At 58.1% G+C, this 56,293-nt stretch carries 55 protein-coding genes, 2 tRNA genes and 3 pseudogenes (1 of these 60 cut by a window edge); 25 read left to right on the top strand and 35 right to left on the bottom strand.

The features are described from left to right. Window positions 1-111: 111 nt before the first annotated feature. Complete coding sequence (locus D3M70_RS23645) at window positions 112-543, top strand: thioesterase family protein (protein WP_120128028.1); 432 nt, start codon at window positions 112-114, stop codon at window positions 541-543. A gap of 61 nt (window positions 544-604) precedes the next feature. Here the strand turns inward: D3M70_RS23645 and D3M70_RS23640 are convergent, their stop codons facing one another. The 4 genes from D3M70_RS23640 to D3M70_RS23625 all read right to left on the bottom strand — a co-directional run bounded on the left by D3M70_RS23640 (window position 605) and on the right by D3M70_RS23625 (window position 5,594). Further along, window positions 605-1,078, bottom strand: a complete 474-nt coding sequence (locus D3M70_RS23640; RefSeq protein ID WP_120128027.1) for a glycine zipper domain-containing protein — start codon at window positions 1,076-1,078, stop codon at window positions 605-607. 359 nt (window positions 1,079-1,437) lie between these two features. Beyond that, on the bottom strand, window positions 1,438-3,768 hold the full coding sequence (locus tag D3M70_RS23635) for an FdhF/YdeP family oxidoreductase (protein ID WP_165869884.1): 2,331 nt from the start codon (window positions 3,766-3,768) through the stop codon (window positions 1,438-1,440). A 2-nt stretch (window positions 3,769-3,770) separates the two neighbouring features. Continuing rightward, entirely contained in the window at window positions 3,771-4,610 is an 840-nt protein-coding gene (fdhD, locus tag D3M70_RS23630; protein WP_120128025.1) for a formate dehydrogenase accessory sulfurtransferase FdhD, read from the bottom strand. Window positions 4,611-4,706: 96 nt separating this feature from the next. Then, window positions 4,707-5,594, bottom strand: coding sequence for a LysR family transcriptional regulator (locus D3M70_RS23625; protein WP_120128024.1), 888 nt, complete (start codon window positions 5,592-5,594; stop codon window positions 4,707-4,709). Window positions 5,595-5,759: 165 nt separating this feature from the next. On the opposite strand from D3M70_RS23625, the gene lysM reads away from it, so the two are divergent. Further along, complete coding sequence (gene lysM, locus D3M70_RS23620) at window positions 5,760-6,200, top strand: peptidoglycan-binding protein LysM (protein ID WP_120128023.1); 441 nt, start codon at window positions 5,760-5,762, stop codon at window positions 6,198-6,200. A gap of 94 nt (window positions 6,201-6,294) precedes the next feature. Here the strand turns inward: lysM and yrfG are convergent, their stop codons facing one another. Then, window positions 6,295-6,957 (bottom strand): GMP/IMP nucleotidase, encoded by a 663-nt coding sequence (gene yrfG / locus D3M70_RS23615; protein ID WP_120128022.1) that lies wholly within the window; start codon window positions 6,955-6,957, stop codon window positions 6,295-6,297. Between the two features lie 98 nt (window positions 6,958-7,055). Here yrfG and nudE point away from each other — a divergent pair, with 98 nt between their 5' ends. Further along, window positions 7,056-7,622 (top strand): ADP compounds hydrolase NudE, encoded by a 567-nt coding sequence (gene nudE / locus D3M70_RS23610; RefSeq protein WP_120128021.1) that lies wholly within the window; start codon window positions 7,056-7,058, stop codon window positions 7,620-7,622. Further along, window positions 7,619-8,461: a 3'(2'),5'-bisphosphate nucleotidase CysQ gene (cysQ, locus tag D3M70_RS23605; protein ID WP_120128020.1), complete on the top strand. Its 843-nt coding sequence runs from the start codon at window positions 7,619-7,621 to the stop codon at window positions 8,459-8,461. Before nudE ends, cysQ begins: the two co-directional genes overlap by 4 nt. A 96-nt stretch (window positions 8,462-8,557) precedes the next feature. On the opposite strand, the gene D3M70_RS23600 is transcribed toward cysQ, so the two are convergent. The 7 genes from D3M70_RS23600 to rfbB are packed head-to-tail and all read right to left on the bottom strand — an operon-like array spanning window position 8,558 to window position 15,610. Further along, window positions 8,558-9,022, bottom strand: a complete 465-nt coding sequence (locus D3M70_RS23600) for a YiiD C-terminal domain-containing protein (protein WP_120128412.1) — start codon at window positions 9,020-9,022, stop codon at window positions 8,558-8,560. Continuing rightward, window positions 9,009-10,388, bottom strand: coding sequence for a sigma-54 dependent transcriptional regulator (locus D3M70_RS23595; protein ID WP_120128019.1), 1,380 nt, complete (start codon window positions 10,386-10,388; stop codon window positions 9,009-9,011). The genes D3M70_RS23600 and D3M70_RS23595 overlap by 14 nt, the downstream gene beginning before the upstream one ends. Then, window positions 10,385-12,193, bottom strand: coding sequence for an ATP-binding protein (locus D3M70_RS23590; RefSeq protein WP_120128018.1), 1,809 nt, complete (start codon window positions 12,191-12,193; stop codon window positions 10,385-10,387). Before D3M70_RS23590 ends, D3M70_RS23595 begins: the two co-directional genes overlap by 4 nt. Before the next feature lie 45 nt (window positions 12,194-12,238). Continuing rightward, window positions 12,239-13,120 carry a dTDP-4-dehydrorhamnose reductase gene (rfbD, locus tag D3M70_RS23585; RefSeq protein WP_120128017.1) on the bottom strand — a complete coding sequence of 294 codons (882 nt, stop codon included), beginning with the start codon at window positions 13,118-13,120 and terminating at the stop codon, window positions 12,239-12,241. Beyond that, window positions 13,117-13,662, bottom strand: a complete 546-nt coding sequence (rfbC, locus tag D3M70_RS23580; protein WP_120128016.1) for a dTDP-4-dehydrorhamnose 3,5-epimerase — start codon at window positions 13,660-13,662, stop codon at window positions 13,117-13,119. The genes rfbD and rfbC overlap by 4 nt, the downstream gene beginning before the upstream one ends. Next, window positions 13,659-14,534 (bottom strand): glucose-1-phosphate thymidylyltransferase RfbA, encoded by an 876-nt coding sequence (rfbA, locus tag D3M70_RS23575; RefSeq protein WP_120128015.1) that lies wholly within the window; start codon window positions 14,532-14,534, stop codon window positions 13,659-13,661. The genes rfbC and rfbA overlap by 4 nt, the downstream gene beginning before the upstream one ends. Then, window positions 14,531-15,610: a dTDP-glucose 4,6-dehydratase gene (gene rfbB, locus D3M70_RS23570; protein ID WP_120128014.1), complete on the bottom strand. Its 1,080-nt coding sequence runs from the start codon at window positions 15,608-15,610 to the stop codon at window positions 14,531-14,533. The genes rfbA and rfbB overlap by 4 nt, the downstream gene beginning before the upstream one ends. Before the next feature lie 278 nt (window positions 15,611-15,888). Here rfbB and D3M70_RS23565 point away from each other — a divergent pair, with 278 nt between their 5' ends. The 11 genes and pseudogenes from D3M70_RS23565 to D3M70_RS23520 all read left to right on the top strand — a co-directional run bounded on the left by D3M70_RS23565 (window position 15,889) and on the right by D3M70_RS23520 (window position 25,504). After that, complete coding sequence (locus tag D3M70_RS23565) at window positions 15,889-18,807, top strand: aminotransferase (protein WP_120128013.1); 2,919 nt, start codon at window positions 15,889-15,891, stop codon at window positions 18,805-18,807. 199 nt (window positions 18,808-19,006) lie between these two features. After that, window positions 19,007-19,090: pseudogene (locus tag D3M70_RS33625) on the top strand (hypothetical protein); the annotation flags it as partial. Window positions 19,091-19,095: 5 nt separating this feature from the next. Beyond that, a complete protein-coding gene (gene aguA, locus D3M70_RS23555; RefSeq protein ID WP_120128012.1) occupies window positions 19,096-20,202 on the top strand; it encodes an agmatine deiminase in 1,107 nt (368 codons plus the stop codon). A 199-nt stretch (window positions 20,203-20,401) separates the two neighbouring features. Continuing rightward, window positions 20,402-20,593, top strand: coding sequence for a hypothetical protein (locus D3M70_RS23550; protein ID WP_305955106.1), 192 nt, complete (start codon window positions 20,402-20,404; stop codon window positions 20,591-20,593). A gap of 252 nt (window positions 20,594-20,845) precedes the next feature. Beyond that, window positions 20,846-21,347: pseudogene (locus tag D3M70_RS33620) on the top strand (OprD family outer membrane porin); the annotation flags it as partial. A gap of 1 nt (window position 21,348) precedes the next feature. After that, on the top strand, window positions 21,349-22,003 hold a 655-nt coding region (locus tag D3M70_RS33615), incomplete at its 5' end, for an OprD family outer membrane porin (protein ID WP_256659959.1). Window positions 22,004-22,204: 201 nt separating this feature from the next. Continuing rightward, the gene (locus tag D3M70_RS23540) at window positions 22,205-22,792 is read left to right on the top strand and encodes a Panacea domain-containing protein (protein WP_120128009.1); all 588 of its coding nucleotides are present in this window, start codon (window positions 22,205-22,207) and stop codon (window positions 22,790-22,792) included. Next, window positions 22,789-23,241 carry a hypothetical protein gene (locus D3M70_RS23535; RefSeq protein WP_120128008.1) on the top strand — a complete coding sequence of 151 codons (453 nt, stop codon included), beginning with the start codon at window positions 22,789-22,791 and terminating at the stop codon, window positions 23,239-23,241. The genes D3M70_RS23540 and D3M70_RS23535 overlap by 4 nt, the downstream gene beginning before the upstream one ends. 69 nt (window positions 23,242-23,310) lie before the next feature. Continuing rightward, entirely contained in the window at window positions 23,311-24,087 is a 777-nt protein-coding gene (locus D3M70_RS23530) for a helix-turn-helix transcriptional regulator (protein ID WP_120128007.1), read from the top strand. A gap of 244 nt (window positions 24,088-24,331) precedes the next feature. Then, complete coding sequence (locus D3M70_RS23525; RefSeq protein ID WP_120128006.1) at window positions 24,332-24,505, top strand: DUF1427 family protein; 174 nt, start codon at window positions 24,332-24,334, stop codon at window positions 24,503-24,505. A gap of 39 nt (window positions 24,506-24,544) precedes the next feature. Further along, on the top strand, window positions 24,545-25,504 hold the full coding sequence (locus D3M70_RS23520; protein WP_120128005.1) for a zinc-binding alcohol dehydrogenase family protein: 960 nt from the start codon (window positions 24,545-24,547) through the stop codon (window positions 25,502-25,504). A gap of 505 nt (window positions 25,505-26,009) precedes the next feature. On the opposite strand, the gene D3M70_RS23515 is transcribed toward D3M70_RS23520, so the two are convergent. Next, on the bottom strand, window positions 26,010-26,759 hold the full coding sequence (locus tag D3M70_RS23515) for an ABC transporter substrate-binding protein (protein WP_120128004.1): 750 nt from the start codon (window positions 26,757-26,759) through the stop codon (window positions 26,010-26,012). 132 nt (window positions 26,760-26,891) lie between these two features. Continuing rightward, window positions 26,892-27,212: a hypothetical protein gene (locus tag D3M70_RS23510; RefSeq protein WP_074757986.1), complete on the bottom strand. Its 321-nt coding sequence runs from the start codon at window positions 27,210-27,212 to the stop codon at window positions 26,892-26,894. Between the two features lie 250 nt (window positions 27,213-27,462). On the opposite strand from D3M70_RS23510, the gene D3M70_RS23505 reads away from it, so the two are divergent. The 5 genes from D3M70_RS23505 (at window position 27,463) to D3M70_RS32070 (ending at window position 32,580) form a co-directional block, all read left to right on the top strand. After that, the gene (locus D3M70_RS23505; protein ID WP_120128003.1) at window positions 27,463-28,374 is read left to right on the top strand and encodes a LysR family transcriptional regulator; all 912 of its coding nucleotides are present in this window, start codon (window positions 27,463-27,465) and stop codon (window positions 28,372-28,374) included. Between the two features lie 105 nt (window positions 28,375-28,479). Next, window positions 28,480-29,673, top strand: coding sequence for a CaiB/BaiF CoA-transferase family protein (locus D3M70_RS23500; RefSeq protein WP_120128002.1), 1,194 nt, complete (start codon window positions 28,480-28,482; stop codon window positions 29,671-29,673). Then, a complete protein-coding gene (locus D3M70_RS23495) occupies window positions 29,670-30,608 on the top strand; it encodes a hydroxymethylglutaryl-CoA lyase (RefSeq protein WP_120128001.1) in 939 nt (312 codons plus the stop codon). Before D3M70_RS23500 ends, D3M70_RS23495 begins: the two co-directional genes overlap by 4 nt. 202 nt (window positions 30,609-30,810) lie before the next feature. Continuing rightward, entirely contained in the window at window positions 30,811-32,148 is a 1,338-nt protein-coding gene (locus D3M70_RS23490) for an MFS transporter (RefSeq protein ID WP_120128000.1), read from the top strand. A 264-nt stretch (window positions 32,149-32,412) separates the two neighbouring features. Then, window positions 32,413-32,580, top strand: coding sequence for a hypothetical protein (locus D3M70_RS32070; RefSeq protein ID WP_165869869.1), 168 nt, complete (start codon window positions 32,413-32,415; stop codon window positions 32,578-32,580). A gap of 142 nt (window positions 32,581-32,722) precedes the next feature. Here the strand turns inward: D3M70_RS32070 and D3M70_RS23485 are convergent, their stop codons facing one another. Beyond that, window positions 32,723-33,028 (bottom strand): DUF6124 family protein, encoded by a 306-nt coding sequence (locus D3M70_RS23485; protein ID WP_120127999.1) that lies wholly within the window; start codon window positions 33,026-33,028, stop codon window positions 32,723-32,725. A gap of 838 nt (window positions 33,029-33,866) precedes the next feature. Here D3M70_RS23485 and D3M70_RS23480 point away from each other — a divergent pair. Then, entirely contained in the window at window positions 33,867-34,274 is a 408-nt protein-coding gene (locus D3M70_RS23480) for a helix-turn-helix domain-containing protein (protein WP_120127998.1), read from the top strand. A gap of 447 nt (window positions 34,275-34,721) precedes the next feature. Here D3M70_RS23480 and D3M70_RS23475 read toward each other — a convergent pair whose 3' ends face one another. From D3M70_RS23475 to D3M70_RS23405, 14 genes and pseudogenes are all read right to left on the bottom strand, one after another. After that, window positions 34,722-36,392 carry a P-loop ATPase, Sll1717 family gene (locus D3M70_RS23475; RefSeq protein ID WP_133306511.1) on the bottom strand — a complete coding sequence of 557 codons (1,671 nt, stop codon included), beginning with the start codon at window positions 36,390-36,392 and terminating at the stop codon, window positions 34,722-34,724. 588 nt (window positions 36,393-36,980) lie between these two features. After that, entirely contained in the window at window positions 36,981-37,667 is a 687-nt protein-coding gene (locus D3M70_RS23470) for a hypothetical protein (RefSeq protein WP_133306510.1), read from the bottom strand. Then, window positions 37,649-38,044 (bottom strand): restriction endonuclease, encoded by a 396-nt coding sequence (locus tag D3M70_RS23465; RefSeq protein WP_120127995.1) that lies wholly within the window; start codon window positions 38,042-38,044, stop codon window positions 37,649-37,651. The genes D3M70_RS23470 and D3M70_RS23465 overlap by 19 nt, the downstream gene beginning before the upstream one ends. 75 nt (window positions 38,045-38,119) lie before the next feature. Beyond that, window positions 38,120-38,530, bottom strand: a complete 411-nt coding sequence (locus D3M70_RS23460) for a hypothetical protein (RefSeq protein WP_120127994.1) — start codon at window positions 38,528-38,530, stop codon at window positions 38,120-38,122. Between the two features lie 356 nt (window positions 38,531-38,886). Then, a pseudogene (locus D3M70_RS23450) lies at window positions 38,887-39,867 on the bottom strand (integrase domain-containing protein). 715 nt (window positions 39,868-40,582) lie between these two features. Beyond that, the gene (locus D3M70_RS23445) at window positions 40,583-41,512 is read right to left on the bottom strand and encodes an ImmA/IrrE family metallo-endopeptidase (RefSeq protein WP_256659958.1); all 930 of its coding nucleotides are present in this window, start codon (window positions 41,510-41,512) and stop codon (window positions 40,583-40,585) included. After that, window positions 41,512-41,823, bottom strand: coding sequence for a hypothetical protein (locus D3M70_RS23440; RefSeq protein WP_120127992.1), 312 nt, complete (start codon window positions 41,821-41,823; stop codon window positions 41,512-41,514). Before D3M70_RS23440 ends, D3M70_RS23445 begins: the two co-directional genes overlap by 1 nt. Window positions 41,824-41,830: 7 nt before the next feature. Then, a complete protein-coding gene (locus D3M70_RS33610) occupies window positions 41,831-41,977 on the bottom strand; it encodes a colicin E3/pyocin S6 family cytotoxin (protein ID WP_256659957.1) in 147 nt (48 codons plus the stop codon). Between the two features lie 268 nt (window positions 41,978-42,245). Next, window positions 42,246-42,321 (bottom strand) — tRNA-Thr (locus tag D3M70_RS23430). Window positions 42,322-42,616: 295 nt separating this feature from the next. Beyond that, window positions 42,617-43,822, bottom strand: a complete 1,206-nt coding sequence (locus D3M70_RS23425; RefSeq protein WP_120127991.1) for a methyltransferase — start codon at window positions 43,820-43,822, stop codon at window positions 42,617-42,619. Between the two features lie 161 nt (window positions 43,823-43,983). Next, the gene (locus tag D3M70_RS23420; protein WP_120127990.1) at window positions 43,984-44,673 is read right to left on the bottom strand and encodes an ABC transporter permease; all 690 of its coding nucleotides are present in this window, start codon (window positions 44,671-44,673) and stop codon (window positions 43,984-43,986) included. After that, window positions 44,670-45,365, bottom strand: coding sequence for an ABC transporter permease (locus D3M70_RS23415; protein ID WP_120127989.1), 696 nt, complete (start codon window positions 45,363-45,365; stop codon window positions 44,670-44,672). The genes D3M70_RS23420 and D3M70_RS23415 overlap by 4 nt, the downstream gene beginning before the upstream one ends. 67 nt (window positions 45,366-45,432) lie before the next feature. After that, a complete protein-coding gene (locus tag D3M70_RS23410; RefSeq protein WP_120127988.1) occupies window positions 45,433-46,197 on the bottom strand; it encodes an ABC transporter substrate-binding protein in 765 nt (254 codons plus the stop codon). A gap of 13 nt (window positions 46,198-46,210) precedes the next feature. Then, a complete protein-coding gene (locus tag D3M70_RS23405; RefSeq protein WP_120127987.1) occupies window positions 46,211-46,984 on the bottom strand; it encodes an ABC transporter ATP-binding protein in 774 nt (257 codons plus the stop codon). A gap of 418 nt (window positions 46,985-47,402) precedes the next feature. On the opposite strand from D3M70_RS23405, the gene gabP reads away from it, so the two are divergent. The 3 genes from gabP to D3M70_RS23390 all read left to right on the top strand — a co-directional run bounded on the left by gabP (window position 47,403) and on the right by D3M70_RS23390 (window position 49,585). Beyond that, window positions 47,403-48,794 (top strand): GABA permease, encoded by a 1,392-nt coding sequence (gabP, locus tag D3M70_RS23400; protein ID WP_120127986.1) that lies wholly within the window; start codon window positions 47,403-47,405, stop codon window positions 48,792-48,794. 208 nt (window positions 48,795-49,002) lie between these two features. Beyond that, window positions 49,003-49,272, top strand: coding sequence for a type II toxin-antitoxin system Phd/YefM family antitoxin (locus D3M70_RS23395; protein ID WP_120127985.1), 270 nt, complete (start codon window positions 49,003-49,005; stop codon window positions 49,270-49,272). Further along, window positions 49,241-49,585 (top strand): type II toxin-antitoxin system RelE/ParE family toxin, encoded by a 345-nt coding sequence (locus D3M70_RS23390; protein ID WP_120127984.1) that lies wholly within the window; start codon window positions 49,241-49,243, stop codon window positions 49,583-49,585. The genes D3M70_RS23395 and D3M70_RS23390 overlap by 32 nt, the downstream gene beginning before the upstream one ends. A 7-nt stretch (window positions 49,586-49,592) precedes the next feature. On the opposite strand, the gene D3M70_RS23385 is transcribed toward D3M70_RS23390, so the two are convergent. From D3M70_RS23385 to D3M70_RS23360, 6 genes are all read right to left on the bottom strand, one after another. Then, window positions 49,593-50,141 (bottom strand): cytochrome b, encoded by a 549-nt coding sequence (locus D3M70_RS23385; RefSeq protein WP_177418466.1) that lies wholly within the window; start codon window positions 50,139-50,141, stop codon window positions 49,593-49,595. An 87-nt stretch (window positions 50,142-50,228) separates the two neighbouring features. Then, window positions 50,229-50,720, bottom strand: coding sequence for a hypothetical protein (locus D3M70_RS23380; protein WP_081563985.1), 492 nt, complete (start codon window positions 50,718-50,720; stop codon window positions 50,229-50,231). A gap of 306 nt (window positions 50,721-51,026) precedes the next feature. Further along, a tRNA-Phe gene (locus D3M70_RS23375) sits at window positions 51,027-51,102 on the bottom strand. Window positions 51,103-51,204: 102 nt separating this feature from the next. Further along, window positions 51,205-51,477, bottom strand: coding sequence for an oxidative damage protection protein (locus D3M70_RS23370; RefSeq protein ID WP_120127983.1), 273 nt, complete (start codon window positions 51,475-51,477; stop codon window positions 51,205-51,207). Next, window positions 51,474-52,541 carry an A/G-specific adenine glycosylase gene (mutY, locus tag D3M70_RS23365; RefSeq protein ID WP_120128407.1) on the bottom strand — a complete coding sequence of 356 codons (1,068 nt, stop codon included), beginning with the start codon at window positions 52,539-52,541 and terminating at the stop codon, window positions 51,474-51,476. Before mutY ends, D3M70_RS23370 begins: the two co-directional genes overlap by 4 nt. 191 nt (window positions 52,542-52,732) lie before the next feature. Continuing rightward, window positions 52,733-54,961, bottom strand: a complete 2,229-nt coding sequence (locus tag D3M70_RS23360) for an AsmA family protein (protein ID WP_120127982.1) — start codon at window positions 54,959-54,961, stop codon at window positions 52,733-52,735. A gap of 389 nt (window positions 54,962-55,350) precedes the next feature. Between D3M70_RS23360 and D3M70_RS23355 the strand changes: the two genes are divergently transcribed. Further along, window positions 55,351-56,293, top strand: the 5' portion of a protein-coding gene (locus D3M70_RS23355; RefSeq protein ID WP_120128405.1) for an OFA family MFS transporter. 719 nt of this gene lie beyond the right edge of the window; only the first 943 of its 1,662 coding nucleotides appear in the window; its start codon is at window positions 55,351-55,353; its stop codon lies off the right edge, out of view.

The raw sequence follows: 56,293 nt of genomic DNA, 5'->3' as shown, positions 1-56,293 counted from the left end.
ACGCCGCTACCGCCGGCCAAGCGTGCAGCAGGGTTCAAGGTGCGACAGGAGATCGCTGTCGGTTGCAGTGGTCCGCGCCCACAAGTCTCATTGATAGCAGAGGAACAGTGAATGCCCCCACCGACTCCACAACGCGCCGACTACCGCCATTTCCAGCCCATCACCACGCGCTGGCATGACAACGACATCTATGGCCATGTGAATAACGTCACCTATTACAGCTTCTTCGACAGCGCCGTGAACAGCTATCTGATCGAACAGGGTGGGCTGGATATTCACGATGGGGAGGTGGTGGGCTTCGTGGTCAGCTCATCCTGTGACTATTTCGCGTCGATTGCCTACCCGGATCTGATCGAGATCGGGCTGCGTGTGGGCAAGCTTGGCAACAGCTCTGTGCAATACGAATTGGCAGTGTTCAAGGCTGGCGAGCAGGAGGCCCGTGCGGCGGGGCGTTTCGTGCATGTGTTTGTTGATCGGGCGTCGAACCAGCCAGTGCCGATTCCCGCGTCGCTTCGTCAGGCCATGGAGCGTCTGTCGGCCTGAAATGACAACCGGCCGCTCGAGGGCGGCCGGATGCTAAGCGGTAATTGCACTGCGCCAGGTCTCAGCGATGGCGCCAGCCGCGATGACGGCCATTGTCATGATGACGGTAGCCATGACCGTGACGATAGTCGCGGCGGTCACCACGATAACCGCGACGGTTGTCGTCGTCGTGACGGCTCTGATCGCCCATGTAGTTGCCCAGCGCGCCGCCAGCGCCACCGCCAGCTGCTGCGCCGATCAGGCTGCCGGTGCTGCCGCCGACACTGCGGCCGATGACGTTACCGCCCGCTGCGCCAAGACCGCCGCCGATGGCGGCTTCAGTGCGGTTGTGGCGATTTGCGCCAACAGCGCCACCTGCGGCGCCGCCCAGACCTGCGCCAATCGCGGATCCGGTGCTGCCGCCAAGTTGCTGGCCAACAGCCGAACCCAGTACCCCACCCAATGCGCCGCCCACACCGGCCGTCACGTTGTCGCCAGCAGAGGCGAAACCGGTGGCCAGGGTGAGGGACAACAACAGAATCGAGGAATACTTCATGTATGGATGCTCGTAGGGATGACGACGCGATCCTGCAATCATGAAGAAAATGTCACAATCGAAATCCGACGAATAACACGACTTGTATACAAATCGATAAGCTATTGTTTTTAGTCGGGAACTTAAGTGCTTTTGGTCAGTCCTAGATTACTTCACACAGGCCCGAATCATGCGATTCGGGCCTTTTTTGTGGGCAAACGGATGGTCAAGTTGTAGGGGGGCGCGCAACTGAGCGTGAATTTGTTCGCCCAAATGCAGGAGTGAGCTTGCTCGCGATCAGGCGTGTCAGTTGTAGTGCTCATCACTGTCCCACCGAAATCGCGAGCAAGCTCACTCCTACAGGGTTGGGTGGCAACGAATCAAATAATCCGCGCCACTTCGCTGTGCCGCTCCAGTTTGATCGCCACGAACTTGGACGTCGGTGTGTGGCTGCCGTCGCCAACGCTTTCCAGTGGCACCAGAGGGTTGACCTCTGGATAGTAAGCCGCCGCCTGACCGGCCGGGATGTCGAACGGCAACAGGGTAAACCCTTTGACCCGACGCACGATGTCATCGCCCCAGATCGACACGATATCGGCCTTCTGACCCGGTACGAAACCCAGGCGAACGATGTCGGCCTCGTTGAGGAAAATCACGTCGCGTTGCCCCTTCACACCGCGATAACGGTCGTCCAGGCCATAAATGGTGGTGTTGTACTGATCGTGGGAGCGCATCGATTGCATGATCAGGTCCGGCACGATACCGGTTCCGCGGATGCTCTCATGCACCAGGTCCTGCGGCAGCTGGTTCGACTTGAAGTTGGCGCGCGCACTCGGCGTGTTCCACTTGCGCGAACCGGCCGTGCTTCCCAGGTAAAAACCGCCCGGATGTTTGATCTTCTCGTTGAAATCCTTGAACGCCGGAATGGTGTCAGCGATCAGGTCGCGGATACGGCTGTAGTCTTCGACCAGCCACAACCAGTCTACCGGCTGCTTGCCCAGCGTTGCGTTGGCGATGCCGGCCAGGATCGCAGGCTCCGAACGCATGTGGCGCGATAGAGGCTTGAGCTGACCGTTGGATGCGTGAACCATGCTGAACGAGTCTTCCACGGTTACTGCTTGCGGACCTTCGGCCTGGATGTCGATGTCGGTACGGCCAAAGCACGGCAGGATCAGCGCTTCCTTGCCGTGGGTCAGATGGCTTCGGTTGAGCTTGGTGCTGATCTGTACGGTCAGGTCGCAGTTGCGCAGTGCTTCGAAGGTGCGCGGGCTGTCGGGTGTCGCCTGGGCGAAATTGCCGCCCAGACCGATGAAGACTTTGGAGCGACCTTCGAGCATCGCGTGAATCGCTTCGACCACGTTGTGGCCGTTGTCGCGCGGCACTTTGAACTGGAAGCGTTTTTCCAGCGCATCGAGGAAAAACGCAGGGGGGCGCTCGTTGATCCCCATCGTGCGGTCACCCTGCACGTTACTGTGGCCACGCACCGGGCACAGGCCTGCGCCTGGCCTTCCGATGTTCCCGCGCAGCAGCATCAGGTTGGCGACTTCCTGAATGGTCGGGACCGAATGACGATGCTGAGTGATGCCCATCGCCCAGCACATGATGACGTTCTTGCCTTTGACGTACATGCGCGCGGCACGCTCGATGTCGCTCAGTGGCAGGCCGGATTGCTCGACGATGAATTCCCAGGAGGTTTCATCGACCACGGCCAGGTAGTCGAGCACGCCATGAGTGTGTTCGTTCAGGAATGCGTGATCGAATACCGAAGGTTCGTTGTTGGCCTGAGCCTCACGCTCCCATTGCAGTAGGAACTTGGCCATGCCGCGCAGCAGCGCCATGTCGCCGCCCAGCGCCGGACGGAAGTACGCGGTGTTGGTCGGCTCAGAGCCGTTGCTGAGCATTTCCAGCGGATGTTGAGGGTGTTGGAAACGCTCCAGGCCACGCTCTTTGAGCGGGTTGACGCAGACCACCTGAGCACCGCGCTGCACTGCTTCACGCAGCGGTTCGAGCATGCGCGGGTGGTTGGTTCCAGGGTTCTGGCCCAGCACGAAAATCGCGTCGGCGTGTTCGAAATCATCAAAGGTCACGGTGCCTTTACCGACGCCAACGCTTTGCGACAGCGCGACACCACTGGCTTCGTGGCACATGTTCGAACAGTCAGGAAAGTTGTTGGTGCCGAAGGCGCGCACGAACAGCTGATACAGATAGGCGGCTTCGTTGCTGGCCCGACCCGAGGTATAGAACTCGGCCATGTTCGGGCTTGGCAAGTTGTTCAGGTGCCTGGCGATCAGGGCGAAAGCATCATCCCAGGCAATCGGCTTGTAGCGGTCGGATTCGGCGTCGTAGACCATCGGCTCGGTCAGGCGGCCCTGATATTCGAGCCAGTAGTCACTTTGCTCCAGCAGCGAGGTGACGCTGTAGCGAGCGAAGAAGGACGGATCGACGCGGCGTTTGGTGGCTTCCCAGTTGACCGCCTTGGCGCCGTTCTCGCAGAACTTGACCATGCCGCTTTCCGGCGAGTCTCCCCATGCGCAGCCAGGGCAGTCGAAGCCGCCGTTCTGGTTGGTCTTGAGCATCATGCGCAGGTTTTTCAGCGCGTTGTCACTGGTCAGCCAGGCTTGTGTCACGCTGATCAGGGCGCCCCATCCACCGGCCGGCCCTTTGTAGGGCTTGTAGCGCGGAACTGGGGTCTTGTCGGCTTGTTTGTGCATGCTCACGCTTTGTTCTCCAAGGCAGGGCTATAAACCCTCGGCGCACTGTGTTTAGGCAGATGAATGAGATTGAGGTTGTGACGGCGGGCCCATTGCAGCGCCAGGCCCGTGGGCGAGGACAGGCTGACAAGGGTTTGAATGCCGGCACGTAACACTTTTTGGATCAGTTCCAGGCTGCAGCGACTGGTGACCACCGCAAGACCGCCTGTGGTCGGAATGTTCTGGCGAATCAGAGCCCCGATCAGCTTGTCGAGCGCGTTGTGACGACCGATGTCTTCCCGGCCCATCAGCAGCTCGCCCTTGTCGTTCATGAACATCGCCGCGTGGACCGCGCCGCAGTGCTGGCCCAGTGGCTGAAAATCGTCCAGACGTTCGCGCAGCCCTTCGAGCCATTCGGCAGGCGGCAACGGCGCGCCGGGCAACACGTTCAGTTCCGGCAGCGCCTGTTCCACCGCCTCCACGCCACACAGCCCACAGCCGCTGGTGCCAGCGAGTTGTCGGCGTTGGGTCTTGAGGTTCCAGAATGCACGACTGGCAATCTCCACTTCAGCCGTCTGCGCAGAGCCGCAACCGCCAAGCTTGATATCGTAGATTTCGTCAGGGGACTCGATGATGCCGCTGCCGATGCTGAAACCAACGATGAAGTCTTCGAGGTCGGTGGGGGTAACCAGCATCACGGCCTGACTGATGCCGTTGTAGGCAATGGCCAACGCCACCTCTTCGGCGAGCACGTTAGGTTCGCAGGTGTCGTGCGCGAGGTTCGAGTAGCTGTAGGACTGGCTTGCGGCAGGCGCGGGCAGTTGTTTCGCGGGCGCCGTGCTTTCCGTGTGCTTGGAATGCATCGGGAATTACCGGCAGATTATTCAGGCTTGTTAGCCTAGGCCTCCGGTGGAGTAACGTCTAATCGCTAGTACTGATGTCTTGATAGATGACGTCGATCAAGACGGTTCGATCATTTTCTGATACAGCCCGAAACAGGCCTCTGCCAACGCCGAGCGCGGGGCGGAGCGGCGCATGATCAAGCCCAGCCGGGCGAGGGTCTGGGCATGTTCGATGGGTTGCAGTTGCAGGTGTTCGGTGAGGGTTTCCAGGCCGCCGTCGAGGGGCATGATCGCGCAGCAGAAACCACCGTGCACTGCCTGGAGTAACTGATGCACTGCATCGGTCTGGAGAATGGGCTGGGGCTGCAAGCCACGACTGTGAAAGTTGTGGTCGATGGACTGACGAAAATGCATACCGCTGGTGAGCATGCCCAGCGGCAACTCGATCAGGCTCTCCCAGCTCAGCGGCTCTTCACCAAAACTGAAATGACGCTGGTCGTACATCAGTCCCATGCGGGTTTCAGCGAGCTCCAGCGAGTCGAAACGGTCAGTGTCCAGCCGTTCCAGATACGACACACCCAGGTCGAGACGATTGCTCGCCAGTTGATCCAGGATTTGCTCGGAGCTGAGCGAGGACAATTCGAAGCGCATGTTCGGGTGAACGCTGTGCAGGCGTTGCAACAGGGAAAGCGGGTCGAAGTTCGACAGCGGCACTACACCCAGTCGCAGAGTACCGACCAGGTGCCCGCGACAGGCAGCGGCTTCGGCCTGCAAGCCGTCATAGGCGGCCAACACCGTGCGCGCCCATGCCAGCACCCGCTCGCCGGGGGCGGTGAAACCCTCGAAGCGCTGACCGCGGTTGACCAGCGGCAAATCCAGTTCTTCTTCCAGATTGCGCAGGCGCATGGACAGCGTTGGCTGAGTGATATGGCAGCGCGCAGCCGCCTGCCCGAAGTGACGGGTTTCGTCGAGGGCGATCAGGAATTTCAGCTGCTTGATATCCATTGTCACTCCGCAAGGCACAGGGCTGGCTGGCCGATTCTAACGCGGCAGGATGTCGCATGGGGTGTTGATTGCCGATGGGGTCATTGGTCGGATCGCACAGACTCGCAACGGCGAGCGGCTATGGTTTGAATTCGGACATCACAAAAAACGCAGGGAGAACGAGTTATGAGCATTTTCAGTTTTCTGAAGGACGCCGGAGAAAAGATCCTCGATGCGCTGACCCCAGGGAACGCCAATGCTGACGAGGTCCTGAAAAAACATATTTCAGAGGTTGGTCTGGGTAACCCGAACATCACCGCGACGGTGGAAGGGGATAAAGTCACGCTGACGGGTGAGGTTGCCAGTCAGGAAGAAAAGGAAAAGATCATTCTGGCTGCAGGGAATATTGCAGGTGTAGGCAGCGTCGATGATCAAATTACTGTCAGCGGGCCGCCCGTTGCTGCGGCGAAATTCGTCACGGTCGAGAAGGGCGATACCCTGAGCGCCATTTCGAAGCGTGTGTATGGCGACCCGAACAAGTATCAGAAGATCTTTGAAGCGAACAAACCGATGCTCAAGGATGTGAACAAGATCTACCCAGGGCAGGTTTTGCGCATTCCCGAATAAACCCATTCCCTGTAGCAGTCCGGCTTGCCGGCGGTGGCGCTTTTGAGATCGCCACCGCCGACAAGCCGAACGGCTACACGTGTTGCACCGCCGTCTACAACCCCTCGATCAGCAGCCGATAATCCTCGAGCGCCGCAAATTCTTCCGTGTCCTTCGGCCCCTTTTTGCTGTCCGGCTCCCGCACCGCGAGCAGATGCTTGACGCCATACCGTCCGGCGCTGCGCAGGATCGGCAGGGTGTCGTCGATGAACAGGCTGCGCGCCGGGTCGAAATCTATGTCGGCGTGGAGTGCGTCCCAGAATTGCGGGTTTTCCTTGGGGAAACCATAATCGTGGGAGCTGATCAGCCGTTCGAAATAGGGTGCCAGCTGCAAGCGCTCCATCTTCAGCGACAGCGAGTCGCGATGGGCATTGGTGATCATGATCACGCGCTTGCCAGCGTGTCTGATGGCTGCGAGAAAAGTCTCGGCGTCGGGGCGCAGCGCGATCAGGTGAGCGATCTCGACCTTCAGGTCTTTCACTGACAGCTTCAGCTCCGCGCTCCAGAAGTCGGTGCAATACCAGTTCAACGTCCCCGCGTTCTTTTCGAACAGAGGCATCAGCTCCATTTGAGCCATGGCGCGGCTGACACCGTGCAGTTCGGCATAGCGCTGAGGCAGATGCTCAAGCCAGAAGTGATTGTCAAAGTGCAGGTCCAGTAGCGTTCCGTCCATGTCCAGCAGAACGGTGTCGATATCGCGCCAGGGCAAAGAAGGCATACAGGTCTCTCGGCGGTGAATAAATTGCTGTGGTTTTCTGGCAAAGACATTCGGGAAAGCCACGGTATAGTACCCCGTCTACGCCAAGGAGCTCCGTCATGCGCCAGAAACCCACTGTCCTCGCTCGCGAAATCGTAGCGAGCAGCCGTCTGTTCCGCGTCGAAGAAGTGCAACTGCGCTTCTCCAATGGCGTCGAACGCGTTTACGAACGTCTGGTTGGACGCGGCAATGGCTACGGGGCAGTGATGATCGTGGCGATGATCGATGCCGAGCACGCCGTGCTGGTCGAGGAGTACTGCGGCGGCACCGACGAATATGAGCTGTCGCTGCCCAAGGGCCTAGTCGAGCCGGGCGAAGACGTACTGGCCGCAGCCAATCGTGAACTCAAGGAAGAGGCAGGTTATGGCGCCCGGCAGTTGGAGCATCTCACTGAGCTGTCGTTATCGCCAGGCTACATGAGTCAGAAGATTCAAGTGGTGCTCGCGACCGAGCTGTACGAAGAGAGCCTCCCGGGCGACGAGCCAGAGCCGATGCGCGTCGACAGGATCAATCTGCGAGAGCTCTCCGGCCTTGCACAACACCCTCAATTTTCCGAAGGGCGCGCCCTGGCAGCGCTGTACCTTGCACGTGATCTGCTAACCCAGCGCGGGGTGTTTCAGCCATGACCCAAGCTTTTTCAGACTTGCCGCACCCGCTCATGGGGCCTGTCATTGATCTGTGCCGTCGCGCCGGAGAAGTCATCCTGCCTTACTGGCGCTCGGGTGTGGAGGTCACGGCCAAGTCCGATGATTCGCCTGTCACCGCCGCCGATATCGCCGCCCATGAATTGCTGGTTGCGGGTTTGAAAGAGCTGGACCCAAGCATTCACATTCTGTCCGAAGAAGACGCCGACATCCCGCTGAGCGAGCGCAGTCAATGGCAGCGCTGGTGGCTGGTAGACCCTCTGGATGGCACCAAGGAATTCATTTCAGGCAGTGAAGAGTTCACCGTCAACGTGGCGCTGATCGAAAACGGCCGTGTGGTGTTCGGTGTGGTGTCGATGCCGACCAACGACCGCTGCTACTTCGGTGGTGCGGGTCTGGGTGCGTGGTGCAGCGACGACGCCGCTGACATCGAACCGATCAAGGTGCGCAACCAGCCGGGTGCTGGCGAGTCATTCACTGTCGTGGCCAGCCGCCGTCACTCAAGCCCTGAGCAGGAAAAACTGCTGGCCGGATTGTCTGCGGCAGTGGGCGAGTTGAAACTGACCAATATCGGCAGCTCGCTGAAGTTCTGTCTGCTGGCGGAAGGCGCCGCTGACTGCTATCCACGTCTGGCACCTACCTCGCAGTGGGATACCGCCGCCGCACAGGGCGTGCTGGAGGGCGCGGGCGGTGTGGTGCTGAATCTGGCCGGGGAGACCTTCGATTATCCTGCTCGGGAATCGCTGCTCAACGCATTTTTCCTGGCGTTGCCTGGTGAGGCGAGGTGGCGAGATGCGCTGATCGAACTGGCGAAGGGCTGAAGCACAGGCTTTCGATTCAGCCCGTTTTGCGACGGCTTCGCAGCCGATCGCAGGCAAGCCAGCTCCCACGCCCTTCGGGCCGAAGCGCATCGGGGGTCAGCGATGCAGAACGTACTGCCCCACGAACTCAACCGCTGACTCATCCGAATCCTCGGCGACAATTCGCGATGCCAGTGACAACCGCGCTCGACCACGCCGCCGGTACATCCTGACGAACCGCTCCCAGATAGCGTCATCCGGCGCATCACAGATCGCTACGCCGTCGCGTCTGACCGGCAGCGGATAGCTGATCTGGCCCTGTTGAATCACGATGTGCCCGTCGTCGATCCCGGCTTCTTTCAGGCGTAGATAGAGCCACCCCCAACCCGCCAGCACCGCGCCGCAATACAGGCTGCCGCCGAACAGCGTGCTCTTGTGATTGATGTTGGGCTCTAGCGGCAGGTGCAGACGCAACGAGTGGTTTTGCCAACTGATGACCTTGACGCCCATCTCGCGCGTCAGGGGGATGTCGTTATGCAGGACGGCTTCCAGCAGTCGGGAAGTCGAGTCAGTCATTGTCATCGGAACCACCACCGGTGAAGCTCAGTCCATGCTTGCGCAGTTTGTCGTGCAGGGTCTTGCGGGGCACACCGAGCGACTCGGCCAGACTGCGTACGGAGCCATGAGGGCGGGTCAGTTCGGCAGCGATCAAGGCTCGTTCAAACGCCTCGACCTGCTCGCTGAGTCCTCCACTCGAGGGTGGTAGCTGTTGCTGGGCAGCCCCTTCAAGTTCAAGCTCCAGACCCAAGGCAAAGCGTTCGGCGGCGTTCTGCAACTCGCGCACGTTGCCCGGCCAGCTGTGACGCAAGAGCACGGCGCGGTGCCCCGGCTGGAGTTCGTGACGCGGCAGGCCGTGGCGTAGACTCGCCGCGTCAGCGAAGTGCTGAAACAGCGCCAGCGCATCCTCGCCACGTTCGCGCAACGGCGGAATCCGCAGCGGGGCGACATTCAAACGGTAATACAAGTCGGCACGGAAACGGCCCTGATCCGCGGCGTGTCGCAAGTCTTCCTTGGTGGCGGCGATCACCCGGATATCGAGCTTGATCTGTTGATTGCCGCCCAGGCGCTCCACAACCCGCTCCTGCAAAAGACGCAGCAGTTTGACCTGCACATCCATGCTCATGCTTTCGATTTCGTCGAGGAACAGCGTGCCGCCGTTGGCGAACTCGAACTTGCCAATGCGCCGCTTCTGCGCCCCGGTGAATGCGCCAGGCTCGTGGCCGAACAGCTCGCTTTCCACCACCGACTCGGCAAGCGCCCCGGCGTTGATCGCCACGAACGGCCCCGTTCGACGACTGGACAAGTCATGCAGTGCGCGGGCGACGACTTCCTTGCCGGCGCCGGTTTCGCCAAGAATCAGCACATCGGCCTTGGTCGCGGCCAACGCTCCGATCTGATCGCGCAGCCGCTGCATCGGGGCTGAAAGCCCAACCAGGCGCGTGCTCAGTTGTTGTCGGTCGCTCAGTTCAAGACGCAGGCTGCGGTTGTCCAGGACCAATCGACGCAGCGCCAGCGCCCGCCGCACGCTGTCGAGCAGGGCGTCACTGGCAAAGGGTTTTTCGAGGAAATCATAAGCACCCGCGCGCATCGCCTGCACAGCCAACGGTACATCGCCGTGTCCGGTGATCAGCAGCACGGGCAGTTCGGGGTCTTGCGCATGAAGCTGGTTCAGCAATTCAAGGCCATCGATGCCGGGCATGCGGATATCACTGACGATGACGCCCGGCCAGTCGCGCTCGATTCGCGCTTGCACGCCTTGGGCATCGCTCAGCGGCAGAATTTTCAGACCGGCCAGATCCAGAGTCTGGCTCAAAGCCTGACGCAGGTGCGGGTCGTCGTCGATCAGCACCACCTGAATACGGCTGTCGATGGCGGTGTCCGTGGTCATGCGGATAAATCCTCTGGCGGTTGAAGACTGACGCCCGAGGCCCCGGTGCGCATGCGTAATGTCAGCAGCGCGCCCCCCTCGGGGTGATTGGCGAACAGCAGTTCGCCGCCCAGTGCGCGCATCAGGGTATCGCAGATCGCAAGGCCAAGACCAAGGCCCTGGGTGCGGGTCTTGGTGGTGAAGAACGGCTCGCGTGCATGTTCCAGTGCCTCGCGGGAGAAACCTGGGCCATTGTCCCTGATGAACAGATTGACGCCCTCGGCACTGTGTTCGGCACTGATCCACAGTTTGCGCGGCGGGCCTTTTTCGGTCAGCGCGTCCAGTGCGTTCGCCAGCAGGTTGCCCAAAACCTGGCGCAAGCGGGTCTCTCCCGCCTGTACCCACAACGTAGCGTCGGGCAGGTCGCGTATCAGCTCGACGTCCATGGCGCGGCGACGTTTGGCCAGCAGCGCCAGCGCGTCGTCCAGTGCCGGTTGCAGGGCTACGCTTTCCGGCGCATGACGGTCGCGACGGGCGAACGCGCGAAGGTGGGCGATGATTGAGGCCATGCGCCCGGTCAGCTCGCTGATGAGCTTGAGATTGCCGCGCGCGTCGTCGGTGCGTTGATGGTCGAGCAGCACTTCGGCGTTTTCCGCATAGCTTCGAATCGCCGCCAGTGGTTGATTGAGTTCGTGGCTGATGCTCGCGGACATGGTTCCCAGTGCCGAGAGCTTGCCGGCCTGAACCAGCTCATCCTGAGCGCGGAACAGCTCCTGCTGGGCATGCTCGCGTTCCAGAACTTCCTGACGCAGCCTCCTGTTCAAGCCTTCCAGATCGCTGGTTCGCTCGATGACCCGCGCCTCCAGTTCCCGTCGAGCCTGGGCCTCGAAGTTGATGCGGTCCAGATAATGACGGCGGCGCTGCATCATGATTCCCAGCAGCAACATCACCACCAGCAGCGTGGCTCCGCCGATGGCAACGACCGTGCGCACGGGGCGCGAGACCAGGATTTTGGGCGCCAGGATATTCACGCTCCAACCGGTTTCGTCGATCTGCTGGGTCTGCGTCAGCCAGCCGTTTTCATCCAGCTGCAAAGGGCGCGGATCGCGCGTCGGGTAGGGCTGGATGGCGACGATGGCCTGTTTCTCTTCCTCACTCAACGGACGTGTTGCGCGAAAACGCCAGTTGGGGTTGGAGGTCAGGATGACGACTCCGTTGTGGTCGGTGACGAGCAGTTGTTCAGGCGTCTTGCCCCACAGGGTTTCAGTCAGGTCCAGGTCGACCTTGACCACGAGAACCCCGATGACCGTGTTGCCGTCGCGCACGGCGGCGGCAAAGAAGTAGCCGCGTTTGGCCGAAGTGGTGCCCAGGCCGAAGAAACGGCCCAGATTGCCCGCCATGGCGTTGCTGAAGTAAGGACGAAAGGCAAAGTTGCGGCCGACGAAACTGTCCTGTTTGTCCCAGTTGGATGCCGCAAGGGTATCGCCGTTCGGGGCCATCAGGTAGATGACTTCGGCGCCGGTCTGCCGCGCCGTGTTCATCAGCAGTTGATTGGCCTGCTCTTGCGTCTGCTTGTCCTGCGGGTTGGCGAGCATGGTGCGCAGCCCTGGCAGATCCCCCAGAATCTGCGGCAGTACCTCGTAACGATGCAGCGTGCCGAGCAGGTTGGCGACGTACAGATCCAGCGTCTGACGATTCTGGCTCAGCAACTCGCTGCGGTAGTAATGCTCGGCCAAGCGCTCGAGCGGCCACAGCAACGGCGCGAGGATCAGCGCCAGCAGGGCCAGACTGCGCCAGCGCGGGCGGCGTGGAAGAGAGGTAGTCATCGTAGGGCGTACGCCGGTTGAAATCGGATGTCCGCCGCATTATGCCTACCGCTGCTGCGCTAAGCACTCCAGCAATGCGTCATGCCAGTCTGGCTGAGTGACACCCCATTCACGTTCCAGACGGCTGCAGTCCATGCGTGAGTTGAGAGGGCGTCTGGCCGGCGTCGGATAGGCGCTCGAGGGTATCGGCTCAAGGCTTGCGCAGGGTTTGCCAACTGAGGTCAATGCCTGACCGATGGCCTGTGCAAAACCGAACCAGGACGTCTCGCCGCTGGCGCTCAGGTGGTAAACACCCCACGCGCCGGGCTGGCCGTCACGCCAGCGCTCGATCATTACGCGCGTGCTTTGCGCGATGGTGCCTGCCCATGTCGGTGCGCCGATCTGGTCGGCGACGATGGTCATTTTTTCCCGTTCTTGCAGCAGGCGTTGCATAGTCAGCAGAAAGTTACGGCCAGTCAGGGAGTAAACCCAACTGGTGCGCAGAATCAGGTACTGACCGCCGGCCTTTTCAATAGCCTGTTCACCCGCCAGTTTGCTACGGCCGTAGACACCCAGCGGGTTGGGCGCGTCTGACTCCGTCCACGCCCCGTCCTTACTGCCGTCGAATACGTAGTCGGTGGAATAGTGAATGAACGGAATGCCCAGCATGGCGGCTTCTTCGGCAAATACGCCGGGCGCGGTGCCGTTGATCGCAAGCGCCAGATCCGGCTCGCTTTCGGCCTGGTCCACCGCTGTGTGGGCAGCGGCGTTGATGATCAGGTCGGGTTTGATCTCACGCACCACGGGCCGGATCGACTCAGGCTGGCTCAGGTCCAGTTGATCGCGCCCCAGCACGATCAACTCGCCCAGCCCCTTGAGCGCCTCCTGCAACGCCTGCGAAACCTGGCCGTGTTGCCCGCTGATCAGAATCCGCAGCGGCGCACTCACGGAAACAGATCCGCTTCTTTCAGAAGTTTGCCGACTTGATCCTTGGCCGATAGCGTTGGCGCTTCCGACAGGCCCCAGTCGATCCCCAGATCCGGATCGTCCCAACGAATGCAGCGCTCGGCGGAGGGGGTGTAATAGTCGGTGGTCTTGTACAGGAAGTCGGCATGGTCACTCAGTACCACGAAGCCATGGGCAAAACCTGGCGGAATCCACAGTTGTCTGGCGTTTTCCGCCGACAGCTCCAGACCGAACCATTTGCCGAAGTGCGGGGAGCTGCGACGAATGTCGACGGCGATATCCATCACCTTGCCCGCAGTGACCCGTACCAGTTTGCCCTGCGGGTTTTCGATCTGGTAATGCAGGCCGCGTAACACGCCCTTTTGCGAGCGCGAATGGTTGTCCTGTACGAACTGGGCGTTAATCCCGGTTTTTTCGGTGAAAGCCTTGGCGTTGAAGCTCTCGTAAAAGAATCCACGCTCATCGCCGAACACCTTGGGTTCGATGATGAGCACTTCGGGCAATTCACTCGCGATGACGTTCACTGGCTTTCCCCCGCGACTTTGAACAGGTATTGACCGTAGCCTGTCTTGCCAAAATAGTCAGCCCGGCTCAGCAGGTGAGTGCGGTCGATCCAGCCGTTCTGGAAGGCAATTTCTTCAAGGCAAGCGACTTTCAGGCCTTGGCGATGCTCGATGGTCTGCACGTATTGGGAGGCGTCCAGCAGACTGTCGTGGGTGCCGGTGTCGAGCCAGGCGAAGCCTCGGCCGAAGCGCTCCACACGCAGGTCGCCGCGCTGCAGATAGGCATTGTTGACGTCAGTGATCTCCAGTTCACCCCGTGACGACGGCTTGACGTCTTTGGCCACCTGGATGACTTCGTTGTCGTAGAAGTACAGGCCTGTGACGGCGTAGCTGGACTTCGGTGCCTTGGGTTTTTCCTCGATGGACAGTGCGCGGCCTTTCTCGTCGAAATCCACGACACCGAAACGCTCTGGATCCTTGACCCAATAACCGAAGACCGTTGCACCGGACTCCTGATCGGCGGCGCGTTTGAGTTGATCGCTGAAGTGTTGGCCGTGGAAAATGTTGTCGCCCAGAATCAGGCACACCGAGTCATCCCCGATGAACTGCTCGCCGATCAGGAACGCCTGGGCCAGACCATCGGGCCTGGGCTGTTCGGCATACTGGAAATGCACGCCGAACTGACTGCCATCGCCCAGCAGGGCGCGGTACTGGGGCAAGTCCAGCGGTGTGGAGATGATCAGGATGTCCTTGATGCCGGCGAGCATCAGGACCGAGATCGGGTAGTAGATCATCGGTTTGTCGTAGATCGGCAGCAACTGCTTGGAGACGCCGAGTGTGATGGGGTGCAGGCGAGTGCCCGAGCCCCCTGCCAATACGATTCCTTTGGTCATGCGATCAGATCCTTGACGTTGGTACCCAGGCGTTCGCCCTGATAGCTGCCGTCCTGCACGTTGCGGCACCATTCCAGATTGTCCAGATACCACTGCACGGTCTTGCGCAATCCGGATTCGAAGGTTTCTTCCGGCGTCCAGCCAAGTTCGCGTTCGATCTTGCTGGCGTCGATGGCGTAACGCATGTCATGGCCAGGGCGGTCGGTCACGTAGGTGATCAGATCCGCATAGTTGGCCACGCCTTTACGGTGTTCTGGCGCCAGCTCCTCCAGTAACGCGCAGATGCCACGCACGACGTCGATGTTCTTCTGTTCGTTATGGCCGCCGATGTTGTAGGTCTCGCCTACCTTGCCCTCGGTGACCACCTTGAGCAGCGCACGGGCGTGGTCCTCGACGAACAGCCAGTCGCGCACCTGCAGACCGTTGCCATACACCGGCAGCGGTTTGCCGGCCAACGCATTGAGGATCACCAGCGGAATGAGTTTTTCCGGAAAGTGGAAGGGCCCGTAGTTGTTCGAACAGTTGGTCACGACCACCGGCAGACCGTAGGTGCGCTGCCAGGCGCGCACCAGATGATCGGACGCCGCTTTGCTGGCCGAATACGGGGAGCTTGGCGCATAGGGCGTTGTTTCGGTGAACAGATCATCCACGCCGTGCAGGTCGCCATACACTTCGTCGGTGGAAATGTGATGGAAGCGGAACGCCGCACGCTCGGTGTCGGGAAGAGTCTGCCAGTAGCCACGGGCCGCTTCGAGCAGGCTGTAAGTCCCGACGATATTGGTCTGGATGAACTCGCCCGGCCCGTCGATGGAACGGTCGACATGCGACTCCGCTGCCAGGTGCATGATCGCGTCGGGTCTGAAGCGCGCCAGCACCTTGCTCACCGCGGCCTGATCGACGATGTCTTGCTGCACGAACTCGTAGCGAGTGTTGGTGACTATGCTTTGCAACGATTCGAGGTTGCCTGCGTAGGTCAGTTTGTCGAAGTTCAGTACGTCATGATCGGTGTTGTTGATCAAATGGCGGATCAGCGCAGAACCGATAAAGCCGGCGCCACCGGTGACAAGTATTCGCATGGCTAAACCTTCTTCCCTGGATGGACGTCAAGATGACGAAGCATAGCTTGTGGTGGGGTGATGACAGGCGCAAGGCGCAAACCGCCCAGAGGCCATGAAATTAATTGATTGGCTGGCTTCGATAGCGTCATAAAACCGCCGTGACTGTTTCATCGCCTTAACGACCACGCTATCTAGCGGTGGTTGAAAAGATTTCTCTTCGCTAACCCCGACGGGGTTGCTTATCCATTGCGCACTTGGCGATATTGCCTGTCCATCCAACCCTTGGGACCTTTCACATGCCGCTCGCCACCCTGATTCGCCGATCCAGTCTCCCGTGCCCGGAAGTCACCCCCGATCAGGCGGCTGCGTGGCTGTCGGTGCACTACGGCCTGTCAGGCCCCTTGAAAGAGCTGGGTAGCCATCAGGATCGTAACTTTCTGCTGGACAGCGGCGACGGGCGACGCTTCGTACTGAAAATCTGCCACGGCGACTACTCGACCCTCGAACTGGCGGCTCAGCACGAGGCCCTGCGCCATCTGAGCCGTCAGTCCGATGTGCGTGTACCGGCGGTCATTGCCGCCGTAGACGGGAATGATCTGTTGACGCTGGCGGTAGACGGTCATCCGGTGCATGTGCGACTGCTTGAGTTCATCGACGGCCGGTCGCTGGCGCACGTGGCGCATTTGAGCCGCCAGGTCATGACCGGACTGGCCGAGCTTTGCGCCCAGGTGGATATCGCGTTGGCGGGCTTCGAGCACCCTGGACTGGAGCGCATTCTGCAGTGGGACCCGCGCCACGCCAGTGCGCTGATCAAACACCTGTTGCCGGTCATCGAGAACGCCGAGGAACGGGCGTGTATCGAAGAGGCAGCGCTGCAAGCGCATGCCAGACTGTTGCCGCTGATCGCTCAGTTGCCGGTTCAGGCGATCCATATGGACATCACTGAATACAACGTGGTCTGGGATCGCGACTCGCACCGCATGTGGCAATTGCAGGGGCTGATCGACTTTGGTGATCTGGTGCGTACCTGGCGTATCGCCGACCTCTCGGTCACTTGCGCTGCACTGCTGCATCACGCCGACGGGGACCCGCTGTTCATCCTGCCCGCCATCGCGGCCTATCACGCGATCAACCCCTTGCAGCGTGAAGAGTTGCAGGCGCTGTGGCCGTTGATCGTCGCGCGCGCGGCGGTGCTGGTGCTCAGCAGCGAACAGCAGGCCAGCATCGAGCCCGATAACGCTTACATCCAGGCCAATCTGGGCAGCGAATGGAACATCTTCGACGTCGCGACTGCCATTCCCATGGCCTTGATGGAGGCGGCGATTCTCGATTGCGTGGGGCTGCTCGACGAGAGCGACCGCGCAGAAGCGTTTTCGCCCTTGCTGCCGACGTTGAGTGGGCAGCGCTTCACGGCGGTGGATCTTGGAGTGCTCAGTGAGCATTTCGAGGCGGGCAATTGGGAGCAAAGCGGCTTCGACGAGCAATTGCTCAAAGAGGCCGCATACGCCCATGGTCTGGCTACCAGCCGCTATGGCGAATATCGTTTGTCGAGAACGCTGCCGGACAGCCATCAAGAGCCGGAGACCTTTGCCCTGCATGTGGAATTGCTGATCCCACACGGCACTGCAGTTCACGCGCCCTTTAACGGTACGTTGCGGCACACCGCCGACGGTGCATTGATGCTGGTCGGGACCGATGCGAATCTGCGCTTGTGGGGTGTGCGCTCGGATTTCGACTCCGGTGTTGAGTTCGGCGCCAGCGACGTGATCGGGCAGGGCGGCGGTTCACTGATCGTGCAGCTGTGTTCCGAGCCGGATGTCAGCCCTCCCTTGTTCTCGACCCCTTCCAGGGCCGCTGCATGGCGAGCGTTGTGCCCTTCGCCCAAGGGGATGCTGGGCTTCGATTGTGACGCGCCGACACTGGCCGACGCCGCCGAATTACTGGCCCGTCGCGACGCGAGTTTTGCCCGTTCGCAAAAGCATTACTACCAGGCGCCGCCGCAGATCGAACGCGGATGGCGCAACCACCTGATCGACATGCAGGGCCGTTCGTATCTGGACATGCTCAACAACGTCGCAGTGCTCGGTCACGGACATCCGCGCATGGCCCAGGTCGCTGCAAAACAGTGGTCGCTGCTCAATACCAATTCGCGCTTTCACTACGCGGCCATCGCCGAATTCTCCGAGCGGCTGCTCGAGCTTGCGCCGGAAGGGATGGATCGAGTGTTTCTGGTCAACAGCGGCACCGAGGCCAATGATCTGGCGATTCGGCTGGCGTGGGCCTACAGCGGCGGGCGTGATGTCCTGAGCGTGCTCGAGGCGTATCACGGTTGGTCGGTTGCGACAGACGCCATCTCCACGTCCATCGCCGACAACCCGCAAGCGCTCAGCACGCGCCCGGACTGGGTGCATCCGGTGGTGGCCCCCAATACCTACCGTGGCGAGGCCCGCGGTGCCGACAGCACGCCGTTTTATCTGAAGAGCGTTGATGCCCATCTCGCCCGACTTGCCGAACAGGGCCGCCAGTTGGCCGGCTTCATCTGCGAGCCGGTGTATGGCAACGCCGGCGGAATTTCACTGCCGCCGGGTTACCTGCAACAGGTCTACCAGAAAGTCCGCGCACAAGGCGGCGTCTGCATCGCCGACGAAGTCCAGGTCGGATACGGTCGGCTGGGGCAGTATTTCTGGGGCTTCGAAGAGCAGGGCGTGGTGCCGGACATCATCACCATGGCCAAAGGCATGGGCAATGGTCATCCGCTGGGCGCGGTGATTACTCGCCGGGAGATCGCCGAAGCGCTGGAGGCCGAGGGGTATTTCTTTTCCTCTTCGGGGGGCAGTCCGGTGAGTTGCCGGATCGGCATGGCGGTGCTTGATGTCATGAAAGAAGAGCAGCTTTGGGAAAACGCCCAACGGGTCGGTGGTTATTTCAAGGAGCGATTGCTGGCGCTGATCGATAAACACCCATTGGCAGGCGCGGCCCACGGCTCGGGGTTTTATCTGGGGCTGGAACTGGTACGTGATCGCCAGACCCTCGAGCCTGCCACCGAAGAGACCACGTACCTGTGCGACCGTTTGCGCGAGCTGGGTATCTTCATGCAACCGACGGGTGACTACCTGAACATCCTGAAGATCAAACCGCCGATGGTCACCACCCGGCGCAGCGTCGATTTCTTCGTGGATAACGTGTCGAAGGTATTGAGCGAGCTGGAGGATTAACGGATGTGTGCCAGGCAGATGCCCTGTATTCGCCCGGCTTGCCAGCGATGGCTTTCTCGAGACCGCTATCGCCAGCACACCCGATCACACTGGATGAATATCGGTTATTTTTGGCTAGCTGCCCTGTCTCAGATGTTAATAGCCTTTTAAGACCGATTTTTATCGGATATAAAGGTGGCGAGATTGACCGCAATACATTCGCAGCGCCTGGGGCTTCTTCCGTGACCGTCGTCCCAACCTGTATGGTGCCTTGCAAACCCTGGACGGTTCACTGGAGTCCTGATTCACATGACCACACTTAACAGCACCCCCCGCGCCGATGGTTTCTACATGCCCGCCGAATGGGCTCCGCAGACCCAGACCTGGATGGTCTGGCCAGAGCGCCCGGACAATTGGCGTCTGGGCGGCAAGCCGGTGCAGACCGCGCATGTCGCTGTCGCCAAGGCCATCGCCCGGTTCGAACCGGTGACGGTCGCCGTATCGGCGGCGCAATACGACAACGCTCGCGCACGTCTGGATGTGCCGAACATTCGGGTCGTGGAAATCAGCAACGATGACGCATGGGTGCGCGACACCGGCCCGACCTTCGTCATCAACGATGACGGCGAAGTGCGCGGCGTGGATTGGGGCTTCAACGCCTGGGGCGGGTTTGACGGCGGTCTGTACTCACCGTGGAACCTGGACGCAGCGTTGGCGAGCAAGGTATTGGAAATCGAACGTTGCCCGCGCTATGTCACCGAAGACTTCGTGCTGGAGGGCGGCTCGATCCATGTCGACGGCGAAGGCACGCTGATTACCACCGAAGAATGCCTGCTCAACCGCAACCGCAACCCGCACCTGTCTCGCGAAGAGATCGAAGGGGTGCTGCGCGATCACCTCTCTGTGGAAAAAATCATCTGGTTGCCGGACGGCCTGTACAACGACGAAACCGACGGCCATGTGGATAACTTCTGCTGCTACGTGCGCCCGGGCGAGGTGTTGCTGGCCTGGACCGATGATCCGAAAGACCCGAACTACCCTCGCTGCCAGGCGGCGATGGGTGTGCTGGAAAACGCGAAGGATGCAAAAGGCCGTTCATTCATCGTTCACAAAATGCCGATTCCGGGCCCTTTGTTCGCCACCGAAGAGGAATGCGCCGGCGTTGATCAGGTGCATGGCAGTCAGGAACGCAACCCTTCGGTGCGTCTTGCCGGCTCCTATGTGAATTTCCTTATCGTGAACGGCGGCATCATCGCACCGAGTTTCGAGGATCCGCTGGACGAAACCGCGCGCAAAATTCTGCAGCAACTGTTCCCCGAGCATGAGGTGGTCATGGTGCCAGGCCGTGAGCTACTGCTGGGCGGGGGCAATATTCACTGCCTGACCCAGCAACAACCGGCGCCTCACCGTCGCTGAGTTGGTTCGCTTCTTGCTGTCTTGGAAGCCCATCGGACGATGGGCTTTTTTGTGGGCGGCGTTTTAGCGCTGATCCCGCGCAAGACGTTCAGATTTGTTAAACGGTTGTCCCATTCGTTCGTTTGTAACAAAAGCTGAGTAGTTTTCGCAGTCCAAGGCACACGAGGTTATCCCTATGAACGCAGGTCATGAGTCACGAGTGACTCGAGGTTTGTCTGCGAGCAATGAAGCACGGCAGATGATGGCGGACTGGTTACGGATAACCCAGGCTCCACGGTTACAAGATCACAATCAGGTTCCGGACTATCGCGCCATGCTGAAGCAGCGGTATCCGTGCGGCCTGATCAACGACGCTGAAATGGAAGCGCTGCTGGGCATTCTGCACAGTTGATGCGTTTGCCTCTCCAGGGTCTGGAGAGGCGTGCACACTCGTCGGTTTGCCTTTCATCAAATTGACACGCTTGTATGCCGGGGATAGCATTCGCGGTCCACCGCCTGTGGCCAAGCGCCATGTACGTGCATCAGTAGTCCACTGCGATGATTTCGTGCGGGCTTCCACGATTGTTTACAGTCTTGGGAGACGCAATTACCTGTCCGGGTATTTGCCACAGCGCGCGATTAATCTGCTCACAAGGACAACAAGATGAAACAGCGTATCGGCCTGCTCACTCTGGGCATCATCGCCGCCACTCACGCCATGGCGGACGGCCAGGCAGACTCCAAAGGCTTCGTCGAAGACAGCAGCCTGAAGGTCAATCTGCGCAACGCCTACATCAGCCGCGACTACAAGAACGGACCTGAAGACCGCGCCGAGTGGGGCCAGGCGTTCATGGCCAACTATTCGTCCGGTTTCACTCAGGGCACGGTCGGCGTCGGTGTCGATGCCTTCGGTCTGTACGCTGTTCGTCTGGACGGTGGTAAAGGCAAAAGCGGCGCAGGTGGTATCGACTTCTTCAAGCAGGGCGACAGCGGTAACGCGGCCGACGATCTGCAGCGTTTCGGCGGCGCGGTCAAATTCCGCATCTCCAACACTGTGCTCAAATACGGCGCCATGATGCCGGAGCTGCCGGTGCTGAGTTACGACAACTCGCGCCTGCTGCCTGAGAGCTACACCGGCACCATGATCACATCCGAAGAGATCAAGGNCGACGCTCTGAGCGGCGCGTTCTACGCCTCCGACGACGAAGACACGCTGAAAAAGCAGTACGTGAACCTGAACTACGTCTGGGCCCTGCCGCAAGATCAGTCGCTGACGTTCGACTTCAACGGCTACAAGACCAAGCTGGACAAAGAAGTCGCTGTCGACGACGCCCGCGATAACAAGATCTGGAGCCTGGCCGCCACTTGGGCCGTTGGCATCCACTCCTTCACCATTGCGCACCAGCGCAGCACCGGCGAAACCGGCTACAACTACGGCGGCTATCGCAATAACGGTGGTTTCAGCGATGGCGGTAACACCATCTACCTGGCCAACTCCTACTGGTCCGACTTCAACGGCAAGGACGAGCGGTCCTGGCAAGTGGGCTACGGTGTGAACCTGGCCACCGTCGTCACTCCCGGCCTGAGCTACAAAGTGGCTTATGTGCGCGGCGACAACATCGACGACGGTTCCGACCGTGGCCGTGGCGAAGAGCGCGAGCTGTTCAGCCAACTGAGCTACGTCGTCCAGAGCGGCCCGGCGAAAGACCTGTCCCTGCGTCTGCGCAACTCCTGGCTGCGCGTTTCCAACGATGTGGATAACTACAACGTCGGCGGTAACGAAACCCGTATCTTCATCGACTACCCGATCAACGTTTTCTGATGTTGAACGGCTGTTGAGCTGACGCTGCAAAAGAACGCCCCGGTCGAGAGACCGGGGCGTTCTGGTTTTGAAGTGGGACCAGATCCGCGGAAATTTTCTTCATAGGTGGTATTGGGCTATTGCCTGCTACGGCTTTTGATGGGAGTACAATGCGCTCTCAGCGTCTATGCTCCAGATTTTCCGGGACCGAAACCAACGCCCATGTCCAAAGCCACTCGCAACCGCCTGATTAATGCCATCGTCTTCTTCGCGGAGAACACTGATTGTTGCGGAAAGATAAAGCTGTTCAAGCTGCTTTATCTGCTTGATTTCGAACATTTCAAACAGACCGGCAAGAGTGTTACGGGCTTTGAGTATCAAGCCTGGAAATTCGGCCCCGTGCCGGTGGATCTTATGGAAGAGTGGGAAGACTTGGGGCCGGACCTTGCGCAGGCCGTACGGATTGTTCCCCGGCGTGTCCTTGACTTTGATCGGATGCAGGTCGAGGTCCTCCCTGGAGTTGAATTCGATTCCGATGACTTTTCGCAACGACAGCTTTCGATCATGCAAGCGTTGGCTGATCGCTATAAAACCACTTATTCACCACGCATGATCGATGTTACCCACGAGCAGAATGGTGCGTGGGACAAGGTCTGGCAGGACGGGCGCGGCAGTCATGAAGTTATCCCTTACGCTCTGTCGATTACTGACGATGCGCTGGATCGCGAAGGTTTTCTGAAAGTGGCGTCTCAGCAGGCGATGTATCAATCGGCTCTGGAAGCTGCGCGAATCAACGCGGGTGCCGGATGAGCAAGGTGACGGCTGTCGAAGGGCAGATTTGGCGTGATGACTGTTATTACTTCGATAACGTGACCGGTGAGTGCAAACGCAAGTTCGTGCTGGTACTGGCCGTTGATTCTGGATCGAGCGATTTGGTGACGGCTGTCTTCACTTCCAAGTCCCATGGACTTGTCGAGAACCCTGCGTGCTTTCTCGGGCCACCACGTGCGGGTTACTACGTCGGTATTCCGGGTGACAATCTGCCGCTGCAAAGCTGGGTCGAGTTCAGCAGTGTCGAAACGTTGGATTGCGACGATCTGGCTATTCATGTGAAAAGCGGTCGCAAACGCCTGATGAACCAGAGTCTTTCTGCCTCGCTATTTTGTGCCGTACTCAGATGTGTGCTGCAGTCACCTGATATAACGCGCCGACAATCTCGTTGGGTCGGCGACACGGCGGCGTTATTAAACTGTGCATGAATAACGTTTCTGGCGCACCTTTGGCGTCATGGTTAACATTGCCGCATTAACCCTCATCGATCACACCTCATGGCCCTCGCCGCTCCACCTGACCTCTCCGATATCGCCGTCCCGGTGCAGCCGTTGTCACGGACGTACCCGCGTGGTTTGTACATCGAGCCCCATGAGCATGACTGGGGGCAGGTGTTGTATGCGATGTCGGGTGTGATGTGGGTCGAGACGCCGAACGAGGCGTTGGTGGTCCCGCCCCAGCGTGCGCTGTGGCTGCCGCCCGGTGTGCCTCATGGCATCCGTGTGGTGTCGGATCTGGAGATGCGCAACATCTACCTTCGCCCGGCGCTGGCGCAGACACTGGAAGGCACGGTTCAGGTCTTTGAAGTCGCGCGGCTGTTGCGCGAATTGATCATCAATCTGGTAGCCGAACAGGATAAGGACTCGGACTACTACAGTGCCCTGGTCAGCCTTGCCTTGCTCGAACTCAAGAAAGCCAAGCGTTCGCTGCTCAAGGTGCCGATGCCCGATGACAGTGATCGTCGCCTGATGAACGTTTGTCAGGCGGTGATGATCGAGCCCTCCATCGACGTGCCTTTCGAGCAGCACGCGGAAAATGCCGGGGCCAGTGTGCGAACGCTCTCCCGTCTGTTTCAGGCCGTGCTGGGCATGGGGTTCGCCGAGTGGCGGCGGCAAGTGCAATTGGCGACGGCGGTGGCTGAAATCATTCAGGGAGTTCCGGTCAGCGTGATTGCCCGGTCGATGGGGTATTCCCCCAGCAGTTTCAGCGACATGTTCCGCCGCGAGCTGGGCATGGCGCCCTCGCAATATCCGCTTGGCGAGCAAGCTGGCTGAGACCGTCGCTGATCTGTAGCAGTCCGGCTTGCCGGCGGAAGCGATCTCTAGAATGTCACCGCCGGCAAGCCGTGCTGCTACAGCGGCGTTGATCGGCATATTGGCGGTGTCAGCAAAGTTGTGACTGTCCGAAAATCAGAAGTACTTGGCCGGTAGCTTTTCTGGCCCGTCCCTACACTCCGTACATCGCTAAACATCGCCGTGCCGCCATCGCGCCGCACGACGCAATGCACCGGAGTTCATCATGAGCTACATCCTCTCACTCGCAATCGGTATCGCCGTTGGTCTGCTTTACGGCGCTTTGGACTTCCGCTCGCCAGCGCCGCCACTGATCGCGCTGGTAGGTCTGCTCGGCATGCAGGCCGGCGAACAGCTATGGCCAATGGGCCGACAGCTGTTCGCCAACCTGATGTCCTGATCGAGCCAATTCCGTTTACAACTCTGGAAGTTGAACCCCATGAAAGCACTGCAATTTTCTCGAACCGGCGACCTGGCTGCACTGGAAGTCGTTGAGCTTGCGACCCCGGTACCCGCAGAAGGCGAGGTGTTGGTACAGATCAAGGCTGCGGGTCTGAACCCCAGCGATGTGAAGAACGTACTCGGGCGCTTCCCCTACACCACAGTGCCACGAGTGCCGGGGCGGGATTTCGCAGGTGTGGTCGTTGAAGGCCCGCAGGAACTCATCGGCCAGGAAGTCTGGGGCACCGGCAATCAGATCGGGTTTACGCGCAATGGCTCCCATGCCGGTTACATCACGCTGTCGGCCAAGGGTATCGCGCTCAAGCCCGAATCTCTGAGTTTCGTACAGGCCGCCAGTCTCGGTGTGCCTTACACCACCGCATGGGATGCACTGGAGCGCAGCCTGGTCGATGCAAACTCGCGTCTGCTAGTCATTGGTGCCAATGGTGCTGTCGGCAATGCCGCGATCAACCTTGCCAAGGTTCGAGGCGCGCAGGTACTGGCTGCCGTGCGTCGCCCTGAGCAACTTGAGGCCCTGCAGGAGCGCGGTTTCGACGCCATTCTGCTCGACAAGCCGGAACACCTCGCCGCTCAAGTCAACGCAGTATTCAGCGGCGGCGCGGATGTCATCTTCGACACCACAGGCTTCTGGCTTCCCGCTTCGGTTCAGGCGCTGGCGCCATTCGGTCGCATCGCCATCATCGCCGCCCCCGTCGACGGTCATGTGCAACTGCCAGCGCTGGCGTTGTACCGCAAGGGAGGCTCAGTGGTGGGCATCAACTCGCTGCTGTATGGCGTTGAAGCCTGCGCGCGAATGCTGGAGCAATTCGGGAAGTTGTTCGATGAAGGGAAAGTGCCACTGCCGACTGGGCTGATCGAGTCTTCGCTGAACGACGGCCCGGCGCGCTACGCTGAAGTGAATCAGGGTGGTGTGGAGAAGATCATCTTTTTGCCCTGATGGGTAACCTGTGGGAGCTAGCTCAATGGCGAATGCGTAAGGTCGGTCACATAGACGTCGACTGACCCACCGCAATCGCGTGCAAGCGCGCTCCTACGATGTTCGGGCTCAATTCAGAAGCCCGGTAAGCCACAAAACTGCGGTATTGCAGGACACGCCAAACGGCTTCTGCCCGGAGGGCGTGGGAGGCCGCCGGGGTGGCGCTCCACCTTGTCGGCGATCTGGCGCGCAGCGGCAGCAAAACCTGTGCATGCGGTGTGCCTGATACACCGAGCTGGCTGATCTTACTGCCGGTGCCCGGCAGATCGCCGACAAGGTGGAGCGCCACCCCGGTGGCTCCCACGCCCTCCGGGCAGAAGCGGGATTGCGGTGTGGTTCGGGCTTTTCATGATCGTTCCCACGCTCCAGCGTGGGAATGCCTTGCAGGACGCTCCGCGTCCCCATTGACGCCGAGCGTCAATCGCAGCGTCACCACGCGGAGCGTGGGAACGAAGCTCGATGTAACTCAAGACCCCGGCGGTCCCTTCAAATATTCGGCTTCGATCTTATTCGCAGTGCCATTGGCCTGTAGAGTTTCCACTGCCTTTTTCAACCGCTCCACCATCTGTGGATCGCAATCCCGGGAGCACGCCAGGTAGATATCGGCCGTCATCAGCACGCGGCTCATCACCAGCGGTCTGTCGCTGAGTTGTTTCCAGATATAGCGACTCTCCGGCACGCCATTGAACCAGGCATCCACTCGGCCCTTGAGCAGCATTTGTGCGGGGTTGTCGCCGATTTTCAGCGGATAGATCTGTGAAGCCGGGAAGCCTTCCTCGCGAAGGCGCATTTCCTGCGCTGAGCCGATGCCGACCGCAATCAACTTGAAGGCCTTTCTCGCCTCCTCGAAGCTCTCAACCCGCCGATCCAGGCTGAAAAACGTGCGATCCATCGTCAGCAATGGAGCGATCCAGGTGAAGTTGTTTTCACGACTCTGCGTACGGGACAGCGGCGCGATCAGCAAGTCCTTGCCATTGGCAACGTCACGTTGCGCCCTCGGCCAGGGCGGCGAGAGGAAATTGGCGGAATACCCGGCCATCGCCATGGCCTTGAGCGTGATGTCCCCCGCAATACCGTGCCGCTCGCCCTGAGTGCCCATCGTCAGCGGCGGGGCCTCAGGGAAATAGAAATCGATGGTGGGGGACGCAAACACGCTCGACGACCACGCCAGAGCCGCGCCGATCGCGTAACGGGTACAGCAGGAAATCCATTTCATGGCAGCAACGCTCAAGGTAAATACAGGGCCCGTCGGGGCAGGCCTCTTGCCTGGCTCATGAATCAGTCTGGCAGCCGTTCACGATATTGCTGACGAAAGTACAGCATCTCAACCTGAGCAGGCTGGAGAGAATCAGGTCTTGTTGTGTTCGTTGGTATAACGCCCGCTCAATTCCCAGCCGCATTCGAGCAGCATGTCGATCCAGTCTTCATAGGAGTCGTCGACATCCAGCAGATTCATGAACTGATCCTCTATGTGGCAGCGAAAGGTCTGCTCCTCCACATTCCACTCAACGTCGCGGATGCGCCATGCGCGCTGATCAGGCAGTTGAATGTTCAATCCATGAAAAGGGACGAACGGTAGCTCGACTTCATACAGAAGCTTCGACCATTCGGAGGAAATCTCTGGGGTCTGATGAGTCCAGACGTATTTGATCAATCGGACATTGTGCACGGTGGGGCCTTCTATCGTGTTCGGTTGCGGGTCTCTGTCACCTGAAAGAGGAGGCGATGGCCCGTCGGACATGCCTATACGTTACTCGAAGGCGGCGTCATCGGGGAGGGGGCCTGCTGTATCAATGCATTCGGCCGCTGCCATGAGCCGGTATTGCGGGCTGAACGGGCGTTGGACAGATGTGCCGACAAACGTTCAATCGCGGGTTTGCGTATATTCTTGCCCTCGCTCAGTCGCTGAGAACCTCGCCATGCTGCATAAAAACCTCATTCGTCGCCTTGATCTGATCACCCTGAAACTGTTCGTCGCGGTGTATGAAGAAGGCACCCTGACCCGCGCGGCAGCACGGGAAGCCATTGCCACGTCGGCGGCGAGCAAGCGGCTGATGGAGCTTGAGGAAGTGCTGGGCATCGGCCTGTTCGTGCGCAATGCCAAGGGCATGGTCCTCACGGCGGCGGGCGAAACCTTGCTGCATCATGCGCGACGCATGCTGTTCGATCTGGAAAAAATGGGTCTGGAGCTCGACGAGCATCTGCAAGGCATGCGCGGCTATGTCCGCATGCTGGCCAATCTTTCGGCCATCATCCAGTTTCTGCCGGAAGACCTTCACGATTTCACCGCCAGCCATGAGCGCGTCAAGGTCGACCTTGAGGAGCGGCCCAGCAATGGCGTGGTGCAAGGGCTGATCGACGGCGTCGCAGACATTGGCATCTGCTCCGAAGACACCGATGTTCAAGGGCTGTTCAGCGTGCCGTATCGGCATGACGAACTGGTCGTGGTGATGCGCCCCGATCATCCCCTGGCGGACCTCAAACAGGTCGCTTTCGAAGAGACTCTGGGCAGCGACCATATCGGTCTGCATGCTGCCAGTTCCATCAACATGCGCACCCACACTGCCGCACGATCCCATGGCATACCGCTGCGCGTGCGTATCCATGTGCCGGGCTTCGACGCCATGTGCAGGATGGTGCAGGCCAACATGGGCATCGGCGTTCTACCGCGCAAGGCGTTTGAACTGTTGGGTACGCCGCTGGGCCTCACGGCGGTTTCCCTGAGCAATTCGTGGGCGCAGCGCACGTTGATTGTCGTAGTGCGGGACAAGGAAACGCTGTCGCCCGTCAGCCTGCTGCTGTTCGACCATCTGCGCAGCCATCTTCAATAGCGTTCGCGTTTCGCGAACGACCGTTGCCAACAAACGGTTGGATTTGCTGAATGCCGGTCCTCTAGTCTTGGATACAAATTCCAAGAAACACTTGAGGTATCCGCTATGACAGGCCCCCTGAACGGCGTGCGCGTTATTGAAATCGGCACACTGATCGCAGCGCCCTTCGCCGCACGCCTGATGGGCGAGTTCGGCGCCGAGGTGATCAAGATCGAATCGATGGGGCAGGGCGATCCTCTTCGTAAATGGCGAAAGCTGCACGAAGGCACCTCGCTGTGGTGGTACTTGCAGTCGCGCAACAAGAAGTCCCTCTCGCTGAACCTAAAATCCCCCGAAGGCATCGAGATCGTCAAACGTCTGGCCGAAAGCGCTGACGTGCTGATCGAAAACCTGCGCCCCGGTGCGCTGGAAAAGCTTGGCCTTGGCTGGGACGTCCTGCATGCGCTGAACCCCAAACTCACGCTGGTGCGCATTTCCGGCTACGGCCAGTCCGGGCCTTATCGCGACCGTCCCGGTTTTGGCGCCATTGGCGAGGCCATGGGCGGCATCCGCTACACCACCGGCACTCCCGGCTCACCGCCAGCTCGCGTGGGCGTCAGCCTCGGTGATTCACTGGCTTCGATGCACGCCGTGATGGGCGCATTGATGTCCTTGCTCCGCGTCAAGACCGGGCAGGGAGATGGCCAGATCGTCGACGTCTCGCTGGTCGAAAGCGTGTTCAACCTCATGGAAAGCCTTGTCCCCGAATACGACATGCTCGGCCATGTTCGCGAGCGCAGCGGTGGCGCCTTGCCGGGTATCGCGCCGTCCAACACCTACCCGACCGCCGATGGCGCGTACGTCGTGATCGCGGGCAACAGCGACCCGATCTTCAAGCGTCTGATGCAGACCATCGGCCGCCCGGATCTGGGCGAAGCGCCTGAATTTGCGCAGAACGACGGCCGCGCCGCCCAGAGCGAAATGCTCGACGCCGCGATCAGCGCCTGGTCGTCCAGCTTGCCAATCGATGACGTTCTGCAAGCGCTGGAACAGGCTGAAGTCCCAGCGGGCCGCATCTATAACGTCGCCGACATCGTCGCCGATCCGCACTATCAGGCCCGCGAGATGATCCTCGACGCGCAACTGCCTGGCGGTACGAACGTGAAGATGCCAGGCATCGTGCCCAAGCTTTCCGAAACACCGGGTTCGATCAACTGGCAAGGCCCGGCGCTGGGTCAGCACACCGACAGCGTGCTCGGCGATCTGGGCCTGACCGCCGCCGATATCGCCCAACTCAAAACCGATGGGGTGGTGCAATGATTACCGATTTTTCCGAGCGCCTGATTGTTCAGGAAGTCTCGCCGCGCGACGGCCTGCAGATCGAACCGACCTGGGTTGAAACCGCCGACAAGATCGCGCTGATTGACCAGCTTTCTCTCGCCGGTTTCAGCCGCATCGAAGCCGGTTCTTTTGTCTCTCCCAAGGCCATTCCGGCGCTGCGTGATGGCGATGAAGTGTTTCGCGGCATTCAGCGTCATCCGGGCGTGATCTACGTAGCGCTGATCCCCAACCTCAAGGGCGCGCAGCGCGCGATTGACGCCGGTGCCGACGAGCTGAATCTGGTGATGTCCGCCAGCCAGACCCACAACCTTGCGAACATGCGCATGCGCTGCGAGCAATCCCTCAGCGCTTTCGCAGATGTAGTGTCATTCGCGTCTGGCAGCGGGGTCAGCCTCAACGGTTCCATCGCCACCACGTTTGGCTGCCCGTTCGAAGGCAAGATCGATGAAGACCGCGTGCTGCAGATCGTCGACGCGTATCTGGAACTGGGCATGCAAGGCATCTCCCTGGCCGACACCACCGGCATGGCCAACCCGCGTCAGGTGCATCGGCTGGTGCAACGCGTGCTGACCCGCATTCCCGCATCGGCCCTGACCCTGCATTTCCACAACACCCGAGGTCTTGGCCTGAGCAACGTGCTGGCGGCTTACGAAGCCGGCGCGCGGCGCTTCGATGCCTCGCTCGGCGGCCTTGGCGGATGCCCGTTCGCGCCGGGGGCATCCGGAAATATCTGCACCGAAGACCTGGTGAACATGTGCGAAGAAATGGGCATCGACACCGGGATCGACCTGCCGCATCTGCTGACCATGTCCCGTCGTCTGCCTGCCTTGCTCGGCCATGAAATGCCGGGCCAAGTCGCCAAGGCCGGACGCAACTGCGACCTGCACCCCGCGCCGGAGAACTTGCCGACCTGAATGTGCACCATGCGTCTGCCTGGAAAATATCTGTAGCAGCACGGCTTGCTGGCGGTGGCGCACTTGAGATCGCCACCGCCGGCAAGCCGGACTGCTACATCGCAAGACCTTTTGACCCCGTACGAACGCTCCACTTCGGGCATTCGTCCAGACAACAAAAACAATAGGGCTCCCTCTGGGAAGTCCCACTGGAGTGACCGCAATGACAATCTCTGTTCTGACCCCGAACAGCAGCCTCGCCGAGGTTGTAAGCGCCGAAAAAGCGCTGATCCGCAAAGTCGCCTGGCGCCTGATGCCGCTGATCATGGTCTGCTACCTGTTCGCCTTCTTCGACCGCATCAACATCAGCTTCGCCAAGTTCCAGCTGCAAACCGACCTGAGCCTGAGCGACACCGCGTACGGCCTCGGCGCGAGCCTGTTCGTCATCGGTTACGTACTGTTCGAAGTGCCGAGCAACATCATGCTGTACAAGGTCGGCGCACGTCGCTGGATCGCCCGCATCATGATTTCCTGGGGCATCGCCACCGCTCTGATGGTTTTCGTCAACGCCGAATGGCAGTTCTACGTGCTGCGCTTCATCATCGGCGCCATGGAAGCCGGCTTCGCACCGGGCGTGCTGTTCTATCTGACGCTCTGGTTCCCGCAAACCTACCGCGGCCGCATCACTTCCACCCTGTTCCTGGCCTCGGCATTTGCCGGTCTGCTGGGCGCGCCCATCTCCGGCCTCGTACTCGGCGGCATGGACGGCGTGATGCAAATGCGCGGCTGGCACTGGCTGTTCCTGCTCGGCGGCCTGCCGTGCATCGCGTTGGGTTTCGCCGTCCTGAAACTGCTCAAAGATCGCGTCGCCGATGCCCACTGGCTGACCGATGACGAGAAGACCTACCTCTCAAGCCGCATCGCCCAGCACGAGCCCAACAAACACGGCGGCTCGCTGCTCACTGCCCTGAAAATGCCAGGCTTCCTGATGCTCGGCCTGATCTACTTCCTGATCCAGGTCGCGTCCTACGGCCTCAACTTCTGGGCGCCACAACTGATTCGCAGCGCAGGCGTCGAAAGCCCGGTCATCATCGGCCTGCTCACCGCCATCCCGTACATCTGCGGCGCCATCAGCATGGTCGTCGTCGGCCGTCTCTCCGACGCCAGCGGCGAACGTCGCAAATTTGTCTGCGGCCTCGTTGTACTCGGCGCCATCGGCTTCTTCAGCGCTGGCATCTTCGCGCAGCACACCAGCATGCTCATCATTTCCCTGGCCATGCTCGGCGGGGGCATCGTCGCCTCGATCCCGGCGTTCTGGACCCTGCCACCCAAACTCCTTGCCGGCGCTGGCGCAGGAGCCGCAGGCGGCATCGCCCTCATCAACACCCTCGGCCAGTTCGGCGGCATCGTCAGCCCCGTGATGGTCGGCCACATCAAAGACATCACCGGCAGCACCACACCCGCGCTGTACGTGATTGGCGTGACCAGCGTGATTGCAGCGGGGTTGCTGATGTGGGGTTTGCCGCAGAAGTTGAGGACGTTGGATAAGAGCGAAGGCTAAGGGATTTACTCAATCCCCCTTAGCAGCTCGGCTTGCCGGCGGTGGCGTACTCAAAACCGCCGCCGGCAAATCCTAGCGAGCGCAAGGCTTCGTAAATCGATGTAGGAAACAACTGGTTGAGACTTCGGAAACGCCCTACTCGACTCCGAGCCTCCATGGACATTTCCAAGGTGATATCTCCTTCATTCTCACGCTTCCTGAAGCGCAAGACTCTAGCCCTGACGCTTTCTGCAAAGACCTCAACTCCATCGAGCCTTAAAGAGCATGAAAGATTCGATACTGCTTTTACTCACCGGCGTAGCTGTGGCATCAGCAGCCTGGGGCTTCTGGCATTTCCTTGGGCGTGACGCGTTTGCCGTGTTTACGGCGATGGCGCTTGCGATCCTTGCGGTAGATAACATGCGCTTGCGCCGTCTGCGCAGGAAGGATTGAGCCGAGGGGGACGACACAATCTCCGCGCGGGTGCTTGCGGCATCGCCGTGGTGTTGCTGATGTAATCCCGCAGCAGCAGGCTTGCTGGCGGTGGCGTACTCAAAACCGCCGCCAGCAAACCTGCCAGCTACGCACCATCGTGCTACGCGCTCCGCACCTCTCCCGAAGCATCCCCCAACCCCGCAATCGAAGCCTCCACCAAAGCTCGCGCCGCTTCGATTTGATGCACCACCGACCTCGCCAATGGCCGGAACTCTGAAGAAGTGTTGTCAGCGGATTCATAAGCCGTGGCTGCTGCGCACGACAGGTATTCAGAGACCAGGACGAGAGCGTCTTCGACTTTGATGCCGGACTGTACGGTGAACAGGCTTTGGTTGCCGCAGTTGGCGCCGAAAGGGATGGATTGGGTGACGGGGGGGTTGGGTGGGTGTGGTGTGGATCTGATCATGGCTACATTCCTTGGTGAGCTGAGCCAACACCCTTCGCTGTCAAACGAAGTGGGTGGCGGCTGTAGGCGGGTTGACAGACCAGTCACCAAGAAACCTGGCGCACACAAGTGTGCCCCACATACAGCCGCCATAACGCAACCGCGCATCAGTGACGCGCAGGGTCTAGTAGCGAGTGTTGCTTCTTAGTGGATTCGGTCTGTCAAAACCGGTCGCTGAACCCAACGACGGGAGGAGGGTATGCCGTGATCCAGAGAGCCGCAACGCGCCGGGGAGGATAGCGATTAAATTCAGAAGCGTCCTACAGGATCTTGTTGGGTGTGTGGGGAAATGTGTCTAGAAATCTTCACGTTTAAGAGCCTGTAGCCTGCTTCGATGGGCCAGCCAGGTTCAAGCGCGGCAGACTTGGCAAGTCAGCATTAAAGTGCTGACTAACTCGGTTTCACGGCTTTAACCAGAATTAAAGTGCCGAAAGCGCGAGTGGACGGTGCCAATCGCATCCTAGGATCCCGAATAATCACGGACGCAGGGCGGCCATTTTGAGGTACGTCAGTCGATTCGTGCTGACGCCACTCCAAGATCTTGCACAAATAGTTCTCGGTACGGAAGTCGCATTGCCAAGTGGGAAATCGAGCACGAGGGCAATCCGGAATGACAAGCGACCTGCGACTGCAACCACTCCCTAATCAACCTCGGCGTGCTCTTTTCAGCGGTTGCTTGGCGCTGCCGAATTGTTCAGAGTCTAGCCAGATTTGCTGGCGAACATGCCCAAGGAAGTGAGACAGGCTCAGCCATCCCAGTTAACAACCTGGACAAGAGACTCGCCGAGTGAGGCTATCGATGAACGCAGATTCCCACGAGCAGCGCAGAGCGCTCCTTAACGACATCATGCTGCAGTTCCAACTGGGGAACGAAACCCTTGGCACCGCTATTCGCAGGCTGAGGCTCGAAGTCACCGGATTCGACCAAGAGACCTTCGCTGGCATGTGCAAAATGTCGACCAGGGCGCTGTACCAGATAGAGAAGGACAAAGGTAATCCGACCCTCAACACCATTGATGCCATCCTGAGGAAGTTCGGAATGCGCATGGGGCTGACTTCAGCAGCCAAAAATACCCCCAGCCCGACGGTCGGGCTGGCAAAACCTGCAAGCAAAAAAACCGGGCGTGGTGCGAATCCCCGTCGTAAACACGCGGGTCAGATTACTGGAGCCGGTAAGCCCAAAGTCGAACGGAGTGACAGTGTCTAGGGGGACTAAGGATTGACCTGTTGGGAGCGGAGCCGAGTCGATTGATGAGGCGATAGGTTCATCGCAAGACGTCGAGTAGATGTCTTGAGAAGCACAAACAAAAAAGGCCCACCTTTCGGTGAGGTTTTTTCGCTAAATCTATAGTGCCGGCACCAGACGAACGGTATGTTTCGGCGAGACTAGGTTTTCCGGGCGTCTGGAGTTCACTGGAAAATTTGGCGTACCCCAATTAGTAACTATAAATAAATCAGCTAGTTATGGTCTTCAGTGGAATCGAATCTGGGATTTACGCATTTGTAATCCTTGTGAGGATGGACGTAGCCAGCATCATAGTTGACAGGCAGGAGTCGGCCTGGACCTGCAGTTCCTCCCCCAACGCACAGTAATCGTCACTTATTTTATGAGTTATGAAGTTCTATTCCTTCATAACCATAGGTTGTGCGTTGGTTAGTTATGATTTGGAGCAGTTTTATATAAAATAGGAAGCTCGTAACCCCGCTTTTTTATGTCTGAGTGATGCTCGGAGATTTTCAAATATCCTATCACTTGTAAGAAAGATAAAAAATCTACCGAGTCTTGTTCGGAAACATCTGATAAATTTGCTCTGATCCATTTGAAATCAAATTTTGTTTTATTGCCTTTCTTTGATGTGAAGTTACTAAATTGCTTGGCCCACTTCTCGTCTACTGTGCCGACGTTTTTGACGTATATATCTTTGGCATCAATATATGCTGTGTATACGCATTTCTTTTTGAAAAGATCCCATTCGTAGTCTTTGTCAACTAGTACTAGTTCGGATATTTGGTCTGGGTTTTCTTCGTAATAAGAGGCTACGTTGTTTACAACCTCTTTCAAAAATATAAGCATGTACCTGGGAGTGCAAACCGAGTTGCCATCAATAAAATGACCGCCAAGAAATTCAAATATTCCAATCTCTTCTGTCTGCTGACTACTTGCGCAGTAATGAATGGCTTTTCTTGGGAAGACCTTGGTTATAAAAGACTTATCGAACTTCCCAAATAGGTTTTGATCACGCTCAACCTTTTGTTTCTTGCTAACTACTTTTTTTAGTATTTTAGGTATCTTTGGATTAAGTAAGAAACGTTCCCTGAAAGATAGTCCGTACTCGCTCAAGTCGGTAGCTAAAATCATGTTGTGGAAATTTGCTATTTGAGCGTTGTGTAAAGCCATACAAATTCTAGTCGCAAGAAAACGTAAAGTTTCGTCTTTGCTCCATCGAAGTATTACCGCATTGTCAACGACCTTGTCATAGCCAAGGTTTGAAAAATTCAATCTTTCAAAAAGGTCGTAACGGATAAAAATTTTAAGGTTTAAGTGGCTGTCAGAAGCCATGTCATCGTCTACTTCGAGAAGTGCAGTAAGAAAGTTTCTCTGTATGGCGTATTCAATTCCAGCAACAAATCTGTCGATTTTGTCGATAATTATCGTGGCTTTGTCATAGCCTCGCTCTTTGACTGCGGATGAAATAGCTCTCTGTACTTCCTCTAAATTGATTTTCTTTTTATTGGTGCTTGATTTTTTGATGCCCGCCTCAAGCGTAATCGGATGGTCAGCAATATTAGCCTCAAATTTAATGTTGGCATTCGAGATGAGGTCCTTGACTTTGCTGATGATGCTGCTATAAGCATCTGTGCTTAATGACTCTTTTAGGAAGTTGTTGATGGTTTGCTCAGATTTGCTTTCAGGGAAATTTGGCATTCCCGATATTGCAATCGCAGTCTTAGATAATATATTAAACTTCCAGAGCAACTGGTAAAGTGTTCTCTCGTCTTTTCCAATGTAATATTCTTTGGTGAAGTCGGACAGCTCGGAAAATGATAGCGCTTCTTCAAGTGGTATTATTAGGTCATTTTTAAATGCATCAATTTCTTTGTGACGATTCTTCAATAGTCTGAAAAGTGTACTTTTCCCAGTGCCTATGGCGCCAACGATAACAGAGTGTTTGTTTAGAAAGAACTTCTTAACAGCTGAAGTTACGATGAACATATCTTGTGCGAGGTCATCCCGATGCCCATCATTACTACCAAAGTCTAACTCACGGAGTTTTTCGATTGGAAATGGGTCTGGAAGTGTTGCTTTGGCTTTTCCTGGAGTCAATTCCTAAATCCTTGCATTACGATATTTTTGTTAAAGAAAACTAATTTTTTGTACTGGCCAGATGCCATTCTATAGTGAGCAATAGCAGAAAGGGCACGAATTTATTTTTGCTGAACGCAGAGAAAATCCTTGACCTCCATATAAAGCAAAGCCCTTGAGGGCGGATTCAATCGACACGTAGTTGAGCTTGCATCGCTACATGTGCGCCGTTGCTGGATCTACCCAGAAGAGGATCCAGACTTCTTCAAGTAGGCAGATGCATGCGTCTGAACCTAGGTATGTCGTTGCATTTTGAATGTTCGCTTCAGGTCGTCTCCTTTCATTCGTGACAGGGCGCCAACGACCCAGGCCGTTTGAAAACACATGCTCCGTTTTGAAGTTCGCGTTGCTACGTAAAATCTGTCGGTGTTTGGCTAGTCAGCAGGCCTAAGATTTACGGGGGAGCGCAATTTTCGTTCCGGGTTTTACTTTCAAACTTACTCTTAAATATTTTTGCACAACCTGATCCCGTAGTAGACGTTCGCTGAAGCGTCAGGAATGCGACTCATGCTAGTGGCGTCCGTCTGAATGACACGCCATGTGATGTGTTCACCTTGGGAGCTCCATTAGGAATTTATCTACTTTCTCAAATAATAGTTCGTTCGGGTCATCGCCTGAGACTTTGCAACTAATCATTTCAGTCAATCCCTTATCATCAAGGCAAAGTATTAGTTTTCCGTGTTCTCTCATTGCGCCTTGGCAAGCAGCGAGGGCGTTGTCTGATGCTCCAGTTCTAGAGATAAGAAAGCAAACTTTACGTTTGGCTTTCTCGTAAAGGTACTTCTCTGTTGAATAAATTTGAGATTGGCCTATCTGCTCTTTGTAGTTCTTGAACTCAAACAATACATATCTTGAGTCAAGATTCTGCGAAATGAATTTCCAAATGGTTGAGTTGTCGATTACGCGGCAAATTAAGTCGTAGCGGTGTAAATCATCGGTTGTTCTTTTTTGCTGATGCCAGCCAGTAAGATTTTCGTCAAACAAATATTTTACGATTTCACTTGCGATATCCTCGAATTCATAACAGCCATCCCTGCCAAGCGGGATGGATTGTAGTTTTTCAATTAATCCCCGACCGATTCTTTCATTCTCATTCGCTGAGGTTGTGTTAGGTTTTACTCTAATATGTTTAGGGTTGATAATGGAGTTTGCATTGCTGTCAAATTGCCTCTCTGATAGATCAACTTCGCATAGTTGTACTAATCTGTCCATAAGCTCTAGGTCAATGCTTGCCAAGAGATTAGGTCGTTTAAGTTGAGGATTTGTAAATTATATTTGTCTTGAATTCGATTTTTTATTTCGGGACGGATATCAGCGGCTACTATGAGTACAGCCTTGTCTACTCCCGCCGCACTCACCATTTCTATAAGCCGTTCAGCTGATATTATTAGTGCCGATGTAGGAAAGGTGGAGTTGCGTGTATATTTAACTTCAAACGCTACACGATCTCTGGTAGTCCGCTCCGTAGCGGTTATATCTATGCCATAATCCGGAATTGAATCCAGAGGATCAATCTGCCAGTGGTTGGCTTTCAAAATATCGCGACACAGGTCTTCTAAGGCATATCCCCGTCTCGTGCTAGATCCCGATCCAGATGCAGTTCTTATATTCATTCTCTACCTTTTCTACCATGCCTGCGTGATCACAAAAACTTATTAGAAGGTTTTCTATTCTTCGGTGAAGGATAACTAATCAACAAACTTGTCGTTAGCACGCTCCTTGCACAGAGCATGCCATGTTTGTTGTGGTATAAGTTTGCTTGCCCAGCCGTAGTAGCCCCAAGTTTTTGAGATGTCGTCCTGCCAGCAGGCATCACACATCAAAGAATGATAGTGAACTCTATTGTTTACTATGTCCTGATAAATCGCAAAAAGGCTTTTGGGGTAGTTGCAATAACAGCTGAATTTTTTGTCTCTTTTGCGCTCGTGGAGTGGTCCAACGAGGCGCTCGTAGATTTTTGGATGGTGCTTTCTTAATCGCTGATTTGCCGCATCGATGACGTCAATCCGATTCTTTTTTATAGCGTTAACGCGTAAGTTCACCAGACTCTTTTCTGAATCATACCTGCCTTGGTTGATTCTAGAGACAATCCCACTCACCTCGACCTCCCTGTACCTCTAACCTCAAGGTTATAGACCATGACAGCGATCCCTATGCTTTGGATGAGTAGCAAAGTCTGAGGGTAACGCAGGGCGATAAGGAAGGGCAATGAAGGGAACTGCCGTAGAAGCAATTATCTGAGAGGATTCTTGAGCGTTCAATTTTGGTCGGTTGCTCCTTCGTCTATTGCTTGAACTGCCAAGATTACCTAAGCGAGAGGTCCATGGATTGTCCCGTTGCCAGCGATTAGCGATCGCCGTTTGAATGGCTTTCGCTTGGCGAAGGTGACGTTGGCGAGTGGCGTGCGACCCAGTTAGAACGCCCCCCAGGAACAGCTCCATATCGAATGGCTTGCTCATGCTCTACGACCAATGTAAGCCGACACCACGACGATACGGTTATGCCCCAGCTCATAGCTGATTTGTACTCGGGCATCCTGATCTAGGCGTCGGTCGAGTTGATAGCAATGGCCCCCGTTGATGGGGGCGGGATGGTGGGTGATTTGCTCATAGCGTTCGCAAGCATAGGCTGCCCGCAATTCGTGGAAGCCTTTGAGGTCGTGCTTATGGAGGATGTCCCGTACGGGGCAGACGATTCCCTGCAAGAAATCGAGGTAGCGTTCGTTCGGTGCCAGCAGGTTGCGGCCACCGTTGGGCGAGACATATTCGGCAAACCTCAGTGCGTCACGAATATGATCATCTACCGTAATCCAACGAGGCGCTGAGGCACCTGAGCGGCCCCCTTTGGTGCCGTCCTAGATGTTGATCTTTCCGAATTGCATGGCTTCACGTTTTAGACGGGGAAGGTCGGCCAAAATCGCCTCGCGCAAGCGCATACCGGTGGCTCGCGCTAACTGAGCGATGGCTGCGGCGCGCGGCTGCTGGTTTTCACAAAGCACCTCTACGATCCGCTTCACCTGTTCGCGGTCCTGACCTTGCGGCACTGAACGACGAACACTGGTGCGCAGCATTCCCAGCGCCTTACTCGGGCTCGGCACTTTCACATACTGATCACCGCGAAGTGCGGCCATGGTCCGATTCACACTGGACAACCGGTTTTGCGCAGTGGCGATGGCCAGCTCACCTTGTTCAACTTGTTGGCGCAGATGTCCGGTGTAGTCCAGCAAGGTCTGCCAATTAATCTGCCGCGCATCGTTAAACCCCGGCCCTTCCTCCGACCGCCACCAGCGTACAAACGCCTGCCCGCGATCACTGTGTGCTTTGACCGTGCCGTAATGCCCGCCGCCAAATAGATCGCGCAATGCCTGCGGCCCGGCATAGCTCAGTTGTCGGCCATAGCCAAAATTGCGGCCACCTCGTTTGCCCACCAGTGCCATGATCGAACTCCTCTCGAAGCTAAGACTTTTAAAACCTTCCCCACGTCATCCCGCCAAGAATGCTGAGTGTTATCAGGGATCAAGGCCCCTGCGACCTGTGAGGGTTGTCCACTAACGCTGGACTGACGGCTCTTTACGACCGGGAGCAAGGGCATCTCATGATCTGGCCTCCTGAGCACCGTTACCGGTGGGCGGGTGGAGGCTGCATTGGCTGACGAGACCAGTGCCGCGAGATCCTGAGTCGGGTGAAGGCAGCAATGCGATGACCGGGGCATGCCTGACTGTCAGTCAGGTGCAGTCCATTCCCTGGTCTGCGGCGCCATCATCTGCATCGCTGTTGCGGGTGACTTCGGTGTTTGTCACGCCGATTGTCACAAGGGGGAATGCCGCAAAGCCTCGTACGAGTTGGGCTGCAGCAGCGGTAGGAGCGCCCGTCTGTTTCGGATGAAAGAGGCGGGTGAAGGGGGGCGCGAGGATCAGCCAACCGACTGGCTATTGCACGACTACTGTGCGGCTTGGGCAATTCTGACGACAGCGTTTAGGAGGAAGGCGCCAGAGGGGGGCCAGGTTTGAGAGTTTATTAAACGAATTTGGCTTTACCCGCGTTAATCCACCGCGATGACCTGATTACAGCTACCGTCGGCAGACGGTGCTGCTAGACCTCAGGTGTGTAATCAGGCGTGGGCAGGGGAGGGTGCTCCTTTGACGACAATCGCTATCGGACTCTCAGCCTCAACTCCTTGACGCGCTTGATCACATATTGTTCGAACAGTGGGTGTTGGCGAACCGCCTGATAACCTTCGCGATCGTCGAACGTGCGAATGATCGCTCCGCATATCTCAGCTTCGGTCTGTGATTTGCTTTTGTGAAAAGCGGCAGCGAGGATTGCGCTGATGCTTTGGAGCGATGCCTTCATGCCGGTGTCGTCGAGGATTTGCGAATAGACTTCCCGCCAAGGTCGATGGTCGAGTTCTTCTATCTCTCGTCCGATAAACACCCAACTGCAGTAGCGTTGGCCGTCTAATTCGAAACTCTCGAAGCGGTGCTCGCTTTTGAAGGTCTCGGGGCCAATAAATTCGTCTCGATCTGGTGGATAAGGTGCGGAGGTTGACCGTTGTGAATTCAAGACGCGGGAAGCATGGTCGACCTGCACGCAGATGAGCGGGCAGGGCAGATCGCGAAATATCTTGTAGAAGGTCGCCTCTTTGGATGTGCCGACCTTGGCGAGCACCGAGCGGAAGTATTGTTGAACAGACCCAGCGTGTCCAAATTCTTTGATGAGCCACGTGGTTGGCATAAGGAGCTCGGCCGCAAATCTGTTGGCTTCGGCCTCCATTTCCCGGTAAGCGACATCTACACCGTCTGGATCAATGTGGGAAACGATTGTTCCAGTGTGCCAAGGGATGACGATATGGCCAATCTCATGGGCCAGCGTGAATTTGCGCCTTGTGAGCGGAATCGTTGAGTTGATCAGAATCTTCGGGCGCGCGCCTCCACCAACGCCTATCGTGATACCGTCCACGGCGAAGGGGAATGCGTGATATTCCAGGTCGCCGTAATGCACGGCGAGATGATCAAGGTCACAAGGGGGCGTGACTTTATGAATGGCTAATACTCGGTTAGCCATTTTTTCCTCAGGACTCACTAGATCTTACTCATGCTGCGCAGCCAGGCTTCTACTTTCTCAGCTTCCGCTACTGACGGCGCCCGTGCTGCCATTGCCGCCCGGTTTCGATTGAGTTCCGCGTCCAGGCTGGTGCCGTATTTATGCGCGGTCAAAATGAAAGGCAGCACTGATGGGGATGTCGACCACAGTTGATACTCACGCCACTCCATGCCGAGGAATTCGTGCAGTTCGAGGTCTTTACCCTCGCGGCCTTCGTGCCACGCCTCAACGAATTGATCGATCTCTTCCTCGAGAACGTCGCCCTTCAGGCAGGCTTCAATAAATCGCATATGGACCTCAGTTCGTTTTGATCCGTCGTCCGCGGACGGGAGGCTTCAGGGCTACGCCGGTTTCCGGCCAGACCGAGCCCAAATGGAAACCACGCCGGTCAAATACTTCGAACTCACCATGAAGCGAGTCCCATGAATAGTAGCGCTGCTCCACTGAATCAAAGTAGTACTAGCGACCACCTTCCACGTATGCAACCCGAAACCCGCTGATAATTGAAGGATCAGGCCTCTGCTTACCACCCATTCACACTTCCTTTCCTTCCTTGGGTCGCTGTCGGCGCCGCTGAGGGTCGCACTATAACTCGGGCATTTTTTCCAGGCTTGCGGATGGTGTGAGGTTTTCTTATCAGGAAGTGACGAAGCGAATTGCAGCCCAAAACAAAAAAGGCCCACCTTTCGGTGAGCCTTTTTCGCTAAATCTATGGTGCCGGCACCAGGAGTCGAACCCGGGACCTACTGATTACAAGTCAGTTGCTCTACCAACTGAGCTATACCGGCGTGTGGGCGCTGATTATAGGGATTTGAGTTGTCGAGTAAAGCCCTAATTTCAGTTTTTTTACGGGGCTTATGTCCGAAGGTGATTACCGTTATTCACAATCGCTCCGAAAGCACGGCGATCAAAGGCGATTTTGTAGAACCGTTCTCATTCGTTCGCAAGCTACTGATTTGTCGAAAATTTAACACCTGTTTAAAAAATGACCAATTCGTGAAATCGTTTGCGGATCAGGGTTTCTGTGTGTTCGTGGGAATTTAGTCAACAGAGTTATCCACAGGGCAGTACGCTCGGAGTGGGTCAGTTGCGCTCGGCGAGGATGAGCAGATTTCTAGGCGTGAGGTGGCTGTCGCAGAAGGTACCGACGCGGACGTGGTAATTGCGCTGTTGCAGGTAAAGAGCGCGGTCGAGGATTAGCCACAGTTCGAGGGGGCGGCGGTAGAGGTTTCGGAGCAGTTCGAGGTTGCGCACTTCGGCCAGGCGTTGCCATCCCGCCGTTTCGAGAACGGTCCAGTTTTGTTTGTCGGGTGGGGGCAGTTGTTTGAGTTCGGCGAGGTCGCGGCAGTAGTCGGCGAAGGGTTTGTCGAGCCAGGCGCTGGGCAGTGATGGCGTTGGCAGGTAGTCGTCGATGCCTCTCAGCTCGCGTTGCATGAGGTCGAAGGCCAGGCGTCGGGCCATGGAGGTGTCGCGCTGGCGGCGGACTCGGGAGCCTGCGGTGACGGTTTCGCTGAGGGGCAGGCCGAGGTCGTCCAGGGAGAGTTCGAGTGCGGAGGCTTGGCCTTCGGTGGACAGCGCCTGGTAATGGTCGCTGGCGATGCGGTTGTAGCAGCATGGCGCGATGGCCATGCGTTGGCAGTGGGCGTCGCTGGCGAGTTGCATGAGGCGCACGTGGAGGTCGCCGCAGGCATGGAGGGCGATGGGGGTGTGGTTGGCCTGTAATTGCCTTTGGGCGTCGGCGGCCATGACGTCTTGCTGGACGTGGTCGGCTGTGATGTGGAGTTTGGCGCTCAGTTGTTGGCCGGCTTCGACGAGTTTGGGGTCGTATTCGAGGTAGGTGAGTGCCTGGCCTTGGTGAGCAAGGCGTCTGCCGAGGTGGCCTTTGCCGGAGCACCAGTCGAGCCAGTGGGTCGGCCTGTGTTGAAAACTCAGGCTGCTGGCGAAGGCTTCGATCTGTTGCCATTTGCGGCCGGGAACGTCGACGCTCATGCGCGATGACACGCGGTCCAGTTCTATGCGGGGCAGGGCGTCGATGTCGCTCAGGGCTTTGGACTGCGCTGCGATCAGATTGAACGGGGCGGGGGCGTCGAGCTCTTCGGGGTGGTTATGAGCGGCTTCGGCTTGTTCAAGGGAGCGCTGGCGCAGCCATGTGGACAGCTCGGGGTGTTGCGCTTCCCATGGCAGATGGCGATGGGTGAAGGGTTTTGGCCGCCATAGGTTTTGATGCCCGAGCAGGAAGGCGTCGAGCGCGTGGAAGCGGGATTTGAGGTCGGCGGTATGCAGAGGCATCGAGGGTTACAACGGTCGGGATATGCGGTGCAGCATACGGCGAATCGCGAGCAAGCTCACTCCTACACCGTTTTCAGCGATTTCCTGTAGCAGTCCCGCTTGCCGGCGGTGGTGCCTTCAAAGCAGTGGCCGCTGGCAAGCGGTGCTGCTACAGAGGGATCTTATCGGCCTTGGCTGGCATCCACCCGCAGATACCGTTCCAGCAGTTTGAAGCCCTGTATGAGCGCGAACGACATCACCAGATAGATCAGGCCCGCGAGAAAGAAGCTCTGCTCCGGCATGTAGGTGCGGGCGTTGATGGTGCGGGCCATGCCGGTGATGTCCAGCAGCGTAACGGTGCTGGCGAGGGCGCTGGCCTTGAGCATCAGGATGACTTCGTTGCTGTAGGCGGGCAGGCCGATGCGGGCGGCGCGGGGCAGGATGATATAGAACATCGCCTTGCCTCTGGACATGCCGAGCGCGCGGGCGGCTTCGATTTCGCCCGGTGGCACGGCCTGAATCGCGCCGCGCAGGATTTCAGCGATGTAGGCCGTGGTGTGCAGCGTCATGGTCAGCGCGGCGCAGAAGAATGGATCGCGCAGGTAAGGCCACAGCGGCCCTTTGGTCACGGCTTCGAACTGCGCGAGCCCGTAATAGACCACGAACAGTTGAACCAGCAGCGGCGTGCCGCGAAAGAAGAAGATGTAGGCGTAGGGCAGGGCGCGCACGTAGGCATTACGTGAGGCGCGGGCGATGCCCATGGGGATTGCCAGGATCAATCCGGCGACAACGGCGATGGCGACCAGCTCCAGCGTCAGGGTCGCGCCCTGCAGCAGTTTCGGCAGCCATTTGAGGGCGAATTCCCACGTCATGATGCGCTCCTCACGAATCCAGCCGATGCGCGTTTTTCCAGCCAGGCCAGGCCGACCATCGACAGTGCGGTCATTGTCAGATACATCAAGGCAGCGACCATATAAAAGGTGAACGGCTGTTTGGTGGCGGTGACGGCGATCTGCGCGTGGCGCATGACTTCTTCAAGACCAATGACAGAAACCAGCGCGGTGTCTTTCATGAGGATCATGAACAGGTTGCCCAGGCCCGGCAGCGCAATGCGCCACATCTGCGGCATGACCAGCTTGATGAAGATCCGCGAGCGCGACATGCCCAGCGCCAGACCGGCTTCGCGATGGCCCTTGGGGATCGACAGCATGGCGCCGCGAAACGCTTCCGTGGCGTACGCGCCAAAACACAGGCCGAGCGCGATGACGCCCGCCGCGAAGGCGCTCAGAGACAGGTTCGGGATATCGAACAACTGGCCGAGGGCGCGCATGGCGTTGACCGTGCCGAAGTAAATCAGCAACACCCAGAGCAGTTCCGGAATGCCGCGCACCAGGGTCGAATAGGTGCCGCCCAGCCATTGCAAGACGCGGTTCGGCGAGGTTTTCGCCAATGCGCCCAGCAGACCCAGGACCAGACCCAGGCAGAGGGCAGACAGCGCGAGTTGGATGGTCATCAGCACACCGGCAGCGAGGGCCGGGCCGAATCCATGGAGATCGAGGTTCATGGCTTTGCTTGATTAAATGAAGAGCGCCGCTGCTCGATCACACAAGCAGCGGCGCCATTCGGGTAGATCAGAGGATGCTGAACGGGAAGTACTTGTCATTGATCTTCTTGTAGGTGCCGTCTTCGATGATTTCCTTCAGCGCGGCATTGAGCTTCTCGCGCAGCGGGTCGCCTTTGCGCAGGGCGATGCCGATCTTGTCGTCTTCGAACATCGGCGCGCCTTTGAACTCGTAGTTCTTGCCGGCATCGCTTTTGAGCCATTCATAGCTGGCGTATTTGTCGCCCAGTACGGCGTCCAGACGGCCTGAAGTCAGGTCCAGGAAAGCGTTTTCCTGAGAGTCATACAGTTTGACGGTGACGTCGTCGCCCCAGTTGTCTTCCAGCCAGGTCCCGGACAGGGTGGCACGCTGTGCGCCCACCACCTTGCCCTTCAGCGCTTCCTTGATGGCCGCGTTGTCGGCACCCAGATTGGTCGCTTTTGGCGCAATGAACTGCAGCTTGTTCGAGTAGTACGGGTTGGTGAAGTCAACGGCCTGTTTGCGCTCGTCGGTGATGGACATCGACGAGATGAGGAAGTCGAACTTCTGCGCGTTCAGGGCGGGAATGATGCCGTCCCAGTCAGAGGTCACGACTTCGCAGGTGACCTTCATCTTCGCGCAGAGGGCGTTGCCGATTTCAACGTCGAACCCTACGACCTGGCCGCTGGCATCCTTGTTGTTGAACGGCGGGTAGGCGCCTTCGATGCCCATTTTCAGGGTGTCGGCAGCAAAAGCACTGCTGGTTACGGCCAAGGTGGCGACAGCAGCCAGCAAGAGTTTTTTCAGGGTCTGCATCGGTGTTGCTCCGTTAGCGATTGCTGGACATGAATTGTTTGCAGCGCGCCGACCGCGGGTCATCGAAGACCTGCTGCGGCGATCCTTGTTCTTCTACCAGCCCTTGATGCAGGAAGACCACTTCACTGGACACCTGCCGGGCGAAATTCATTTCGTGGGTCACCATCAACATGGTCCGGCCTTCTTCGGCCAGGCCACGAATCACATTAAGCACTTCTTGCACCATCTCGGGGTCCAGCGCGGAAGTCGGCTCGTCGAACAGGATCACTTTAGGCTGCATTGCCAGTGTTCGTGCGATGGCTGCGCGCTGCTGCTGGCCCCCGGACAGTTGCGCAGGATACACGTGGCGTTTGTCGGCGATCCCGACCTTGGCCAGCAGCGCTTCGGCAACTTCTGTGGCTTCGGCCTTGCTTTGACCCAAGACGCGGCGCGGTGCCTCGATGATGTTATCGAGCACACTCATGTGCGGCCAGAGATTGAAGTTCTGGAAGACGAAGCCGATCTCGCTGCGCAGCCGGTTGATCTGACGGTTGTCAGCGGCAATCAGTTCGCCCTTGCGGGTGGCTTTTAGCTTGAGTTCTTCGCCCGCCACCAGAACCTGCCCCTGATGCGGGTTTTCCAGCAGATTGATGCAGCGCAGCAGCGTGGACTTGCCGGAGCCGGATGAACCCAGAATCGAAATCACGTCGCCGTCGCGTGCGGTCAGCGAGATGCCCTTGAGCACCTCCAGCTGGCCGTAGCGTTTGTGCAGATTGCGGATTTCCAGGGCGGGCGTGGCCTCGGCCATGTGCGGTCCTCATGTGTACGTGTGCTGGTCGCGGACGGCAATCGAGCTCGCCTTGCGCAAAAAGGGCGCGATGGTGCCAGCTTTAAACGCCGTGGGGAAGGGTGTTTCGGCCATCGATGCGATCAAAGGTCGAATCTGTGCGCTTATTTGGTGCCTATCAGTCGCGCCTGTGTATTTTCGGTGCATGCAAACATCTCTATGCTGTTGCACTCGGTAACAGTTTCCCGCATGGCTGGCTAAAAGCTATTTGTCTCAGAGAGTTACCAAAAGCCTCTGTAGCAGGCGTATCCACGCACGACGTCGTTTTTGAAATATTTTGGCGTAGTTCTTGCGTAAAAAATAAATAACAGAGGCGTTGCGATCTTTTTACGAAGCTCGCAAACGCTCTGATCCGTATCAAATCCTAAAGGTTGCTTACATGAGCACTACCCCAAACTCTTCAAACCTCGATCAGGGCCTCAAATCGCGGCACATCACCATGTTGTCGATTGCCGGTGTGATTGGCGCGGGCCTGTTCGTAGGCTCCGGCCACGCCATCGCCGAAGCCGGTCCGGCCGTGCTGCTGGCTTACGCCGCGGCCGGTACGCTGGTGGTTCTGGTGATGCGCATGCTGGCCGAGATGGCCGTTGCGTCCCCGGATACCGGGTCTTTCTCGACCTACGCTGACCGTGCAATCGGTCACTGGGCGGGTTTCACCATCGGTTGGCTGTACTGGTGGTTCTGGGTGTTGGTGATTCCACTGGAGGCCAATGCCGCCGCGACCATTCTGCATGCGTGGTTTCCGAATATCGCCATCTGGGCATTCACGCTGGTCATCACCTTGCTGCTGACCGCGACCAACCTGTTCAGCGTGAAGAACTACGGCGAGTTCGAGTTCTGGTTCGCGTTGATCAAGGTGTTGGCGATCATTGGTTTTGTCATCCTTGGGATCGCAGCGGTGTTCGGTCTGTTGCCGAACAGCCAGGTCAGCGGCGTCAGCCATCTGTATGACACTCAGGGCTTCCTGCCAAACGGCATGGGCGCGGTACTGGCAGCGATGCTGACCACCATGTTCTCGTTCATGGGCACTGAAATCGTCACCATCGCAGCGGCGGAATCCAAGAACCCGGGCCAGCAAATCACCAAGGCCACCAACTCGGTGATCTGGCGGATCTGCCTGTTCTATCTGGTGTCGATCTTTCTGGTCGTGGCGCTGGTGCCGTGGAATGACAGCCGTCTGGCGGAAGTCGGCTCGTACCAGACAGTGCTCGACCTGATGGGCATTCCGAACGCCAAGCTGATCGTCGATCTGGTCGTGCTGGTCGCTGTCACCAGTTGCCTGAACTCGGCGCTGTACACCGCTTCGCGCATGCTGTTCTCCCTTGGCAAGCGTGGTGATGCGCCTGCCGTCTCGCAACGCACTACCAAGGCAGGCACTCCATACTGGGCGGTATTGCTGTCCACCGCTGCGGCCTTTGCTGCGGTATTCGCCAACTACGTCGCGCCTGCTGCGGTGTTCGATTTCCTGCTCGCCAGCTCCGGTGCCATCGCTTTGCTGGTGTACCTGGTCATCGCCGTATCGCAACTGCGGATGCGCCGCAAGCGTGAGTCCGCCGGTGAGCCTATCGACTTCCGCATGTGGCTGTTCCCGGGCCTGACCTGGGCTGTGATCGTGTTCATCGTTGCCGTGCTGACGATCATGCTGTTCCAGGAAGGCCACCGCATGGAGATCATCGCCACGGGCCTGCTGAGCATCCTCGTGGTCGCTGCGGGATTGATCGTGTCGAATCGCCGCAAGGCGGGTAAGGCGGGGAAGGTTGTATTGAATTGATGAGTGGTTGAGCTGGCGTTGCTGGCGGGATAAAGCGGCTGCCATCAGGAATGATGGGGGCCGTTTTTTTTTGCGCGCATTTCTTGATCTATCAAGTAGCATATTTATATATGCTTTTGAGAGTATTCTTTTTGGCATCATTCGACGGTTGATTTCTGTTGAAGGGTTTCCAAATGACTGAGCGTGAAATGGGTGGGAGCGTAAATCGATGGCATATGCACTGTTGGCCGAGGTCGCTGCTTCAGTGACTGATTTGAAAAAGGATCCCATGGGGACATTTCGCGAAAGCAATGGCGACCCGATGGTTATCCTCAACCGCAACGAGCCAGCCTTCTACATCTTGTCGCCCGAGCGATACGAGGAACTTCTGGATATGTTGGATGACGCGGAGCTTGCCCGAATCGTCAAAGCGCGGCGCGGTGGTCGCACAGTTAAGGTGGACATTGATGACCTCATCGCAGAGGCGGAAAAACGCTGAGCCTGTATCCCGCGGAGTCGACGCCTACAGCGTTGAGTTCATGATTCTGGCGAAAAAGGAGTTTGATCGGCTGGACAAGGTTGTTCAGCTCCAGCTGTTAAAGAAACTGCGCACCAGGCTAGCCGCGCCGAGGGTGCAGGCTGACAAGCTACGTGGGCTGTCCGATTGCTACAAGCTGAAGCTGCGGGCATCCGGTGTGCGGTTGGTTTACGAGGTCATCGACAATCGATTGGTGGTGTCGGTGATAGCGGTGGGGCGTCGCGACGATGGGGCTGTCTATGAGGCAGCCAAACGTCAGCTCGTACGTCGTTAGACGGCAGTCACCCATTCGGAAGCATCCGCCCCAGCACCGACTTCCCCCGCACTTGATGCATCACCACTGCCGCAAGATGCAGCGCTACCAATCCCGCCAGAACCGCGCACAAGACGTGATGCAATTGATGTAACCCCAGCAGCGCGACATTCGAGTGAATCAGCTGTGGCAGCGTTATGAGCGCGATTAGCGTAACGGGGTGGGTCATCATCAGTATGCCTGTGATCAACACACCTGAAATCGCTGCGTAAAGGGCCATGTGTGCCGCGCTGGCAAGCCGTTCCTGAGTGTTGTGGCGAAGGTGTGGCGCCGCTTTGATCGCCAGCCAAAGGCGCCAGGCGAAGAACGGGATGAACAGGCTGGTGATTTGTGGATTGAATGACTCGACCCATTGCCTGAACGGATGATTCGCATCCAGCAGCGCCACGCCGAAACCGCTGAAAGTGGCCCAGAGGATGACCGCCGCGGACAGCCAGTGCAGGAGAATTCGCGGTTTGGAGTAAACGTTCGCTTCACCCTCAATAGCTGCGGATGAAGGGGAATGAAGGTGTGTCAAAACGGCCAGCCCTTATTGAGAAGAAGTTGCATTCTCGTAATGGCGCAAAGCTACCGTCTTGACCGGTGTCATGCAAATCAAAATCTGTTAACGGCGCCCAGCATCCCGCGCGTTCTTGCGCTGAAGGATGTCCGACGCTTCGTTGTAGGCGTCCTGGAATTCGTCGCTGCCCAGCCACTCGACGGTCACCTCCTCCTCTTCGTCATGGAAGATCCCGCGGTAAACGATCAGCAAGGCCATCAGGAAGTCCGTGGCCGGGTCTTCCTCTTCCTCGGCAATCACCAGCTCCAGTACCGGGTATTGCAGGAAGACGACGCACATGGCCAACAGGCTGATGGCTTCGGCTTTTTGCATTGCCTGGAAGAGGTCGTCGTAATCGGCGGGCTCGAAGCCGTTTTCCATGATGTCGTTGAAGTCGAATTTGCTCAGATCGAGATAGACGTCATCGAACGGCTCATTGACGAGTGCATGGTTGAGCACCGGATGCACCGGACTTGGCTTGCCCTTGCCGGAACGGTTCTGCTTGGCCTTGGCTTTGGCCCGCTGGGCACGTTTCTGCTGTTTGTCTGGGGAAGCCATGACGGCGGTTTCCTTATGCGGTGCAGCCATTTTCATGGCCCGGGATTGTCGGGCGCATATTGTATTCAGTCTTGCGTAGGTTCGCCGGGTTTCTTAGTAATCTGGAACGATCGGATTGGGCGTCTGAGGATTGTGTCGAGCAACACGACTCTCTTTGGCTTTGCTCTTTGCGCGCTTGGCACGCTTCTGTTGTTTGTTCGCTGATGCCATGGCGCTTCTCCTGAAAGTGAGTCTGGCCACTGACGTTAGTAAATCGCGCCCAATAAAAAACCCCTGCATCTTTCGATGCAGGGTTTTTTCGGTATTTGGTGCCCAGAGACGGAATCGAACCGCCGACACGGGGATTTTCAATCCCCTGCTCTACCGACTGAGCTATCTGGGCAACGGGGCGCATTAGACGTTTTTTTCAGGAGGTCGTCAAGCGTGATGTTGAAAAAAATTTGAATTATTTCCTCCGCTTACGATTAACACCGTCTGCAAAGGGTTATTCGGACGGCGGAACGTAGCCTTCGGCCTTGGCGTACTCCTCGCCCGAGAGGTACTTGTCCATCTCGGCCTGCAGGAACTTGCGGTCCTCGGCGTTCATCATGTTCAGGCGACGTTCGTTGATCAGCAGGGTCTGGTGTTTCTGCCAGTCGGCCCAAGCTTTCTGAGAGACGTGGTTGTAGATGTCTTCGCCCTTGGCACCTGGATACGGCGGACGGTCCAGGCCTGGCAGTTCTTCTTTGTACTTGCGGCACATTACGGTGCGGGTCATGACGACTCTCCTGCGTTCAATACGTCGGCTGCGTTTTTCAGCAGCTTTTTCACCGGGGCGGCGAGGCCCAGGCGCGGCGGGGTGGCGAGGTTATACCAGAGCCAGTCATCCTCGGCCACGTGGTGGGCGGACTCCTCGACCCGGACCAGCCAGGGCTCGATGGTCAGCTGGAAGTGGCTGAAGGTGTGGATCAGCCCTGGCAGTGCGTGATGTTTGCCCAGCTCCAGCGCGTGCTGATCGGCCAGATGCTGCATGTCGCTGAAGTCGTCCAGTTCCGGCAGGCTCCAAAGGCCGCCCCACAAGCCGGTCGAAGGCCTGCGATAAAGCAGAATCTCGCCCTGGCCATTGGCGAAGATCGGCATAAGTGTGCGCTTTTGCGGCACGGCCTTGCGCGGCTTGGGGACCGGGTAGCGGGTTTCCAGGCCGAGCATGTGGGCTTCGCAGCTGCGTTCCAGCGGGCACAGCAGGCAGCTGGGTTTGCTCCGGGTGCAAAGCGTGGCGCCCAGATCCATCATCGCTTGAGTGTAGTGATTGACCCGGCTGTGTGGCGTGAAGCGCTCTGCGGTCGCCCACATCTGTTTGGCGACCCTGGGCTCTCCCGGATAGCCCTCCTGAGCCGTAAAGCGCGCCAGAACGCGTTTGACGTTGCCATCGAGGATCGGCGCGCGGATGCCCATGCTGATACTGGCGATCGCGCCAGCGGTGGAGAGGCCGATGCCTGGCAGTTCGGTGAGTTTTTCCACGTCTCGGGGAAACTCGCCGCCGTGTTCGGCAACGACGATCTTCGCGGCTTTCTGCAGGTTGCGCGCGCGGGTGTAGTAGCCCAGCCCGGTCCACAGGTGCAGCACTTCGTCTTCCGGGGCATCGGCCAGCGCCTGAACGGTGGGCAAGGCCTCCATGAAACGGTCGAAGTAACCCAGCACGGTGCTGACCTGGGTTTGCTGCAGCATGATTTCCGACACCCAGACGCGGTAGGGGGTGATGTCGTGTTGCCAAGGGAGATCGTGCCGGCCGTGACGGTCGTACCAGTCGAGGACGGCGGAGGAGAACTGCTCGGGTTGCATCGTGGTTCCGGTGTTCAGGGAAAAGGTTGAGGTCTGTTGATCGTTGCGCCCCATCGATGACCCGTAGCAGTCCGGCTTGCCGGCGGTGGCGCATTTGAAATCGTCACCGCCGGCAAGCCGGACTGCTACAGGTCGCTATCAAAATCAGGTCGCATCAGCCGGGTTGGCAGGTCGACCTGAATAGGGGTGCATCAGCGCTTGAACAATCCCTTGATGGCATCCTTGAGCTCGGGACTGACCTTGTCCCCGAGTTTGTCGTCGATCTTGTCGCCGATTCGATCTCCCGCCATCTTGGCGGCGACCTTGCCCAGCCCCTCATTGTCCAGGCGGCAGGCTTTGGCGCCCAGTTCCAGCGGGCCACGGCACAGGATCGGCCATTCGACACCGACGAAGCGCGGATTCACTTCACAGGCCGGGTCCGGCATATCGCTCTTGTCGCCTTCGATGATCACGCCGACGCGATAATTCATGCCCATCACGCGCAGGTCGATGTCGCCATCGCCATTGACGGTCAGGCCGGGCGTGCGGACTTTCAGATCCGGGTTGCTGGCCACGCCGTTGCGAAAGACCAGATTGCCGTTGAGTTGCTGGAACGGTGTGTCCTTGCCGCGAGGCTCGCCGCTCAGCGTCTTGCGGTTCAGCACCGAAATGCCACGGCACAGCTGCTGCTCGAGGTTGGCGTTGACCAGAACACCGTCGTTCAGCGCGAAGCTGGCGGTGCCGTTGAGGCTTTCGACCAGCGCCTTCTCGCTGTTGCCCTTGGCCGTGACGTCGCTGTTCAGATTCAGCAGGCCACGCAGCGGCGGTGTGGTGCCCTGACTTTGAATGAAGTGCTCGACCGGCACTTTGACGATATGAGTCTGTACGCTGGCAAGCGGCACTTCCGGACGCACATCCAGGTTGCCTTTGACTTCGAAATTACCGTTGTAGAGGTCGCCACGCAGACTGTCGACCCTGACCACGCCATCCAGCGCCGAGGTTTTCAAGGCAGCATTCTGGATCGGCAGTTTTTCCACGGTCAGCTTGCCGAAGCTCAGATCGGCATCGACGTCGAGCTTGCGCATGCGCTCGAGCGGCAGCAGACGCGCATCGCTCCAGGCCACTTGCGTTGGCTGGTTCGGCAGCGGGCTAGTGCCCGATGCAGCCAGGGCCTCGGCTTCGCCGCTCTGCACTTCGGATTTGCGCGCAGCTCCGGCAGCCTTGGCCTTCTCGTCCTGCGGCGGACGATAGCGGTCGGCGTTGAACGTGTCTGCCTTGAGTTGCAGGCGCAGCGACTGTTTGGCGAAGTCTTCGACGGCTACGCGGCCGGTGATGGTGCTGTCGTCGAGTTTCAGCGTCAGGTCATCCATCGACACGCTGGTTGGCGTTGCGGCGAGGCGGGTGACCATTTCGAACTTGTTCAGGCTGCCGTCGCCAAGGGTGGGCGCGGGCTGGCCAATGCTGTCGAGGAATTCGCGCAGGTTGAACGAGGCGATGGACAGCCCGCCGCTCAATTGCGGGGTCTTGTCCAGATCGCGGACGTGCAACTCACCCAGAGCACGCAGCTGATTGGCCGACAACTTGAGATTGGTCCATTCGGCGACGTTGGCCGACATATCCGCGAGCAGTTGGCCCTGAGCGGAGAAGGTCACCGTCTTGCCTTGCAGCGGGTCGCCCGCCGCCTCGCCCGAGAAGCGCATGTCGTCGAGCTGATAACGCTTGAGCGCGCGGTCGAAGCGCAGCTTGCCGGTCAATTCGGTCTTGGTGCGGATCACGGGCTGGTTGGTGCTCAGGAAGGCAGTGAGCTTCACCGGAATGTCGGTGGCGTTGTGCACCGGGCCGGTGCTCAGCTGAATGCTCTCGGCGGTGAATTGCCGGGCTTTCTGAATATCGTTGAACTCGACTCGGGCGTTGTTCACGGTCAGGCTGTCGATGTCCAGCTTGAGCGGCTGCCAGGCCCGGTCCGGGGCCGCTGCATTCGTTTCCGGCCTGGATTCGCCGGCGGCGGGTGGCTGTGCAGGATTGGCTGCCGTCGCCGGTGCCTTACCGATGTCTTCCCAGTTGCCATGCCCGTTTTCGTCACGGGTCAGCATCAGGTTCAGGCCCTCGACGCGGACGTCGCTCATCTGCACTTCCTTGCGCAGCAGCGGCAGCACGCGCACCGAAAGGCCGAGCATCTGCAGGTCCGCGAACGGCTTGGTCGGCTCGGTCAGGGTCGCGACACTGGCGTCATGCAGCTCCAGCCCCAGCCAAGGGAACAGGCTCCAGCCGATATCCCCATTGAGGGTCAGTTCGACGTGGGCCCGGTCACGGACCAGTTTACGAATCTCGTCTTTGTAGTCGTTGGGATCAAACAGATGGGTCAGGGCGAAGCCGAGAGCCACGATGATCAGCAACAGCCCGAGAATGAATAGTCCCAGGATTTTGCCGAACGCTTTCATGGGCGAGTCCTTGTAATCGAGTCGTTCAAAATTTAGCCCGCGAGTATAGCGTTCTCACGCAGACGCCGTGCCGTGATCGGCCTTGGGCGGTAGTCGATGAATGTACGCAAAATCCGGGACGGCGGGAAATTGCGGTCATTCCGGTGTGCGCCTGCAGATGACTCCGCAGACTCACACAATGACATACGGCATAAAAAAGGTAGTAGCAGAATGCTTTCTGTCACGCAGCAAATGGTAATCTTGCGCGCTTCGCGGGTCATGCTGCGTCGAATTGTCACGTAACGAGACTTTCTGCCGATAAAAACTCCCGATGCTTGCGTGCATGAAGAGGAGTGGCGGAAGCGATGTCGCTGTTCTTGCGAGACACAACTATAAATGGGGGCAAAAAAATGACTACGAGCACTGCTCTGGGCGGCGCTGTCGCTCAGCCTGCGTTCTTGTCCAAAGAGCGCATTATCGCCAAACGCGGTTTCAACCGCTGGCTGGTTCCACCCGCCGCACTGGCAATCCATCTCTGTATTGGTATGGCCTACGGCTTCTCGGTTTTCTGGTTGCCGCTGTCCAAGGCAATCGGCATCAAGACCGCCGTCGCCTGTGCGCCGGACATGAGTTTCTTCGAACAAGTCTTTTCCTCCAGCTGTGACTGGCCGATCTCCATGCTCGGCTGGATCTACACGCTGTTCTTCATCTTCCTGGGTTGCTCGGCAGCCATCTGGGGTGGCTGGCTGGAACACGCCGGCCCACGCAAGGCGGGTGTCGTATCGGCGTTGTGCTGGTGTGGCGGCCTGTTGATCTCGGCGCTGGGTGTCTACACCCACCAGATCTGGCTGATGTGGATAGGCTCGGGCGTGATTGGTGGTATCGGTCTGGGCCTGGGTTACATCTCGCCGGTCTCGACCCTGATCAAGTGGTTCCCAGACAAGCGCGGCATGGCGACGGGCATGGCGATCATGGGTTTCGGCGGTGGCGCGATGGTCGGTGCTCCGCTGGCAACCGCTCTGATGAGCCACTTCGCGACACCTGACAGTGTTGGCGTCTGGCAGAGTTTCGTGGCAATGGCTGCGATCTACTTCGTCTTCATGATTGGTGGCGCTCTGGCCTACCGCGTTCCGCCGACCGGCTGGAAACCCGAAGGCTGGACCGCGCCTGTGAAGAAAACCAACAGCGCGATGATCACCAACCGCCACGTACACGTCAGCGTTGCGTGGAAAACCCCGCAGTTCCGTCTGGTTTGGCTGGTGCTGTGCCTGAACGTTTCGGCGGGTATCGGCATCCTCGGCATGGCTTCGCCGCTGTTGCAGGAAGTGTTCGGCGGCAAGCTGCTGGGCTCCG

Origin of the sequence: Pseudomonas sp. LS-2 (genome assembly GCF_003605735.1) — a bacterium.
GTDB lineage: Bacteria > Pseudomonadota > Gammaproteobacteria > Pseudomonadales > Pseudomonadaceae > Aquipseudomonas.
Note: the sequence above shows the minus strand (reverse complement) of the source record. Positions and strands in the feature narration are given on the sequence as shown.

Coding starts and splice junctions, on each gene's coding strand:
- D3M70_RS23645 (WP_120128028.1), top strand. CDS start 112: ATGCCCCCACCGACTCCACAACGCGCCGACTACCGCCATTTCCAGCCC.
- D3M70_RS23640 (WP_120128027.1), bottom strand. CDS start 1,078: ATGAAGTATTCCTCGATTCTGTTGTTGTCCCTCACCCTGGCCACCGGT.
- D3M70_RS23635 (WP_165869884.1), bottom strand. CDS start 3,768: ATGCACAAACAAGCCGACAAGACCCCAGTTCCGCGCTACAAGCCCTAC.
- fdhD (WP_120128025.1), bottom strand. CDS start 4,610: ATGCATTCCAAGCACACGGAAAGCACGGCGCCCGCGAAACAACTGCCC.
- D3M70_RS23625 (WP_120128024.1), bottom strand. CDS start 5,594: ATGGATATCAAGCAGCTGAAATTCCTGATCGCCCTCGACGAAACCCGT.
- lysM (WP_120128023.1), top strand. CDS start 5,760: ATGAGCATTTTCAGTTTTCTGAAGGACGCCGGAGAAAAGATCCTCGAT.
- yrfG (WP_120128022.1), bottom strand. CDS start 6,957: ATGCCTTCTTTGCCCTGGCGCGATATCGACACCGTTCTGCTGGACATG.
- nudE (WP_120128021.1), top strand. CDS start 7,056: ATGCGCCAGAAACCCACTGTCCTCGCTCGCGAAATCGTAGCGAGCAGC.
- cysQ (WP_120128020.1), top strand. CDS start 7,619: ATGACCCAAGCTTTTTCAGACTTGCCGCACCCGCTCATGGGGCCTGTC.
- D3M70_RS23600 (WP_120128412.1), bottom strand. CDS start 9,022: ATGACAATGACTGACTCGACTTCCCGACTGCTGGAAGCCGTCCTGCAT.
- D3M70_RS23595 (WP_120128019.1), bottom strand. CDS start 10,388: ATGACCACGGACACCGCCATCGACAGCCGTATTCAGGTGGTGCTGATC.
- D3M70_RS23590 (WP_120128018.1), bottom strand. CDS start 12,193: ATGACTACCTCTCTTCCACGCCGCCCGCGCTGGCGCAGTCTGGCCCTG.
- rfbA (WP_120128015.1), bottom strand. CDS start 14,534: ATGACCAAAGGAATCGTATTGGCAGGGGGCTCGGGCACTCGCCTGCAC.
- rfbB (WP_120128014.1), bottom strand. CDS start 15,610: ATGCGAATACTTGTCACCGGTGGCGCCGGCTTTATCGGTTCTGCGCTG.
- D3M70_RS23565 (WP_120128013.1), top strand. CDS start 15,889: ATGCCGCTCGCCACCCTGATTCGCCGATCCAGTCTCCCGTGCCCGGAA.
- aguA (WP_120128012.1), top strand. CDS start 19,096: ATGACCACACTTAACAGCACCCCCCGCGCCGATGGTTTCTACATGCCC.
- D3M70_RS23540 (WP_120128009.1), top strand. CDS start 22,205: ATGTCCAAAGCCACTCGCAACCGCCTGATTAATGCCATCGTCTTCTTC.
- D3M70_RS23535 (WP_120128008.1), top strand. CDS start 22,789: ATGAGCAAGGTGACGGCTGTCGAAGGGCAGATTTGGCGTGATGACTGT.
- D3M70_RS23530 (WP_120128007.1), top strand. CDS start 23,311: ATGGCCCTCGCCGCTCCACCTGACCTCTCCGATATCGCCGTCCCGGTG.
- D3M70_RS23525 (WP_120128006.1), top strand. CDS start 24,332: ATGAGCTACATCCTCTCACTCGCAATCGGTATCGCCGTTGGTCTGCTT.
- D3M70_RS23520 (WP_120128005.1), top strand. CDS start 24,545: ATGAAAGCACTGCAATTTTCTCGAACCGGCGACCTGGCTGCACTGGAA.
- D3M70_RS23515 (WP_120128004.1), bottom strand. CDS start 26,759: ATGAAATGGATTTCCTGCTGTACCCGTTACGCGATCGGCGCGGCTCTG.
- D3M70_RS23505 (WP_120128003.1), top strand. CDS start 27,463: ATGCTGCATAAAAACCTCATTCGTCGCCTTGATCTGATCACCCTGAAA.
- D3M70_RS23500 (WP_120128002.1), top strand. CDS start 28,480: ATGACAGGCCCCCTGAACGGCGTGCGCGTTATTGAAATCGGCACACTG.
- D3M70_RS23495 (WP_120128001.1), top strand. CDS start 29,670: ATGATTACCGATTTTTCCGAGCGCCTGATTGTTCAGGAAGTCTCGCCG.
- D3M70_RS23490 (WP_120128000.1), top strand. CDS start 30,811: ATGACAATCTCTGTTCTGACCCCGAACAGCAGCCTCGCCGAGGTTGTA.
- D3M70_RS32070 (WP_165869869.1), top strand. CDS start 32,413: ATGAAAGATTCGATACTGCTTTTACTCACCGGCGTAGCTGTGGCATCA.
- D3M70_RS23485 (WP_120127999.1), bottom strand. CDS start 33,028: ATGATCAGATCCACACCACACCCACCCAACCCCCCCGTCACCCAATCC.
- D3M70_RS23480 (WP_120127998.1), top strand. CDS start 33,867: ATGAACGCAGATTCCCACGAGCAGCGCAGAGCGCTCCTTAACGACATC.
- D3M70_RS23465 (WP_120127995.1), bottom strand. CDS start 38,044: ATGAATATAAGAACTGCATCTGGATCGGGATCTAGCACGAGACGGGGA.
- D3M70_RS23440 (WP_120127992.1), bottom strand. CDS start 41,823: ATGCGATTTATTGAAGCCTGCCTGAAGGGCGACGTTCTCGAGGAAGAG.
- D3M70_RS23425 (WP_120127991.1), bottom strand. CDS start 43,822: ATGCCTCTGCATACCGCCGACCTCAAATCCCGCTTCCACGCGCTCGAC.
- D3M70_RS23420 (WP_120127990.1), bottom strand. CDS start 44,673: ATGACGTGGGAATTCGCCCTCAAATGGCTGCCGAAACTGCTGCAGGGC.
- D3M70_RS23415 (WP_120127989.1), bottom strand. CDS start 45,365: ATGAACCTCGATCTCCATGGATTCGGCCCGGCCCTCGCTGCCGGTGTG.
- D3M70_RS23410 (WP_120127988.1), bottom strand. CDS start 46,197: ATGCAGACCCTGAAAAAACTCTTGCTGGCTGCTGTCGCCACCTTGGCC.
- D3M70_RS23405 (WP_120127987.1), bottom strand. CDS start 46,984: ATGGCCGAGGCCACGCCCGCCCTGGAAATCCGCAATCTGCACAAACGC.
- gabP (WP_120127986.1), top strand. CDS start 47,403: ATGAGCACTACCCCAAACTCTTCAAACCTCGATCAGGGCCTCAAATCG.
- D3M70_RS23395 (WP_120127985.1), top strand. CDS start 49,003: ATGGCATATGCACTGTTGGCCGAGGTCGCTGCTTCAGTGACTGATTTG.
- D3M70_RS23390 (WP_120127984.1), top strand. CDS start 49,241: ATGACCTCATCGCAGAGGCGGAAAAACGCTGAGCCTGTATCCCGCGGA.
- D3M70_RS23380 (WP_081563985.1), bottom strand. CDS start 50,720: ATGGCTTCCCCAGACAAACAGCAGAAACGTGCCCAGCGGGCCAAAGCC.
- D3M70_RS23370 (WP_120127983.1), bottom strand. CDS start 51,477: ATGACCCGCACCGTAATGTGCCGCAAGTACAAAGAAGAACTGCCAGGC.
- mutY (WP_120128407.1), bottom strand. CDS start 52,541: ATGCAACCCGAGCAGTTCTCCTCCGCCGTCCTCGACTGGTACGACCGT.
- D3M70_RS23360 (WP_120127982.1), bottom strand. CDS start 54,961: ATGAAAGCGTTCGGCAAAATCCTGGGACTATTCATTCTCGGGCTGTTG.